46 protein-coding genes and 6 pseudogenes (1 of these 52 running past the window's edge) are annotated in these 57,671 nt (G+C 70.7%); 37 read left to right on the top strand and 15 right to left on the bottom strand.

Annotated elements, in window-relative coordinates:
* Positions 1-212, top strand: the end of a protein-coding gene (locus ADK41_RS26900) for an ion transporter (RefSeq protein ID WP_030834882.1). Its footprint begins 742 nt before the window's first position; 212 of the gene's 954 nt are visible here — the last part of the coding sequence; its start codon lies off the left edge, out of view; it ends in the stop codon at positions 210-212.
* An 849-nt stretch (positions 213-1,061) separates the two neighbouring features.
* On the opposite strand, the gene ADK41_RS26895 is transcribed toward ADK41_RS26900, so the two are convergent.
* Complete coding sequence (locus tag ADK41_RS26895) at positions 1,062-1,643, bottom strand: TMEM165/GDT1 family protein (protein ID WP_030834879.1); 582 nt, start codon at positions 1,641-1,643, stop codon at positions 1,062-1,064.
* 493 nt (positions 1,644-2,136) lie between these two features.
* Here ADK41_RS26895 and ADK41_RS26890 point away from each other — a divergent pair, with 493 nt between their 5' ends.
* Together ADK41_RS26890 and ADK41_RS26885 are read left to right on the top strand one after the other, a co-directional pair.
* A complete protein-coding gene (locus ADK41_RS26890) occupies positions 2,137-2,472 on the top strand; it encodes an ArsR/SmtB family transcription factor (RefSeq protein ID WP_030834876.1) in 336 nt (111 codons plus the stop codon).
* Between the two features lie 495 nt (positions 2,473-2,967).
* On the top strand, positions 2,968-3,303 hold the full coding sequence (locus ADK41_RS26885) for a YnfA family protein (protein WP_030834873.1): 336 nt from the start codon (positions 2,968-2,970) through the stop codon (positions 3,301-3,303).
* A gap of 917 nt (positions 3,304-4,220) precedes the next feature.
* Here the strand turns inward: ADK41_RS26885 and ADK41_RS26880 are convergent.
* The 4 genes from ADK41_RS26880 to ADK41_RS26865 form a co-directional block, all read right to left on the bottom strand.
* The gene (locus ADK41_RS26880) at positions 4,221-5,744 is read right to left on the bottom strand and encodes a glycoside hydrolase family 43 protein (protein WP_030834870.1); all 1,524 of its coding nucleotides are present in this window, start codon (positions 5,742-5,744) and stop codon (positions 4,221-4,223) included.
* An 81-nt stretch (positions 5,745-5,825) separates the two neighbouring features.
* Positions 5,826-6,107, bottom strand: coding sequence for a hypothetical protein (locus tag ADK41_RS26875; RefSeq protein WP_234319073.1), 282 nt, complete (start codon positions 6,105-6,107; stop codon positions 5,826-5,828).
* A gap of 296 nt (positions 6,108-6,403) precedes the next feature.
* Positions 6,404-7,690 carry a cellulose binding domain-containing protein gene (locus ADK41_RS26870; protein WP_030834864.1) on the bottom strand — a complete coding sequence of 429 codons (1,287 nt, stop codon included), beginning with the start codon at positions 7,688-7,690 and terminating at the stop codon, positions 6,404-6,406.
* A 28-nt stretch (positions 7,691-7,718) separates the two neighbouring features.
* Positions 7,719-9,365, bottom strand: coding sequence for a glycoside hydrolase family 27 protein (locus ADK41_RS26865; protein ID WP_030834861.1), 1,647 nt, complete (start codon positions 9,363-9,365; stop codon positions 7,719-7,721).
* A 306-nt stretch (positions 9,366-9,671) separates the two neighbouring features.
* Between ADK41_RS26865 and ADK41_RS26860 the strand changes: the two genes are divergently transcribed.
* Positions 9,672-11,276, top strand: coding sequence for a glycoside hydrolase family 43 protein (locus tag ADK41_RS26860; RefSeq protein ID WP_199821928.1), 1,605 nt, complete (start codon positions 9,672-9,674; stop codon positions 11,274-11,276).
* Between the two features lie 53 nt (positions 11,277-11,329).
* Positions 11,330-12,400, top strand: coding sequence for a glycoside hydrolase family 6 protein (locus tag ADK41_RS26855; RefSeq protein WP_234319071.1), 1,071 nt, complete (start codon positions 11,330-11,332; stop codon positions 12,398-12,400).
* A 13-nt stretch (positions 12,401-12,413) separates the two neighbouring features.
* Here ADK41_RS26855 and ADK41_RS39860 read toward each other — a convergent pair.
* A pseudogene (locus tag ADK41_RS39860) lies at positions 12,414-13,035 on the bottom strand (IS5/IS1182 family transposase).
* 284 nt (positions 13,036-13,319) lie between these two features.
* Between ADK41_RS39860 and ADK41_RS26850 the strand changes: the two are divergent.
* Both ADK41_RS26850 and ADK41_RS26845 read left to right on the top strand, forming a co-directional pair.
* Positions 13,320-13,631, top strand: a complete 312-nt coding sequence (locus ADK41_RS26850) for an STAS domain-containing protein (protein WP_051843542.1) — start codon at positions 13,320-13,322, stop codon at positions 13,629-13,631.
* Positions 13,632-14,351: 720 nt separating this feature from the next.
* Positions 14,352-15,782: an APC family permease gene (locus ADK41_RS26845; RefSeq protein ID WP_030834851.1), complete on the top strand. Its 1,431-nt coding sequence runs from the start codon at positions 14,352-14,354 to the stop codon at positions 15,780-15,782.
* A gap of 66 nt (positions 15,783-15,848) precedes the next feature.
* Here the strand turns inward: ADK41_RS26845 and ADK41_RS26840 are convergent, their stop codons facing one another.
* Positions 15,849-16,589, bottom strand: coding sequence for an AraC family transcriptional regulator (locus tag ADK41_RS26840; RefSeq protein WP_030834849.1), 741 nt, complete (start codon positions 16,587-16,589; stop codon positions 15,849-15,851).
* Positions 16,590-16,643: 54 nt separating this feature from the next.
* Here ADK41_RS26840 and ADK41_RS26835 point away from each other — a divergent pair, with 54 nt between their 5' ends.
* The 17 genes from ADK41_RS26835 (at position 16,644) to ADK41_RS26750 (ending at position 36,879) form a co-directional block, all read left to right on the top strand.
* The gene (locus tag ADK41_RS26835; RefSeq protein ID WP_051843540.1) at positions 16,644-17,852 is read left to right on the top strand and encodes an MFS transporter; all 1,209 of its coding nucleotides are present in this window, start codon (positions 16,644-16,646) and stop codon (positions 17,850-17,852) included.
* Between the two features lie 785 nt (positions 17,853-18,637).
* The gene (locus tag ADK41_RS26825; protein WP_158717718.1) at positions 18,638-19,390 is read left to right on the top strand and encodes an AfsR/SARP family transcriptional regulator; all 753 of its coding nucleotides are present in this window, start codon (positions 18,638-18,640) and stop codon (positions 19,388-19,390) included.
* Positions 19,391-19,966: 576 nt separating this feature from the next.
* On the top strand, positions 19,967-20,938 hold the full coding sequence (gene sbnA / locus ADK41_RS26820) for a 2,3-diaminopropionate biosynthesis protein SbnA (RefSeq protein WP_030834834.1): 972 nt from the start codon (positions 19,967-19,969) through the stop codon (positions 20,936-20,938).
* Complete coding sequence (gene sbnB / locus ADK41_RS26815; protein WP_030834831.1) at positions 20,935-21,996, top strand: 2,3-diaminopropionate biosynthesis protein SbnB; 1,062 nt, start codon at positions 20,935-20,937, stop codon at positions 21,994-21,996. The genes sbnA and sbnB overlap by 4 nt, the downstream gene beginning before the upstream one ends.
* Positions 21,993-23,666, top strand: coding sequence for an amino acid adenylation domain-containing protein (locus ADK41_RS26810; RefSeq protein ID WP_051843536.1), 1,674 nt, complete (start codon positions 21,993-21,995; stop codon positions 23,664-23,666). The genes sbnB and ADK41_RS26810 overlap by 4 nt, the downstream gene beginning before the upstream one ends.
* Positions 23,663-24,877: an acyl-CoA dehydrogenase family protein gene (locus tag ADK41_RS26805; protein WP_078662163.1), complete on the top strand. Its 1,215-nt coding sequence runs from the start codon at positions 23,663-23,665 to the stop codon at positions 24,875-24,877. The genes ADK41_RS26810 and ADK41_RS26805 overlap by 4 nt, the downstream gene beginning before the upstream one ends.
* A 296-nt stretch (positions 24,878-25,173) precedes the next feature.
* Positions 25,174-25,746: a hypothetical protein gene (locus ADK41_RS26800; RefSeq protein ID WP_030834822.1), complete on the top strand. Its 573-nt coding sequence runs from the start codon at positions 25,174-25,176 to the stop codon at positions 25,744-25,746.
* On the top strand, positions 25,746-25,985 hold the full coding sequence (locus tag ADK41_RS26795) for an acyl carrier protein (protein ID WP_030834819.1): 240 nt from the start codon (positions 25,746-25,748) through the stop codon (positions 25,983-25,985). The genes ADK41_RS26800 and ADK41_RS26795 overlap by 1 nt, the downstream gene beginning before the upstream one ends.
* A gap of 38 nt (positions 25,986-26,023) precedes the next feature.
* On the top strand, positions 26,024-26,755 hold the full coding sequence (locus tag ADK41_RS26790) for a thioesterase II family protein (protein ID WP_030834816.1): 732 nt from the start codon (positions 26,024-26,026) through the stop codon (positions 26,753-26,755).
* Between the two features lie 11 nt (positions 26,756-26,766).
* Positions 26,767-27,627: a PAS domain-containing protein gene (locus ADK41_RS26785; RefSeq protein WP_030834813.1), complete on the top strand. Its 861-nt coding sequence runs from the start codon at positions 26,767-26,769 to the stop codon at positions 27,625-27,627.
* 81 nt (positions 27,628-27,708) lie between these two features.
* Positions 27,709-28,242: an NADPH-dependent FMN reductase gene (gene ssuE / locus ADK41_RS26780; protein ID WP_030834809.1), complete on the top strand. Its 534-nt coding sequence runs from the start codon at positions 27,709-27,711 to the stop codon at positions 28,240-28,242.
* Between the two features lie 117 nt (positions 28,243-28,359).
* A complete protein-coding gene (locus ADK41_RS26775; protein ID WP_030834806.1) occupies positions 28,360-29,736 on the top strand; it encodes an MFS transporter in 1,377 nt (458 codons plus the stop codon).
* Positions 29,729-31,807, top strand: a complete 2,079-nt coding sequence (locus ADK41_RS26770) for a molybdopterin oxidoreductase family protein (RefSeq protein WP_030834804.1) — start codon at positions 29,729-29,731, stop codon at positions 31,805-31,807. Before ADK41_RS26775 ends, ADK41_RS26770 begins: the two co-directional genes overlap by 8 nt.
* A gap of 4 nt (positions 31,808-31,811) precedes the next feature.
* Entirely contained in the window at positions 31,812-33,221 is a 1,410-nt protein-coding gene (locus ADK41_RS26765; protein WP_030834801.1) for an FAD-dependent oxidoreductase, read from the top strand.
* Positions 33,218-34,429: an NAD(P)/FAD-dependent oxidoreductase gene (locus ADK41_RS26760; RefSeq protein WP_037805192.1), complete on the top strand. Its 1,212-nt coding sequence runs from the start codon at positions 33,218-33,220 to the stop codon at positions 34,427-34,429. Before ADK41_RS26765 ends, ADK41_RS26760 begins: the two co-directional genes overlap by 4 nt.
* A 21-nt stretch (positions 34,430-34,450) precedes the next feature.
* On the top strand, positions 34,451-35,137 hold the full coding sequence (locus tag ADK41_RS26755; RefSeq protein ID WP_030834795.1) for a M24 family metallopeptidase: 687 nt from the start codon (positions 34,451-34,453) through the stop codon (positions 35,135-35,137).
* A 512-nt stretch (positions 35,138-35,649) separates the two neighbouring features.
* Positions 35,650-36,879, top strand: a complete 1,230-nt coding sequence (locus ADK41_RS26750; RefSeq protein ID WP_158717717.1) for a pyridoxal phosphate-dependent decarboxylase family protein — start codon at positions 35,650-35,652, stop codon at positions 36,877-36,879.
* Here the strand turns inward: ADK41_RS26750 and ADK41_RS39855 are convergent.
* A complete protein-coding gene (locus tag ADK41_RS39855) occupies positions 36,776-37,225 on the bottom strand; it encodes a helix-turn-helix domain-containing protein (protein WP_234319075.1) in 450 nt (149 codons plus the stop codon). The two genes, ADK41_RS26750 and ADK41_RS39855, sit on opposite strands and share 104 nt — an antisense overlap.
* Before the next feature lie 180 nt (positions 37,226-37,405).
* Positions 37,406-38,194 (bottom strand): HAD family hydrolase, encoded by a 789-nt coding sequence (locus tag ADK41_RS26740; protein ID WP_030834788.1) that lies wholly within the window; start codon positions 38,192-38,194, stop codon positions 37,406-37,408.
* Between the two features lie 528 nt (positions 38,195-38,722).
* On the opposite strand from ADK41_RS26740, the gene ADK41_RS26735 reads away from it, so the two are divergent.
* Positions 38,723-39,448: a ScbR family autoregulator-binding transcription factor gene (locus ADK41_RS26735; protein ID WP_030834783.1), complete on the top strand. Its 726-nt coding sequence runs from the start codon at positions 38,723-38,725 to the stop codon at positions 39,446-39,448.
* Positions 39,449-39,635: 187 nt separating this feature from the next.
* Here the strand turns inward: ADK41_RS26735 and ADK41_RS26730 are convergent, their stop codons facing one another.
* The 4 genes and pseudogenes from ADK41_RS26730 to ADK41_RS44110 form a co-directional block, all read right to left on the bottom strand.
* Entirely contained in the window at positions 39,636-40,286 is a 651-nt protein-coding gene (locus ADK41_RS26730; RefSeq protein WP_030834780.1) for a M15 family metallopeptidase, read from the bottom strand.
* Positions 40,283-41,326, bottom strand: a complete 1,044-nt coding sequence (locus ADK41_RS26725) for a GNAT family N-acetyltransferase (RefSeq protein WP_030834777.1) — start codon at positions 41,324-41,326, stop codon at positions 40,283-40,285. The genes ADK41_RS26730 and ADK41_RS26725 overlap by 4 nt, the downstream gene beginning before the upstream one ends.
* Positions 41,323-41,502 (bottom strand): hypothetical protein, encoded by a 180-nt coding sequence (locus ADK41_RS41165; RefSeq protein WP_030834775.1) that lies wholly within the window; start codon positions 41,500-41,502, stop codon positions 41,323-41,325. The genes ADK41_RS26725 and ADK41_RS41165 overlap by 4 nt, the downstream gene beginning before the upstream one ends.
* Before the next feature lie 107 nt (positions 41,503-41,609).
* A pseudogene (locus ADK41_RS44110) lies at positions 41,610-42,219 on the bottom strand (ABC transporter); the annotation flags it as partial.
* Between the two features lie 664 nt (positions 42,220-42,883).
* Between ADK41_RS44110 and ADK41_RS26715 the strand changes: the two are divergent.
* From ADK41_RS26715 to ADK41_RS43485, 3 genes and pseudogenes are all read left to right on the top strand, one after another.
* Positions 42,884-43,414, top strand: coding sequence for an IS630 family transposase (locus tag ADK41_RS26715; RefSeq protein ID WP_051843532.1), 531 nt, complete (start codon positions 42,884-42,886; stop codon positions 43,412-43,414).
* A gap of 730 nt (positions 43,415-44,144) precedes the next feature.
* Positions 44,145-44,815 (top strand): annotated as a pseudogene (locus ADK41_RS26710) (ArsR/SmtB family transcription factor).
* A pseudogene (locus ADK41_RS43485) lies at positions 44,812-45,114 on the top strand (MFS transporter); the annotation flags it as partial. The pseudogenes ADK41_RS26710 and ADK41_RS43485, both read left to right, overlap by 4 nt.
* Before the next feature lie 72 nt (positions 45,115-45,186).
* Here the strand turns inward: ADK41_RS43485 and ADK41_RS26705 are convergent.
* On the bottom strand, positions 45,187-47,592 hold the full coding sequence (locus tag ADK41_RS26705) for a helix-turn-helix domain-containing protein (protein WP_030834766.1): 2,406 nt from the start codon (positions 47,590-47,592) through the stop codon (positions 45,187-45,189).
* 160 nt (positions 47,593-47,752) lie between these two features.
* Here ADK41_RS26705 and ADK41_RS26700 point away from each other — a divergent pair, with 160 nt between their 5' ends.
* The 5 genes and pseudogenes from ADK41_RS26700 to ADK41_RS26685 all read left to right on the top strand — a co-directional run bounded on the left by ADK41_RS26700 (position 47,753) and on the right by ADK41_RS26685 (position 52,304).
* Positions 47,753-48,844 (top strand): alpha/beta hydrolase, encoded by a 1,092-nt coding sequence (locus tag ADK41_RS26700; protein ID WP_030834763.1) that lies wholly within the window; start codon positions 47,753-47,755, stop codon positions 48,842-48,844.
* 34 nt (positions 48,845-48,878) lie between these two features.
* The gene (locus tag ADK41_RS26695; protein WP_030834760.1) at positions 48,879-50,036 is read left to right on the top strand and encodes a serine hydrolase domain-containing protein; all 1,158 of its coding nucleotides are present in this window, start codon (positions 48,879-48,881) and stop codon (positions 50,034-50,036) included.
* Positions 50,037-50,327: 291 nt separating this feature from the next.
* Positions 50,328-50,552, top strand: a complete 225-nt coding sequence (locus ADK41_RS26690) for a hypothetical protein (RefSeq protein WP_030834757.1) — start codon at positions 50,328-50,330, stop codon at positions 50,550-50,552.
* Between the two features lie 33 nt (positions 50,553-50,585).
* A pseudogene (locus ADK41_RS43480) lies at positions 50,586-50,840 on the top strand (pyridine nucleotide-disulfide oxidoreductase); the annotation flags it as partial.
* Between the two features lie 480 nt (positions 50,841-51,320).
* On the top strand, positions 51,321-52,304 hold the full coding sequence (locus ADK41_RS26685) for a phosphotransferase family protein (RefSeq protein WP_030834753.1): 984 nt from the start codon (positions 51,321-51,323) through the stop codon (positions 52,302-52,304).
* A 100-nt stretch (positions 52,305-52,404) separates the two neighbouring features.
* Here the strand turns inward: ADK41_RS26685 and ADK41_RS26680 are convergent, their stop codons facing one another.
* Positions 52,405-53,433 carry a LacI family DNA-binding transcriptional regulator gene (locus tag ADK41_RS26680; RefSeq protein ID WP_030834750.1) on the bottom strand — a complete coding sequence of 343 codons (1,029 nt, stop codon included), beginning with the start codon at positions 53,431-53,433 and terminating at the stop codon, positions 52,405-52,407.
* Positions 53,434-53,916: 483 nt separating this feature from the next.
* Between ADK41_RS26680 and ADK41_RS26675 the strand changes: the two genes are divergently transcribed.
* From ADK41_RS26675 to ADK41_RS26660, 4 genes and pseudogenes are all read left to right on the top strand, one after another.
* Positions 53,917-55,227 (top strand): extracellular solute-binding protein, encoded by a 1,311-nt coding sequence (locus tag ADK41_RS26675; protein ID WP_030834745.1) that lies wholly within the window; start codon positions 53,917-53,919, stop codon positions 55,225-55,227.
* Positions 55,224-56,126, top strand: coding sequence for a carbohydrate ABC transporter permease (locus tag ADK41_RS26670; RefSeq protein ID WP_030834741.1), 903 nt, complete (start codon positions 55,224-55,226; stop codon positions 56,124-56,126). The genes ADK41_RS26675 and ADK41_RS26670 overlap by 4 nt, the downstream gene beginning before the upstream one ends.
* Before the next feature lies 1 nt (position 56,127).
* Positions 56,128-57,024, top strand: coding sequence for a carbohydrate ABC transporter permease (locus ADK41_RS26665; RefSeq protein ID WP_030834738.1), 897 nt, complete (start codon positions 56,128-56,130; stop codon positions 57,022-57,024).
* Positions 57,025-57,223: 199 nt separating this feature from the next.
* Positions 57,224-57,671, top strand: a pseudogene (locus ADK41_RS26660) (glycoside hydrolase family 3 N-terminal domain-containing protein); the annotation flags it as partial.

Raw genomic sequence — 57,671 nt, 5'->3', positions numbered from 1 at the left:
ACCTGGGCGAGGAGGAAGAGGCGCCGACAGCACGCCACCCGGCTCCGCACCGGGCGGACCAACAGCGACTGCGCCGGCGCATCGAGGCGGCCCGCAGGGCCCTGGACGACCTGGAACGCGAGCTTGCCGTCCGGGCCGGGCCGCCCGGGGACGAAGAAGGGGGCGGGGGACGGACGGCGCGGAGCGCGGAGCCTCGGTCCCGCTGTCCTTGACCACGGCGTCCAGGACTTCCCGGCCGTCGTCCTCGGCTCCGACGAGCGGGTGTTCGTGAAGGGTTCGGTCGCCGAGGGGCCGGCCAGGTCTCCACCGGGGGTGGACTCCTCGTGCGACGAGGGCCGGGCACTGCTCGCGGGACCGAGCGCCGTCCAACCGGTGGCGGCGGAGCCCGGCACGCGCCGGGCCAGGAGCGGCTGCCGAACTCGTGCACGGTAAACGGTGAGGCGTCGAGCTCGTGATCGCCGCTCATCGGTCGTGCGGCGGGGAACGCGTCTCGTGTCGGCTGGTGTGCGTCGACCGCCTTCCGGCCACCCTCGTGCACCTTTGACGCGGACCGCCCAGGACGGGCTGGTCCGCTGGTTCAGCGTGGACCGGTCCACCACCACCCGCGCCGTCGGCGAGGTGCGACCGCTGCCCGCCGAGCGCGGCCGCACCGTCGGCCCCGGCGTGCGACTGCGGACCCCGGCCGAGGTCGTCGACCGTCCCGGTGCCGGCGGGAAGACCGGGATCGTCGACGGCACCGGGACCCGGGTCCGGCGGCCGGGCGCCGGACGTGAGGACCGGGACGGGTTCGTCTCCTGCACGAGCGAGCGGAACGCGGTCAGGACCACGGTCGTCACGGATGGCGACGGCCGGGTGCTGTTCCGCGGCCCGACCGGGCCCGGCAGCTGCGCGGACATCACCCACGCTCCGCCGGCTGGGGCCGGCCGGACTCCTGGCCGACGGCCCCGCGGTGGGGATCCCCGCCGCCGCGGGCCATCGGGGCCTGGCCTCGGCACGGCGGATGGGAACACAAAACCGTGCCGAAGCCTTCGACGCCCCACCGCCGACCGTGCCCGGGCTCGTCAGCCGGTGAAGGCTTCGATGAGGGTCCACAGGGCCAGTGCGGCCATGCACAGGCCGCCGAACCGCTGGACGGTCTTCAGCGGGACGCGCTTGGCGATGAAGCGGCCCGCGAGCAGGGCGAGGGCGGAGACGGACATGAGTGCGGCGGCGGAGCCGATGGCGGTGGGCAGCCAGCCGTTGGTGGCGGCGAGGTTGGCGGTGGTGATCTGGGTGAGGTCGCCCCACTCGCTGATGAAGACGGCCATGAAGGCAGTGGTGTAGACGGGCCAGAAGCCGGTGAGGGCCTTCGCTCCGTCTTCGTCGTCCTCGTCGTCGCCGCTGCGCAGGAGGACGACGGCGCCGAAGGCGAACAGGGCGGCGGAGACGAGCTTGACCGCCATGTCGGGGAGCAGGCTGAGAAGGCTGCCGGCGCCCACGGCGATGGCGACGTGGACGATGAACGCGGTGGAGGTGCCGAACCACACGTACAGGGGGCGCATGCGGGTGCCCATGGCCAGTGAGGCGAACATCGTCTTGTCGGGGAGCTCGGCAAGGAAGATCAGCCCGAAGGCAGTGAGGATCGCCAGGGGGTCGAAAGTCATCCTGGTGCTTTCTGCTGGGCCGGGCCACCGGTTCGCGCAGCAGTGGTGCGGGCGGCGAGAACCGGTTCGGCCCGGCACGACGGATCTGCCCGCACGGATGTGCGGACACGGTGGTCATGCATGGCCGAAGGTCTCGTCCGCCACGGCGATGATGCCGGGGCCCGATGGCCGGGACGGACAAGCCGTCCAGTATGTCGACCAGCGGTATTGCGGGACTACTCCCCTTCGCAGTCCCAAACCCTACACGCTCGGACCCGTCCCGGAGCACCCCGCTGCACTCCGTGACCTCGGGCGGCCGTCCCGGTCCCGGTGGGCAGCCCTCGGCACAGGCCTTCCCGGGACGGCAGGCCGCAGGAGTCCGGCAGGCCGGCTGAAGCGGCCCGCGCACAGGAGCGCCCGAAGTGCGCGGCTACTCCGTGTCAACGGCGTGAGCCGTACCGCCGGCCAAAAACACAGGTTCTCCTGAATCCAGGATTTCCTGTGCGGTCGGGGCGTGCCGACTGCCGCTTCCGGCATCGAGGCGCCGGCCCGGTTCGGCCGCGCGCTCGCCGCCCCGATCCGCTGCCGCGTTCTGCTCGTCCTGCGCGAGGCCCCCGCCTGCCCGGCCGACCTCGCCGACCGTCTCGGGATCTCCCGTACGCGGCTGCCGAACCGTCCGGCGTGCCTGCGGGACTGGGGCCTGGTCGTCACCGTGCCCGACGGCCGCCGCACCCGCTACGCGCTCGCCGACGCACGCCTCGGCCGCGCCCTGGACGACCTGCGCACCGCCGTGGTGGCCGTCGGGACCGACCGCACCCGCGTGGACGCCGGCACGAAGGGCTGCTGCTGACGGCCGCCGGGGTGTCGCTCCCCTCAGGTCGTCCCCGGCCCGCCGCGAAGCGCTCGCCGGCCGCGTACGCCTGCTGGTCGCCGCCCGAGGCGGGTTGCGACGACCTGACCGTCTGCGCCGGAAGCCCCTGTCGCCCCGTCCCGTTCACCGGTCTCGCCGAGGAGAACCGCCGTGCCGGTCCCTGCTGCTGACCCCCGTTCCCACCGCGCTCCGAAGGCGCTCGAGGGCCTGGCCGCCCCGGCCTGCGTGGCGTGCTGCGCGCCGCCCGTCCTGATCACGGCGGGCGCCGTCGGGGCCGGCGCCGGGGCGGTGGCGGGCCGGCTGCCGCCGTCGCGGTCGTCCCGGCCGTGCTCGCCGGCGGGACCCGGTGGTCGGGCCGGCGCCGTCGCTCCTGCTCTTGCGCACCGAAGACCGCGGGTGCGGGCGGATACGGCTGCCGGACGTCCGGGGATCCGCTGAAGATCAGCGGCACGCCCGTCGGTAGGGTCAGCCGGTATGACCGTCGCTCGTTCCCTTGCCCTGTTCGTCGCCGCCGCCCTGTTCGAGATCGGCGGGGCCTGGCTGGTGTGGCAGGGCATCCGTGAGCACAGAGGCTGGATCTGGATCGGCGCCGGCGTGATCGCCCTCGGGCTCTACGGTGTCGTCGCCACCTTCCAGAGTGACGACGACTTCGGGCGGATCCTGGCCGCGTACGGCGGCGTCTTCGTGGCCGGGTCGATCGCCTGGGGGATGGTCGCCGACGGCTACCGCCCCGACCGCTTCGATGTCATCGGTGCGCTGATCTGCCTCGCCGGCATGGCCGTGATCATGTACGCGCCCCGCAACCACTGATCGCCCTCACCCCCCTCCGCCGTCCCAGTGGTCGGGCACCACAGGTGCCACAGGCAGCCGGAGCCGGGACCACAGGGGTGCGCTCCGCCGGCTGCCGGCGCAGGAACCGGCTCCTCGAACCACGACCCTCGGCCGACCGGAGGGGGGAGAGCGGAGGCATCCGACAGCGGCCCTGCCAGGGATCCCCCTCGTTCCTCGATGCAGCCCTGTACGGCCTTGAGGACTTCCTCGTCGCCCAGCACCCGTCTCCCCGGCGTTCTTCGCGGGCGGCCGACGCGCGGCCCTCGGTTGACGTGCTTCCAGCAGGCGGACAGGGCAGTACCCGACTACCGCCCACAGCACCGGCCCTTCACGGAGGCCCACCAGGAAGAGCTCCACGTTCCCAGCCGGCGCCCATCGGATCGCCGGCGGACCTCATGGGGAAGGCCCCCGAAAAGGCCCGCCGGCGGACATCGCACAGACGCGCTGCGGGATCCGTCACGACCTCCAAAAACGCCGGCCCCATGCCGGGGCCGTGCATGGAGTGCGGCGCCACCCGCCCCGCGTCGACGAGACGGCTGCTCAGGACCCGTCCCCCTTGGGCTCGCCCGCCCGGCCGCGGAGCCGACGTGGGCGCGGGTGCGTTCAGCATGGGCCACGGCGGCGCCCACGTCATACCGGACCGCTTCCGCCAAGGACTCCGATGCCGTCCGGTCCGCATCGTCCTCACGACCCGGCAGGCCTCGCACCTCGGCCAGGCGTCGGGTGGGGTCTGGACCGGTCGCGGGAACCGCTCGGGTCGGCGTGTCACCGCGAGGGGGAGATCGTCGACCGGATCGATGCGATCGACATCCCGGTCCTCCTGATCGGCGGGTGGTTCGACGTCTTCCTCGGGTCGGCCCTGGAGATCCACCGGCGCCCGCCCGCACACCCGAGCGTCACACGGACGGCGCCGGGGCGTACTCGAACCAGTCGAAGGCGACCGCGCCCTCGATGGCGTACATGCCGATCACACGGCCGGTGAAGCCGCAGGCGACCTCGGTGGACAGGTAGCGCCCGTCCAGTTCGGCGAGCGGCCGGGCGTCCGGAGCGTCGGGGTCGTCGAGCCAGAAGGAGATGGTGTCGGGGCCCGTGGTGCCGCCGTCGGTGAGTTCGGGCGACGCGGGCACGAGGCCTGACGTCCGGATCGTGACGGTGAGGGGCAGTGGCCCGGCCGGGACCGGCCGACGGGCCACGGTCTGGCGCAGCGGCCCGATCCGGGCGACGACGCCGACCTCCCCGTCCCCGGCCTCCAGTTCGTAGTGGTGGGCCTCGTCCAGGCGTACGCAGAGACCACCGCGTCCCGTACCCGGGTCGATCATGGTGGTGACGCGGCAGTCGTGGTGCTGCTGGCGGCGGCCGACGAAGGTGTACCCGGGGCGGTCGAGGGTGGGGCCGGTGGCGCTGAGAACCAGCCGGCCGGGGCGCTCGGCGAGCGACCAGGACCCCTCCGTGCGGACGAACGGCGAAATCCAGTGCGGCGCGAGAGCGGCCCCGTCGAAGTCGTCGCGGGCGGGCGGTGCCGGAACGGGATGCCAGGCGCCGCCCGGGGCCGCGTGGTTCTCGGGAACGGGCGCGACGACGGGCCAGCCGTCCTCGTCCCACTCCACGGGGGTCAGGAACGTCTCGCGGCCGAGCACGTGCACGTCGGGCGTGAAGCCGCGGGGGCGGACGCCGAGCAGCATCATCCACCAACTGCCGTCGGGAGCCTGCACCAGGTCGGCGTGGCCGGTGTTCTGGATGGGGCGGGCGGTACCGCTGTGGGACAGCAGGGGGTTGGCGGGTGCGCCCTCCCAGGGACCGCGCGGCGAGCGGCTGCGGGCTATGGACACACTGTGGCCGCGTTCCGTGCCGCCTTCCGCGATCAGCAGGTACCACCAGTCGCCGATGCGGTAGAGGTGCGGCGCCTCGGGGTACTTGAGGCCGCTGCCCGACCAGGTGGCGAAAGGCCCCTCCAGCACCTCGCCCCCGACCGGGTCGATCCTGGCCGTGTTGATGCCCCCTTCGGGGCCGGAGAAGGCGCACCAGCAGGTGCCGTCCTCCTCCCACGCCAGGTCGGGGTCGATCCCGTTCAGGTCGATCCACACCGGGTCGCTCCACGGCCCCTCGGGCCGTTCGGCCGAGACGACGAAGTTGCCGCCACCGTCGACATGGGTGCTGACGACCCAGTAGCGGCCGTCGTGGTGGCGGATCGTGGGGGCGTAGAGGCCTCCGGACGCCTTGGCGCCGGGGAGGGGCAGCGGCAGTTGCCCGGGCCGGTCGAGCACGTTGCCGATCTGCTCCCAGTGCACGAGGTCCTTGCTGTGGAAGAGCGGCAGCCCGGGGAAGTACTCGAAGCTGGAGCACACCAGGTAGTAGTCGTCGCCGACCCGGCACACGCTCGGATCAGGGTGGAACCCGCTGATCACAGGGTTGTCGTACATGTGCACGAAAACGTCTTCCCTTCGAGCCGCCGGGCGCCGTGGAGCGAGTCTAGGCGTACCGCCCGGGGACGTGGGCCGGATTCAGGACGGGCCAGAGCCGTCGCCGGCATCGGCCGCCACATCCTGCGCCATGCCGAGGAAGCGCCGGATCGCATCGACCGGCATGTCGAGCCCTTCGGACGCCGCCTGCTCGTCGCCGAACACCTGCACGGCCTCGGCGACAGCCACAGCCAGTTCGACCTCTGCCTTGCGGGCCTTCGCCTCGGCCTTGTCCACGGTGTCGACCACCGCCAACTGGCGGCGCTGCTTCTCCTGAAGCCTCTGCTTACGGGAAAGGTTCTTGTCGGAACTCTGCACAGACATGACCAAGATCATAATCGGTTCGTGTGCGCACCCGACGCCCCTCGTCCCCGCGGGCCCGCTCCAGCGTCCCGCACTCCTCATGGAAGCGCTCGTCGACCGCGTCCGCGCGACCTCCTCCGACCTGAGCGTGACCGGTCTCGACGCCGTACCGGCCGTGGCCGGAACGGACCCGCCCCCGGCCTCGGCCCGAACTCGCCCCGGCCGAGGCCGGGGCGAGTTCGGGCCGAGGATCAAAACGACCCTCACCACCCGGGATCCAGCTCCTGCGCACAGGGCGTGGGACTTCGAAGGAGTGGTCAGGGCGCCGTGCAGGCAGTGCCGTTGAGGGTGTAGGAGCCGGGTGGCGCCGTGTTGCCGGTGTGGACGGCCTGGAAGCCGATGTCGACGGAGGCGCCGGGGGCGATGGTGGTGTTGTGGGCGACGTTCCTGGCGGTCACCCGGCCGGAGACGGGGGAGTAGTCCGCGTTCCAGCCGGAGGTGATGGTCTGGCCGTTCGGCAGGGTGAACCCGAGGGACCAGCCGTCGACCGCCGTCGTGCCGGTGTTGGTGACGGTGATGTTCGCAGTGAGCCCGGTGTTCCAGGCGCTGACGGTGCCCGTGACCCGGCAGGTGGCGGTCTCCGGCGGCGGCTCGGTGGCCTGGAACTGGGTGAAGAACCTCCACACCTCACCCGGCAGCCAGGTCCTGGTGCCGTTGTCACCTGGGGATCCGTCCTGCGGGGCGGCGATGTGGCCTTCGTCGAACGCGGCCCAGGCGACCGGGTGGCCGGCCGAGCAGCCCGAGTAGGTGGTGACCCGGTGCGTCAGGCTGCCCGGTGCCGGCTCGGGCGGGTTCTGGGAGGTGCAGCCGTTGTTCCTGACGAACCGGTCGCGCATCGCCCGTCCGCCGGAGATGCCGAGGACGCTGTCCCTGAGGCCGTGCACTCCGAGGTAGGCGATGGGCTGGGTGCCGCCGCTGCATCCGCTGAGCTGCCCGCCGCTCTGGACGGCGACGGCGCGGAAGACCGTCGCACGGGAACACGCCAGGGAGTACGACATGGCGGCGCCGTAGCTGAATCCCAGGGCGAAGCGCTGTGTCGTGTCGACGCACAGGTCCGCCTCGATCCGCCTGATCATGTCGTCGACGAACGCGATGTCCTCCCCGCCGGTGTTGGCCCAGCCGTTGTTGAGGCCTTGCGGTGCGACGAAGACGGTGCTGTCGCCCGCCAGTCGCTGGAGCCCGTAGTACGCCCAGGTGCCCGTTTCCACGGTGCGGCCCGTGGCGACGTCGCTCGAGGTGCCGCCCAGCCAGTGGAATCCGAACACCAGCCGGTGGGCGCGGCTGCGGTCGTAGCCGTCGGGGATTCTCAGGATGAAGGTGCGGTTCTTGCCGCCGCTGACGATGGTGTGGGTCCCGCTCGTGAGGGTGGGGGCCTTGCCGCAGCCGGGACTGGGGGCGGCGGTGTCGGCGGATGCGGCAGCCGTGCGGGGGGCGGAGAGCGGAGGGTTCTCGCCCCTGCTGTGGCCCAGTGCCGTGCCCGCCGTGCTCAGGACCAACAGCGCCGCGACCACGGCAGGCCATAAGAGGCTTCTCGTCCTCGACATGAAACTCCTGTTCCTGGAAGGTGGTTGCTCACGCGCGGGACCACTTCTGGCCGGCCTGGCCGTTGCAGGTCCACAGGACCAGCGGGGTCCCGTTGCCGGTCGCGGCGCCGTTGGCGTCGAGGCACAGTCCGGCGTGGACGTTGCGGATCGACCCGTCGGCGCCGACGGTCCACTTCTGGTTGCTCTGGCCGTTGCAGGGCCAGGTGATGACACGGGTGCCGTTGGCGGTGCCCTGCTCGTAGGCGTCCAGGCACTTGTCGCCGAAGACGCGGATCTCGCCACCGGCCCATGTGGTCCACAGCTGGTTGGCGGCCGTGTGACAGTCCCAGATCAGCACCGTCGCACCCGCGGCGGTGGAGGCGTCGTCCACGTCCGCGCAGCGGCCGGACGCGTTGCCCCGCAGACGGGACGTGGTGGCGGGCAGAGGGCTGCCGCCGGTCACCCGGAACACGGCGACGCCGTGTGCGGGGACGCTCGCCGAGATCTGCCCGGACGTGCTCGACGTGCCGCCGCTCCACAGGTCGGTGAGGGTGAACGACCCGCCGGAAAGACCGGCTTGGGCGGCCGTCGTGGTCACCGTAGCGGTGCCGGCCCCCCGGTTGAACAGGCCCACCGCGACCGAACCGTCCGCCAGCGGTTTGGCGAACACCTCGGTGGCGCCGTCGTCGCGGACCCTGCGCCCGCCCGCGCCCAGCGGGTCCTGGTTGACCGCCAGCAGACGTGGGCTGCGCAGGATCGCGCTCACGTCGGCGGACATGGTGCGGATGTCGTTGCCGGCCATGAGCGGGGCGCCCAGCAGCGCCCACAGGGCGAAGTGGGAGCGGGACTCGGTCAGCGACAGACCGGGGCGGCCGACGACCAGCATGTCGGGGTCGTTCCAGTGTCCTGGCCCCGACTGCGCGGCCAGCGGAGCGGTGACGTCGAGGACGTTGCCGACGCCCATGGGATAGCTGTTGGTGTTGCCGTTCTGCCAGATGTCGAGCAGGTCCTCGGTGGTCCGCCACAGGTCGGCGACCTCGCCCCAGTTGTACGCGGCGCCGGTGGGGGCGTGCAGGCTGTTGGGGTTGATGCTGTAGACGATCGGCCGCCCGGTGGCGCGCAGGGCGTCGCGCATGAGCGTGAACCGCGCCACCTGCTCGTCACGGGTCCCGCTCGGGGAGCACCAGTCGTACTTGAGGTAGTCGACGCCCCACGAGGCGAAGGTCGCGGCGTCCTGGGCTTCGTGGCCCCTGCTGCCCGTGGCTCCCGGGTAACTCCCCACGGCCTGCGCGCAGGTGCGCTCGCCGGGCGCCTGGTAGATGCCGAACTTCAGTCCCTTGCCGTGGATGTAGTCCCCGAGCGCCTTCATCCCACTGGGGAACTTGGCCGGATCGGCCCGGAGGTCGCCCCGGGCGTCGCGCTGCGGATCGAACCAGCAGTCGTCGACCACGACGTACCGGTAGCCGGCGTCCCGCATGCCCGAGGACACCATCGCGTCGGCGGCCTGGCGGACCTGGGCCTCGGTGATCCCGCACCCGAAGCTGTTCCAGCTGTTCCACCCCAGCGGTGGGGTGGACGCCGGACTGCCCGGTGCGGCCGACGCGGTGGACTCGGCTGTGGCCGTCACGGACATGGCCGCCGTCAGTGCGACGGCCGTGAGGAGGCGGCGCAGTCGTCCGCCTGATCGTCTGGACACCAAGGGCTCCTTCGGAGGGGATTCGAAATTTCGAGCCTCGTTCGGAAATTCGTGGTGTCAGGGATGTTAGGGGGGAGTCCGGTCGTGTCAACAGTCCGCGGTGCGGCAACTTCAGTCACCTGCAAAGGATCGACGGTCCGCCGTTCGAATGTTTCGACCGATCTCCGAATAGTGCGAGAAGTATTGACGGCGTCCGTCGGCCCCCTATCATCCAGACTGCTCGACCTTTCGATCCGCGTTCGAAATACCAAACGGAGCAAGCCGTCCCCAGGGGGCGAGGCGCGAGGAGGGCACCCCGCAGTGGAAATGTCATGGACTCATCAATCGATTTCCCGTCGCCGTGCGCTGGCCGCCGGCACCGGCCTGGCCGCCGGCGCCCTGCTTCCCCACGGTCGTGCCCTCGCGGCCGCCGAGGCGTACACGAACCCGGTGATCTGGCAGGACTTCGCGGACATCGACGTCATCCGCGTCGGCGACACCTACTACGCCTCGGCCTCGACGATGCACTACTCGCCGGGCGCCCCCGTCCTGCGGTCGTACGACCTGGTGAACTGGGAGATCGCCGGCCACTCGGTGCCCGTGCTCGACTTCGGCGCCAAGTACGACCTGAACGGCGCCCGAGGTTATGTCAGAGGCATCTGGGCGTCGTCACTGGCCTACCGGCCGAGCAACAGGACCTTCTACTGGCTCGGCCAGATCGATTTCGCCCGGACGTACATCTACACCGCCACCGCGGTGGAGGGGCCCTGGAACAGGCTGACGACGATCAGCACCCCCTACTACGACGCCGGACTGCTCGTCGACAGCGACGACACCCTGTACGTGGCGTACGGGAACACCACCATCAGCGTGGCCCAGCTCTCCCCCGACGGCCGCAGCCAGGTCCGTACGCAGGAGGTCTTCAGGACTCCTTCGAGTGTGGGCACCCTCGAAGGCGCCCGCTTCTACAAGATCAACGGGCAGTACTACATCTTCCTGACCCGCCCCGCGAACGGCCAGTACATCCTGAAGTCGTCCGGTGGCCCCTTCGGTCCGTACACGATGCGGCAGGTCCTGCTCGACCTGCGTGGACCGATCCCCGGCGGCGGCGTCCCCCACCAGGGCGGACTGGTGCGGACACAGAGCGGCGCCTGGTACTACCTCGCCTTCGTCGACGCGTATCCCGGCGGCCGCATGCCCGCCCTGGCGCCGGTCACCTGGACCGCGGACGGCTGGCCCGTCGTGCAGCTCGTGAACGGCGCGTGGGGCGCGTCGTACCCCCGCCCGGCCGTACCCGCCCCGCCCCGCCAGGTCACCCCGATGACCGGCGTCGACACCTTCGACGGCACGACCCTCAAGCCGAGATGGGAGTGGAACCACAACCCGGACCCCACCAAGTGGTCGGTCGGCGACGGCCTGACCCTGCGGACCGCGACCGTCACCCAGGACCTCTACTGGGCCCGCAACACCCTCACGCACCGCATCCAGGGCCCCACCTCCACCGCCACGGTCCAGCTCGACCACTCCGCCATGCGGGACGGCGACCGGACCGGACTCGCGCTGCTGCGGGACTCCTCGGCCTGGATCGGCGTCAAACGCGACGGCGGCGTGACACGGGTGGTGATGGTCACCGGGCTGACCATGGACACCAGCTGGAACACCACCCACACCGGCTACGAGGTCGCGAGCGCTCCCCTCTCCGGCGGCCGCGTCTGGCTGCGCGCCAACGCGGACATCCGCCCCGGCGCGCCACGCCCCGGCACCTTCTCCTACAGCACCGACGGCACCACCTTCACCCGCCTCGGACCCGCCTTCTCCATGGGCAACGACTGGCGGTTCTTCATGGGCTACCGATTCGCCCTGTTCAACCACGCCACACAGGCGCTCGGCGGCGCGGTCCGCGTCACACGGTTCGAGCTGTCCACGCCCTGAACCGGTCCGGCGAACGGCGCCACCCCGTCACCCCCACCCCTACGAGGAGCCTCATGAACCCGCTGAAACGGCTCGGCATGCGCCGGGCCTCCGTCGTGGGCCTGCTGGCCGCGACCGTCCTGGTCACCCCGGGAACCGCGACCGGCTCACCCGCCGTCGCCGCCCAGGCCTCCACCCCGGGCGCCCAAGCCGCCCAGTCCGGACGGTACTCCGGGGCCGCCGCACCTTCCGCACACGCGGCCGACCCCACCACCATGACGAGTGGGTTCTACGTGGACCCCGACTCCAGCGCGAAGAGGTGGGCGGCCGCCAACCCCGGGGACGGCCGGGCCGCCGCCATCAACGCCTCGATCGCCAACACGCCGATGGCCCGCTGGTTCGGCTCCTGGAGCGGCACCATCGGCACCGCCACCGGGGCCTACGTGGGAGCGGCGGACCACGCGGACAAACTGCCCCTCCTCGTCGCCTACAACATCTACAACCGCGACTACTGCGGCGGGCACTCCGCGGGCGGAGCCGCTTCGCCGTCCGCCTACGCGAACTGGATCGCCCAGTTCGCCGGCGGTATCGGCACCCGCCCGGCCGTCGTCGTCCTCGAACCGGACTCCCTCGGCGACTACGGCTGCATGACACAGGGCCAGATCGACGAACGCGAGGCCATGCTCACCAACGCCCTCGCTCAGTTCGGCCGCCAGGCTCCCAACACCTGGGTCTACATGGACGCCGGCAACCCGGGCTGGGCCAGTCCCGCGACCATGGCCCGGCGCCTCCACGAAGCCGGCCTCCGCCAGGCGCACGGCTTCTCCCTCAACGTCTCCAACTACTTCACCACCGCCGAGAACACCGCCTTCGGCAACGCCGTCAACAGCGAGCTCGCTGCCCGCTACGGCTACACCAAGCCGTTCGTCGTGGACACCAGCCGCAACGGCAACGGCTCCAACGGCCAGTGGTGCAACCCCGCGGGCCGTCGCACGGGCACACCCACCCGGACGGGCGGAGGCGCCGAGATGCTGCTGTGGATCAAGACCCCGGGGGAGTCCGACGGCAACTGCGGAGTCGGAGCCGGCTCCACGGCCGGACAGTTCCTCCCGGAGGTCGCCTACAAGATGATCTACGGCTACTGAGCCGTTCTCGGCCTCATGCCGATGCGTGGTGAAGGGTGAGGACCGCCTTCACGATGTCGGTGATGCGGTGGGTGCCCGCAGCGGGGCCTCCGCGGCGGGCGCCGGCCGTGCGGGGCGGCCGTGGCCCAGCACGCGGGCCCCGCCTCCGTGAGGGCACGGACGATCCCGTGTGCGCGGGGCGCGGTCAGGTCGTGGGTGGCGCCTGGCAGCGCGGGGGAGGCTCCTGGCCGCCGCCCGAACGGGTCCGTGGGGCCGGGACCGTTCATCCCGTGCCGCTCGTGCTTTTCGGAGCAGTGCGAAGTGTCCGCGGCGACCTCCCCCAGCCTTCGGCCGGGGGCGTCTCCCGGCCGAAGGCTGCGGGAGTGCCGCCCAGGATCACGAAGGCCTTCGTCCGTGCCGTCGCCGTCGCCTCGGCCCGGCTCGGTGCGAGAGCCGCGAGCACTTCAACGGCCTCGCGCACGCAGCGACGGACGGTTGCGACGCCGATGCCGAACCCGGCGGCAGACCGCACGTAGGTGCCGCCGCACCGCAGGTGGGCCAGGGCGGCCCGGCCGCCGCCACCGGGTGCCGGCCTCCCGCCGCCGGACGACGAGTCACCCGGTCGGGTACCGCAGGGTGCGGCTGGACAGATCCATGGACGACGGGTGGACGGACCGGGACACGACCTCCCCGGTGAGCGGGACCGGGACCGGGCTCGTCCTTCGACCTCTACCCGAAAACGCGCCGGCACCCCGGCTACCGCCCTACATGCCGTACCCCTGGCGTGCGTCACTGCACGCCCCCGGCGCATCCGACCGTACCGGCGGGGCGGAATCACCCGCACCCCGTCGCCGAGGGGGCGCGCCCGGATCGACTATGAGGAGACCGTGCCCCCACCGACCGGGCCGACCGGCCGGACCGTCTCTTCACCGAGCACCGCGTGATCGACGGGATCCGCCTCGTGACTTTGCACGGCGTGATCGATGACGACGCCCAGGACATGCTCTGCGAGGCCCTGCTGGACGAGGAAGGGACTGCGTCGACGCGGATCGTCGCTGATCTCAGCGGGGTGACCTTCATGGACTCCACCGGCGTCAACGTCTTCGTCGCGGCGCATCCGCGGACAACGGAGGCAGCAGGGCGGGTACGCGTCGCCGGCGCCCAGCGGCCTGTCCGGCGCGTGCCGCAGGTGACCGGCGCCGGCGCCTTCATCGCCTGCCGTCCCGGCACCGGGCAGGCCCTGACCGCCTGACACTCCCGTTGCGGTTCGCCCTCCCCGCCGGTCGGAGGCGTCTTCTCGAGGCTCTTCGGCTGCCGTGGTGTCAGATGCCGGAGGTTCGTCACCCCCACTGTGGCGGTCCGCTGTGATGGTCATACAGGATCCGCGGTCCGACGTCTGATCGCGCGGCGCCGTGCGGGGAGACCCCGCGATCCTCGCGCAAGCGCTCCGGTCCTCGGAGCGGCCGCACCACGGGGGTCCGGTCCGACCGTGATCCGGGGCACGAGTCGATCGGCGACGGGAAGCGTGGCCGATGCCCCGTCATGGTCGCCGGAGGCACACGAGCGCCTGAGCGCCCGGCCGCCCGTATCGCCGTGAACCGACCGTCGGCGACTGACGTCCCGACGGGCTCCCGGGTTTCCTGAGGCGCCCCGGAGAGCCGACATCCGGGGAAAGGCGGCTCCGCCCCACCGGACCGCAGTAGGGTGATCTCCCTCACATCGCGCCGCGGCGGTCGATGACGCGGTGGCTCGAGACCGGACACCTGGAACGGAAATCGGCCGCACGGGAATCTCGGCTACCGTACTCCCGCCGACCACGAGGCCTCCTCGACGGTCCGACCACCACACCGATGGTCTCCGCCGAAGCGGAGCGAGCTCGGGTCGACACCGCCTGCATCGGGGTAGGCCAGTTGAGCGAAAACGCCCGTGAGCGACACGGTCCCCCGACCGCCACCACGACAAGGAGTGCTCCATGTCCCGAACGGACTTACCGGGTTCGTCCGCACCGAGTGCCGAGGGCCAGCCGGAACTGAAGCGGGTGATGGGCCCGGGCCTGCTGTTGCTGTTCATCGTCGGCGACGTCCTCGGGACCGGGATCTACGCGTTGACCGGACAGGTCGCGGGGGAGGTCGGAGGCGCGGCATGGCTGCCGTTCGTCATCGCGTTCGCCGTCGCGCTGGTCACCGCCTGCTCCTACCTGGAGCTGGTGACCAAGTACCCGCAGGCCGCCGGCGCCGCCCTGTACGTGCACAAGGCGTTCGGCAAGCACTTCCTGACCTTCCTGGTGTGCTTCACCGTGATGTGCTCCGGTATCACCTCGGCGTCAGCGGCCTCGCGGGCCTTCGCGGCGAACCTGGTGACGGGCTTCGGAATCGACGCGGGGAACACCCTCGTCCTGCTGATCGCCCTCGGCTTCATGTGCCTGGTGCTGCTGGTCAACCTCCTCGGTGTCACGGAGAGCCTCAAGGTCAACGTGCTGCTGACCGTGGTGGAGCTTTCCGGTCTGCTCCTCGTCGTCCTGATCAGCGGCTACTTCATCGCGGGCGGAAACGCGGACTTCTCCCGTGCCGTCGCCTTCGAAACCGCCTCGGACAAGGGCGTGTTCCTGGCGGTGAGCACCGCGACGTCGCTGGCTTTCTTCGCGATGGTCGGCTTCGAGGACTCGGTCAACATGGCGGAAGAGACGAGGGACCCGGCGCGCGTCTTTCCGCGCGTGATGTTCACCGGTCTGGGTGTCACCGGGCTGATCTACGTCCTGGTGTCCGTCTGCGCCGTGGCTGTGGTCCCCGTGGGTCGGCTCGCCTCCAGCGAGACTCCGTTGGCCACCGTGGTGCAGACGGCCGCACCCGACTTCCCCATCTCCGACTTGTTGCCGTTCATCTCCATGTTCGCGGTGGCCAACTCCGCACTGATCAACATGCTGATGGCCAGCCGCCTGCTGTACGGCATGAGCAAGCAGGGGGTGCTGCCGCCCTCCCTGTCCAAGGTGCACGCCGTACGGCGTACTCCACAGGTGGCGATCCTGTTCACCACCGCCATCGCTTTCGGCCTCATCACCTTCGTCTCGCTCCAACCCGACAGCCCGGTCGTGGCCCTGCTGGGCGGAACGACGTCGCTGCTCCTCCTCACGGTGTTCGCGGGCGTCAACCTCTCGGTCCTCGTGCTGCGCCGGGACAGGGTCGACACGCCGCACTTCAGAGCGGGCCGGCTGCTGCCCGTGGCGGGTGCGCTCACTTGTCTCTACCTGGTCCTGCCCTGGTCCTCCGGACGCCCCGCCGATCAGTACCGCATCGCAGGGGTCCTGCTGCTGATCGGTGTGGCCCTGTGGGCGATCACCTGGCTCATCCGGCGCGGCGCGTCCGTCTCCGACCTCGACCGGCCGGACGAGACCGCACATCACTGAGTGCCCCTGCCTCCACCGGGCGGTTCACGGACCCCGCGCCGCAGCCCGCCGGCCGAGCCGGCCCGGTCATCGGGAGTGCGTCCCCGGCGTATGACCGAACGCACGGCGGAACACATCGATGAAGGCACTGGTGGACGACCACCCGCACTGGTTCGCGACCTTGGTCACCGGTGTCCGCTCGGCCAGCAGGACCAGTGCGTGGTGGAGTCGCAGCTGGGTGCGCCACTGGGGGAACGTCATGCCGAGGTCCTTGTTGAACAGCCGGGAGAGCGTGCGGTCGCTCGCGCCGACCTCCCGCCCCAGCTCGGCGAGTGTGCGGTTGTCCGACGGGTCGGCCCTCAGGAGGTCGCACACCGTCCCCAGCAGGGGGTTGCTCGGTGTGGGCAGGTGCAAGGGCTGCTGCACCGAGATCCGTAGCCGGTCGAGCAGCACCGCGCGCAGCCGCGTCCGCTCCGGGCTGTCGTCGTCCTCCGTGCGGGTGTAGGCGATGATCAGCTCGCGCAGCAGCGGACTCACGGAAAGCACGGTGGGGGCGTCCAGGCACAGGGGATTTTCCCGTGCGGGCAGCCCCACGAGGTGCAGTTCCAGATCGCCGTGTGCCTGGTGGGCGTGGACGGTGTCGGCGGGAACCCAGATGGCGCGGTTCGCCGGAGCCACCCAGGAACCGGCGCTCGTGGTCACGGACAGGACGCCTCGGCCCGCGTAGACGATCTGGTGGTCGTCGTGTCGGTGCGCGTCGATCTCCGCCCCCGACGCCAGTCGCTGAGTGCGGGTGGGGGCCACGGGCGTGTGGCGGACTTCCGTCATCGTCTGGCAGCTTATCGGAAGCGCGACAGACAGGGCACCGCCCACGATAGCGAGGTGCGAAGAAAACTCTCGATCACGCTCTTGTCCGTCGGGCACGGTTGCGTCGACGTCTACCAAGGCGCCGTCGCCTCCCTCGTGCCCTTCTTCGTCGCCGAGCGCGCGTACAGCTATGCCGCCGCCTCAGGCATCGTGCTCGCCGCCTCGTTGCTGTCCTCGGTGGCCCAGCCGGTCTTCGGCATGCTGACCGACCGCCGGGCGATGCCCTGGCTGCTGCCGGTCAGCACCCTGCTCGCAGGGGTGGGCATCGCGCTGAGCGGGGTGAGCGACTCCTATGCGGTGACGCTGGCGGTCGTCGCGGTGTCCGGGGTCGGTGTGGCCGCGTACCACCCGGAGTCCGCACGGGTGGCCAGGGTCGCCGGCGACGGCAGCCACAGTGCGATGGGATGGTTCTCGCTGGGCGGCAACCTGGGCTTCGCGCTGGCCCCGGTCATGGTCGCCGCCGTGGTCGCCGTCGGCGGACTGGGCCTCACACCGCTGCTCGTGCTGCCGGCCGCGGTCGGCGCCGCGCTGTGCCTGCCCGTGCTGCGCGTGCTGGAGACCCGCCTGTCCGAAGCGGCCGCATCGAGCGTGAGGGCGAAGGACGACAAGGCGTCCTTCGTGCGGCTCTCGCTGGCCGTGGTGTGCCGCTCCATCGCCTTCATCGGCCTGAGCACGTTCGTCTCCCTGTACGCCACCGAGCGCATGAACGGCAGCAAGGCCGCCGGCACGGCCGCACTGTTCCTCCTGTACCTGGGCGGCGCGGTGGGCAGCGTGCTGGGCGGTGCGCTGGCGAACCGCTGGGACCGGGTCCGGGTCTCGCGCTGGTCGTACCTGCTGACGGCCGGATCGATCGCCGGTCTGGTTTTCGTCCCCGGCCCGGCCCTCTACCTGTTCGTCATCCTGACCTCCGCCGGTCTGTACATTCCGTTCTCGCTCCAGGTCACGCTCGGTCAGGACTACCTGCCCTCTCGGGTCGGCACCGCCAGCGGTATCACCCTCGGTCTCACCGTGAGCATCGGCGGTCTGATCAGTCCGGTCATCGGAGCCCTCGCCGACCGGACGTCGCTGCAGACCGCCCTGGCGCCACTCGTCCTGATGCCCCTCCTCGCCTGGCTCCTGTTCCACACCCTGCCCGAACCCGCCGTGCCGTCCTCCGGCGGTGCGGTACCGAAGGGAGAAGAAGCCGATGCCGAACACTCTCCCGTCCAGCCCGGTCTCCGCTGAGGAATCGGAACCTCCTCTCCGATCGGGCACAGGGACCGGTGACACGACGCTCCCGCCGACCGCGGAGAGGTGCCCGCTGCTGGCCTGGGGCTGCACGTCCACCACCAGCACGCCGACCTGGCGCCTGTTGTCCGCCCACTCGACGTCGAACGGCGAGGTCGAGTACTGCAAGTGCAGTTGCAACGCCGTCGTGATGCTGTGCCAGGGTGAGGTGGCCGCGCTCACCGCCCTTCCGGACACAGAGCCCGACTCACGTGACGGCGGGGAGTGAGCGACATGAAGAGCATGGGAATTCTCTGTTGCGGCGTCACCTCCGACCGGACGCACAGGTAAAGAAAAAGCAAATCGCCTCGCTCGGGCATCCTGTTATGCGAGATATGTGATCTCCGGCCTTTCGGGCGAGTTGACGAGAAACAATCGCAGATGGCTCCGGACAGCGCACGGCAGTGCGGAGCCATCGCTTTCTCATGCCGTCACGAAGGCGCCTCGCACACTTCTTCTGGCCGGTTCGGAACGGATGGGAAAAAAGCCAAGCGGCTTGATCTCCATCTGGTTACGCCGAGGTTTCGGTACGTATGTTGGCGTGGTAGTCCCCATGCATATGCATGAGGACTGGCGAACGCTTGACGACCGGAGGGGTCGGTATGCGCGTCAGCATGTGTGCGGCAGGTCAGATGTACGGTGCCGCGGTCGGGCCCATGGACACCCGGAAGCAGGTCCGGGCCAGAATCGGACTGCTGGGTCCGATGCGCCTTCATGCCGGGGACGCCCAGAAACCGGTAAGTGTGGCACCCAAAATACGGACGGTCCTCGCCATGCTCGCCATGCACCCGGACCAGGTGGTGCCCGTCTCCGCGCTGACCCGCGAGTTGTGGCCCGAGCAGCCGCCCGTGACCGCTCTGCGGACCCTGCAGACGTACGTCCTCAACATCCGCAAGGCGCTCGCCGGCATCACCGGGCTCAAGGCCGAGGACGTCGCGGAACAACTGCTGGTCACCCAGGAGAACGGCTACCGTCTGCACAGCTCCGATCTGCACCTGGACTGGCTGGACTTCATGCGGCTGGCCGACCAGGGGCGCAAGGCCCTCGGCGAGGGTGACGGCCGCACCGGCATCCGGGAACTGGAACAGGCGCTGGGCATGTGGCGCGGCAGTGTCCTCACGGACGTGCCCACCGGGGCTGTCCTGGAGGCGCGCAGGCTCATGCTGGAGGAGTCCCGGCTGGACGCGGTCGAAGTGCTGATCGACGCTCGCATCGAGGCCGGCCTGCACCAGCAGGTGATCGCCGACCTCGCCTCGCTGACGAGCGAGTACCCCTATCACGAGGGACTGCATGCCCAGTACATGCGTGCTTTGGCCCTCAACGGGCGCCGCGCCGCGGCTCTCGAGGTGTTCGTCCGCCTGCGTGCCCGTCTCATAGACGAGATCGGAATTGAACCGGGTTACCCGTTGCAGCAACTGCAGGGCACAATACTGAACTCGCACAAGAGCGCACACATGGCTCTCGCGCTCAGTGCGACCGGAGCCTCTTCGGAATAAGGGGCCATTACCGGTGGTGAGTTCCGCTTTCCCGGAAGCCGGCACCGGTGCGGCTACGCCGGTATCGACCGCCGGGAACGGGTCGCGGTTCGGTGGGGGAGGGGCGAGTACCTCGCTCCGACGAGCGTCCTCACGGTCACGGACGCGATGGAGCGACCGGTCGGGGCCGGGCCGACGGGGTGCGCTTCGGCCATGCCCGTGCCACGTGTCACCTGGCTCTTGAGTGTTTCTTGTCGTAGCTCTCGACACACCGGTGCCAGTGTGATGCCAGAGGCAGGGAACCGTGCCCGACCGCCCCGCATCCTCACGGCCGCGGCGAGCGCGTGCCCCGTCTCTGCCGACCGAGCCCCGCCTGTTCGAAGGGATGCCTATGGCTGCCTGGAGAGTACGTCCCACCGGCTCGGCGCCGGAACTCCCGGCCCGGCCGACACCCGTGGCTCCGGACCTCGCGCCCACGACTCGGAGACGATCACCGAGGGAGCGCTGCCGGCGCCCTGCGCCGTCCGCCCGGTCGGTTCCCACCCTCGGCGCGGCCCGTCACCGGACCGTGTCGGTGAACGGAAGTGAAGACCATTCATGACCGTCATCTCTGCAGCGCACGAACTCCTCGACGGCGATGTGTACATCGACCTGCGGGCCAGTCTCGGGCTTCCGCTGCATCTCAAGTGCGAGGGGTTCAACTTCGCGGGTTCCATCAAGATCCAGCCCGCCGTCCGGATGGTCGAGGCGGCCCAGCGCGACGGGCTGATCGGGCCGGACTCGGTCCTGATCGAGTCCTCCTCCGGGAACCTCGGTGTGGCGCTCGCCGTGATCGCGGCCGCCAAGGGGATGAAGTTCGTCTGCGTCACCGACCCGCACTGCAACCCGGTCACCACGGCGCTGATTCGGGCTTTCGGGGCCGAGGTCGTCGTCGTGGACGAACCTGACGCGTCCGGCAGCTACCTCGCCGCCCGCAAGGCGTACGTGCGCAGCAGTTGCGCACGCAACCCGCATCACGTCTGGCTCAACCAGTACGAGAACCCGGCCAACTGGATCGCCCACTACGAGAACACCGCGGCCCTCCTCGCCAAGGACTTCCCCGATCTCGACACCCTCTTCGTCGGAACAGGCACCGGGGGAACCCTGATGGGCTGCGCTCGCTACTTCCGCGAGCACCGGCCGGAGATCCGCATCATCGCCGTCGACAGTGTGGGCTCGGTGAGCTTCGCCGGCGCCCCCGGGCCGCGGCACATCCCGGGGCTCGGCGCCAGTGCGCCCATGCCGTTGATCGACCCCGCTCTCGTGGACGAGGTCATCCGCGTCCACGAGGTGGACACCATCCACACCTGCCGCAGGCTCGCCGCCCGTGGACTTCTCCTCGGAGGCTCCTCCGGAACGGTGGTCACTGCCGCCGCGCAGTGGTTCGCACACCACGGGGGCGCCACGCGCACCGCTGTGGCCATAGCGCCCGACCTGGGGGAGCGCTACCTCAACACCATCTACAACGACACCTGGGTCGGCCGTTACTACGGGCAGGACGACCTGAACAAGATCCTGGAGACATCGTGAGCGAGCAGACCGAAGTCCCCCCCTTCTGCGTGGTGCCGGGAAGCACCGTGCACGAGGTGCTCGACGGACGGCAGACGGAGATCACCGACCTCGTCGAGGCCGCCTACCGCCTGCACGGGGAGGGGCACACGATCAACCCTCCGTCGTACTTCCTCAGGTTCCCCGACCGGCCCACGGCCCGCATCATCGCCCTGCCCGCATCGGTCGGCGGCGGCCGGCCGGTCGACGGCATCAAATGGATCTCCAGCTTCCCTTCCAACCTCGACCACGGCATTCCTCGCGCCTCCGCCGTCCTGATCCTCAACGACCCCGCCACCGGCTACCCGTACGCCTGTCTGGAAAGTTCGATCATCAGTGCCGTGCGGACGGCCGCCTCCGCCGCTGTCGCGGCCCGCGCCCTCGGCGAGAACCGTCCTGCGCCCGGGCGCGTCGGCTACCTCGGGACCGGGCTCATCGCGCGGCATGTGCATTCCTACCTGGCCGCACTGGGCCGGGCCCCACGCGAGTACGCCGTCCACGACCTGTCCACCGAGTACGCACACGGGTTCGCCGACCACCTGCGCACCACCGGGGACGGCTCGCCGGTCCATGTACTGGACTCCGCGGAGGAACTGGTCCGCTCCAGCGACGTCGTCGTCTGCGCGACCACCGCATCCACACCGCACCTGCTCGATCCGTCCTGGTTCGCCCACCACCCGCTGGTACTGCACGTGTCGCTGCGCGACCTGGGCACGGACGTCATCCTGGACAGCTTCAACGTGGTGGACGACGTCGAGCACGTCCTCAAGGCGGACACGTCGGTCCACCTCGCCGAGCAGCGCACCGGCGGACGGGACTTCCTGGACGGCACCCTGTACGACGTACTCACCGGGGCGCTGAAGGCGCCGGCCGACCGCACGGTGGTCTTCTCGCCCTTCGGGCTCGGCGTTCTGGATCTGACGGTCGGGGAGCATGTGCACGCCCGCGCCCAGGAGGGCGGCCTGCTGAGGCCGGTCGACGGGTTCTTCCACGACCTCGACCGGCACAGCGCCCCGCGTTCGAAAGGGGGCCGGCGATGACCTCCCTCCCCCCGCACACGCCCCCGGCCCCGGTGCGGGCCGAACTTCCCCTGGCGCCCGGCACCGTTGAGCGAGCACGGAAGCACGCCCTGCGCCATACCCGTGCACTCGACACCGGGACCGCGCTGCTGGACCACGTCATCGGTCACGCCGAACGCGGCCCCGACCGTCCGGCCGTCGTCGACGGCGACCGAACCGTGAGCTACCGGGAGTTACTCGACCGCGTCGCGGTGACGCGGGACGCGCTGAGCGTCGCAGGGGTGCGACCCGGCGACGTCGTGGCCACCGTCGGAAGCCGCAGCGTCCACACCCCGGTCGTCTTCCTCGCACTGGAGGCACTGGGCGCCTCGTATCTGCCGATCGACCAGAACTGGCCCGAAGTCCGTGTCCGGGACGTGCTCGGCCGCAGCGGAGCCAGGCTGCTGGTGGACTACAGCGGCGGCACCGCGCATGCCGCGCGGGCGGCCGCCGTGACCGGGAAGACCGACGTCCTGCTCCTGCCCGAGTCGGACACCCGGGCCGCCACACCGCCGAGCCGCAGCGGCGACCGCTCCCACGAAGTCCGGTACACGATCTTCACCTCCGGCACCACCGGCCGGCCCAAGGGAGCCACGGTCGAGCACCAGGGCATGCTCAACCACCTGTGGGCCAAGGCGATCGACCTGGACCTGGGCCCGGACGACGCGGTCGCGTTCACCGCTCCGCTGGTCTTCGACATCTCCGTCTGGCAGATGCTGTGCCCGCTGCTGGTCGGCGGACGCCTGGTCGTGGTGGGCGACGACGCCATGCGCCTGCCCCGCTGGCTCGTCAACGTCCTCGGCACCGCGGCCGTCACCGTCGTGGAACTCGTCCCCACCGTCATCGGCTGGCTCGCCGACCACCTGAGCCGCGTCGGCGAGGAGAGGGCACTGCCCTCACTGCGCTGGCTGCTGTCCACCGGGGAGGAACTGTATCCGGCGGTCGCCGAACGTGCTCTGGGAGTCCTGCCGCATGTGTCCGTAGTCAACGCCTACGGTCCCACGGAGTGTTCGGACGACGTGACCCATCACGTCGTGACGGCCGCCGACCTGACCGGCGACCGGCTGCCCGTCGGCGCCCCCGTCGCCAACACCGTGCTGTACCTCCTGGTCGAGGAGACCGGGAGCGGCCGGTGGCGGGCGGCGGAACCGGGCGAGAGCGGTGAGTTGTTCGTCGGCGGCACAGGCGTGGGCCTGGGCTACCTCAACGATCCCGACACCACGGACCGAGCCTTCTTCCGCGACCCCTTCGACTCCGCCTCCGCCACCGGACGTCTGTACCGGACGGGCGACCTGGCCCGCGTCGACGGCGGTGTCGTGTACTACCTCGGCCGCAGCGACCGCCAGGTGAAGGTGGCCGGTGTCCGGATGGAACTGGGCGAGATCGAGGTGGTGCTGAGCCGGCACCCGGCCGTGGAGCAGTGCGCGGTCGTCGTCTCCGGCGAGGGCGAGCACGGTGAACTGGTCGCCCACTACAGCGTACGCGCCCCGGTCTCCGCGGCAGCACTGCAGGAGGCGCTGAGCGCGCAGCTGCCGGCCGCGATGGTGCCCAGGCGCTGGCGGGAGTGGGACGCACTGCCCCTGACCCACAACGGAAAGATCGACCACCGGTCACTGCACACGTCCGCCGTCCACCGGAATGAGGCATCGTGACGACCACTTCGGCGAAGACCACACCACCGCAGACGTCCGCACCGGCCCAGGAAGGGGCAGCGACGGGTCTCGCCGAGCGCGTCGCCTCCGTGGCCCGGGTGGCCGAGGAGCACCTGAAGGTCACCGACCGCGACGCCGTCTTCCCCGAGCAGGCTCTCGCGCAGATGCGCCGCACCGGGCTGCTCGGGCTGCTCGTACCAGCCGAACACGGAGGCTGCTCGGGCACCCTCACCGACTTCGTGGACGCCAGTATGGCCCTGGGCCGGGTCGACATGTCCGTCGGGATGATCTTCGCGATGCACTGCCAACAGTCCGAGGCGATCGTCCGGTATGCCGCCTCGCCACTGCGTGAGGAACTGCTCGCCCAGCTCTCCGCCGGCGACCTCTACCTGGCCTCGGTGACCACCGAACCGGGCAAGGGCGGTCATCTGTTCCGCTCGTACGCGCCCTTGCGGGAGGGCGACGACACCCTGATGGTCGACCGGGTCGCGCCGATCGTGACGGGCGGCGCCGTGGCGGACGGGTTCCTCATCACCATGCGCAGCCCGCACGCGACCGCCGACCACCACGTCTCCCTCGTCTACGCCCACCGGCGTCAGCTGCGGATCGAGGGCACCGGAGAGTGGTGCCCGATGGGGATGCGCGCCAGCCACAGCCTGCCCCTGACGCTCACCGGATCCATCCCCGCACACCAGGTGATCGGTGAGCACGGTGCCTTCCACCGGATCGCGCAGTCCGTGTTCGGGCCGCTCGCCCACATCGGCTGGTCAGCGGTGTGGCTGGGCACCGCGTCCGGAGCCCTGTCCCGGGTCCTGCGCCTGCTGCGCGACCCGGCCGGCCGCAAACGCTTCGACCTGAGCTCGGAACTCCTGATGACCCGGCTCTCCCGGGTGAGGCAGCGGCTCGACACCGTCCACGCCCTGCTCCGCCGTACCGAGGCCTTGGTGGCGAGCGGCGCCGACCTGTCCGACGCGAGCAGTCAGCTCCTGCTGAACAGCCTGAAGATCACCGCCTCCGAGGAGTGCTACCGGGCCGTCGACGAGTTGGTGGACGCCGTGGGTCTGCGCCACGGCTACCTGCAGGACTCGCCGACCCGGCTGGAGAAGAGCCTGCGGGACCTGCGGTCCGCCGCGCTCAACTACAGCAACGACCGACTGCACCTCGCCGACGGGCAGTTGTGCCTGCTCGATCCGGACGTCCGCTTCGCCTGACCCCGGTGGGCCGCCACCGGCCCACTGCGGCGCACCCGTCACCCCACGGTTCACGCAATTCCGTCACGGAATACCGGCCGGACCGTTTCCGTGCATACGCGCGCTTCTTTATCGACCCCATTTCCGATGATAATGCGGAGAAGGGGGAAAGTGTTGCGGTGTGCGAATTCCGTTGCTAGTGTCGAATCGCGGAAAGTCGGTGCGGCCGGCGCCTCCCGCCGCCGACGACTGTACGGATACTTTTCCGAAGTCCCGCACTGCGACCACTCCAGCGCCTCCGTCACCGAGGGATATTCATGCCTGAGAACGACCGGAAGAACTCGACCGAGAACTTGAACACCGCACTTCGGTACATCGCGGGCCGCAAAGCCGCCGAGGAATCTCTCGGATTCCTCGCCCACATCAGTGCCACCGTGCAGCAGACCCCTCAGCTCAAGGAGGTCGTGCCGGCGGTGGCCAAGGCCTGCGTCCCGTTCTTCGCCTCCGCCGTCTCCCTGGGCGCCCTGGCCACCCACTCCCAGCTCATCGTCCAGTCGCCGACCGGGTACTCCACGGCCCTGGAGGGAGTGCGCGGCCTTCTCTCCGAGAACGACGCCGAGAAGATCGTGATCAGCGCCCACGAAGGCCTGGCGAAGCAGACCGACCCGGGGCATCTGACGCGGTTGCGCCAGTGGCAGGCGGAGTCGGCCGTGGCCCTGCCCATGACCTACCGGGGGGTGCACGGGGGGCATCTGATCGCGCTGCGCGGCGAGGGGCACCGGCGTGGCCCGATCAGTCCCTCGGACCTGGCGCTCATCTCGGAGGTGGCCGACCGGGTCGCGGCGTTCAACGCCTTCGTCACGCATCTGGCCGGCTCGGAGAGCCTGTGATGACGGCCACCTGGCAGGACGTACGCGCTTGGATCCTCCGCCGGAATCCCGAACTCACCGAGGACGACGTGGATCCGGAGACCGACATCTTCGAGTCACGGATCGTGGATTCTCTGCAATTCGTGGAACTCGTCCTGCACATCGAAGAACTGCGCGGCGAGATGATGGAATTCACGTCCGTCGACCTGAGCGCCTTCCGCACTCTCAAGGACATCGAAAAAAACTTCCTCTCCGTATAGGCGAGAACAGTCATACCGTGATGCGAGGAGGTGACCTGGTGCGAGAACGGGCCGTCGTGATACAGGGCAATCTTCAGGGAACGACCGATGCCGTACTTTTCCTTCCGCCCGCGGGAAGTGTCGAGTCGCCCTACCTCTCCCTGGGGGAGTACCTGCCGGACATCCTGCCCGCCCTCCACTGCGAAATGCCCGGACGCGGCCGGCTGGCCGGCCAGGAGGAACCCGGATCCGTGACGGCCGCCGTCGATCGCTGGCTGGACGACATCACCGCACTGCTGCCGCACGGACGGCGACTGCATCTCTTCGGACACAGCCTCGGCGCGCTGTCCGCCTACGAACTGGTCATCCGGCTCGAGGCCCATCCCCGGTACGCCGTCCGCAGCCTGTCCGTCTCCGGCGCCCGGGAGCCCGGCCACACCCCACGCACCGCCGTGGCCGCGGCGTTCGCGGCACTGCGGCGCACCACCGGCCAGGAGGACGACCCGGGCGGTACATGGCTGGCACGGGACGCGCGGATGCGCCGGGAACACCGTGTCACTCACCGACCGGTCCACACCCCGATCGCACTGTTCTGCGGGACGGACGATCCCTTCGCCCGGCCCGCCGACATGGCCCCATGGGCCTCCTTCACCACCCACCCGCTCCTGGGGACGTTCACCTTTCCCGGCGGACACGACTACTACCTCTCCCACCGGGCTGCCGTCGCCACGGTCCTCACCGACCTGGCGGACGGCCGCCGCACCCCCCTACCCGCTTCGCCACCCACATGAAGGAGCCGGACATGACAGTCGAGCACCCCAACGCACCCACCATCGAGCAGCTGATCGACGTGGTCGGCAACAGCTCCGTCGGCATCACGATCACCGACCGCTTCGGCGCCGTCCTGCTGCACAACAAGGCGCAGTCCGTCCTCATGCACGGAGAGGCCGACCACCTCGGCGGCCGGATCCGGGCCGCGGGCGGGGGCGCGCTCCCTGAGCTGCTGGCGGACCTGGAGGGGAACGGCCGCATCGAGAACGTCCGGGTCACCTACCTCAGCGCCGACGGCACGCAGGAGCGCGCCTCCGCGGTGAACGCCGTGGTCGCCGGCGCAGGTGACGACACCAGGATCCACTGGGTCAGCCGGCCGGAACTCGGCGAGCGGCTGCCGATCCCCAGCACCAGCGACCAGGATCCCACCTCCGACGCCGCCGCCTGGATCCGCGCGGTCGACGAACGGAGCAACCCGGTCCTGGCCCCGACCAAGGAACACGAGTCGGTGCTGCGCGAGTTCTACGAGGTCGCGCCGGTGGCCATCCACCTGATCGGCGTCAACGGCCAGGTCATGCACGCCAACCCGGCCGACGTCGCCCTGGTCGAGTACAGCGGGCAGCCGACGGAGTACGTCGGCCAGCACATCCGCAGGATCTACGAAGACCAGGGTCTGCTGGACGACTTCCTCTCCCGCTGGGACGAGGACTCGCCGATCATCAACTTCCGGGCCAACTTCGTCACCCGGGACGGCGCCCCGAAGCCGGTGCTGATCTTCTCCACGGCACAGGCGGCCGGCGGCAGCGTCTCCAACACGCGCTGCTTCGTCTTCAACGACCCCGAGCCGCAGCGCGCCCGTGACACCGTCAGCGCTTTCGGCTGGCCGTCCTGAACCAGCGGCGGGAGGAGGCCCCGTACGGGGCCTCCTCCCGGACCGCAGACGACGTCAACCCGCCTCTCCATGGGAGTGACCATGTCCCACGTGCTGGTGATCTCGGGGAGCCCTTCCCCGACCTCCCGGACCGAACTCGTCGGTGACTACGTAGCACGGCGGCTGGCCGAGGACGAATGGCACGCCGGGCATCTGAAAGTCCGCGACCTCCCGGCGGAACCGCTGCTCAGGGCGGACACCACGGACCCGCGGATCGTCGCGGCCCTGGAGCAGGTCGCCCTGGCCGACGGCATCGTGCTGGCCACGCCGACCTACAAGGCGAGCTTCTCCGGGCTGCTGAAGACGTTCCTCGACCTGCTGCCCCAGCACGGCTTCACGCACAAGGTCGTCCTTCCGCTGGCCACCGGCGGCAGCACCGCGCACGTGCTGGTACTGGACTACGCCCTGCGCCCGGTGGCCCACTCGCTCGGCGCCCGGCACGTCGTACAGAGCTTCTTCCTGCTCGACACGCACCTGACCCGGCTCGACGGAGGCCTGGACATCCGGCCCGAGAGCGCCGGCCTGCTGGACGGCGTCATCGAGCAGTTCCGCAAGGCCCTGGTCTCGCGCGTCTGACCACACCGCCCAGCCGCACCCGAACCACCGTCACCGCGCTCGGACACCGTCGTCCCGCCTCCACCGCAGCCCCATGTCCGCGCCGGACCCACAGGCGCGGTCCGGAGTATCCACACCATGGTTGAGAAAAACTCACAGCGCACATGGCTCACCGGCTGGGACCCCGAGGACGAGGACGCCTGGCGCCGGGGCGGCCGTCGCGTGGCCCACCGCAATCTCACCCTGTCCGTCCTCAGCGAGCACATCGGCTTCTCGGTGTGGACCCTGTGGTCCGTCCTCGTGCTCTTCATGACCCCCGAAACCGGGCTGGTGTTCGCGCCCGGCGAGAAGTTCCTGCTGGTGGCCACTCCCACGATCGCCGGAGCCCTGCTGAGGCTGCCCTACAGCTACGCGGTCACCCGTTTCGGCGGGCGTGACTGGACCGTGTTCGCCACGCTGATCCTGCTCGTCCCCGCCGGGCTCGCCCTGTACTTCGTGCGACAGCCCGGCACGCCGCTGTGGGTGTTCCTGCTCATCGGCGCCCTCGGCGGGGTGGGCGGCGGCACCTTCGCCTCGTCCATGACGAACATCACCGCCTTCTTCCCGCAACGGCACCAGGGCTGGGCCCTGGGACTCAACGCCGGAGGCGGCAATCTCGGGGTCGCGGCGGTACAACTGATCGGCCTCGCGGTGATCCACACCACCGGGTACGGCCATCCGGAGTACGTCGCGGCCGTCTACCTGCCGCTCATCGTCGTCGTCGCAGTCCTGGCAGCACGGTTGATGGACAATGTGGACGCCGTCCGCACGGCTCCCAAGGTTCAGCGCGAGGCCGCCCGGTGCTCGGACACCTGGTGGATCTCCCTGCTCTACATCGGCACCTTCGGTTCGTTCATCGGGTTCGGCTTCGCCTTCGGACTGGTGCTTCAGTACGAGTTCGGCACCTCACCCGTGCAGGCGATGGGGTACACCTTCCTCGGCCCGCTCCTCGGTTCCCTCTCCCGGCCGCTGGGCGGCCGGCTGGCCGACCGGCTGGGCGGGGCGCGCGTGACCCTCTGGAACTTCCTCGGCATGGCCACCGGAACCACGCTGCTCGTGGTCGCCTCCCTCACCGGTTCCTTCGGTCTGTTCGTCGGCGGATTCACCGCGCTCTTCGTCCTCGGCGGTCTGGGCAACGGCTCCACCTACAAGATGATTCCCGGCGCCTTCGCCCGACGCGCGGAGGTCGCCGTGACCGGTGGTGCCGACGCCGCTCAGGCCTTCGCACGGGCCCGCCGGCTGTCCGGCGCGGCCATCGCCGTCGCGGGCGCCGTGGGAGCCCTGGGCGGCGCGGCCATCAACGTCGCCTTCACCGTCTCCTACGCGGACGGTTCCGGCTCCGGAACACCCGCCTTCCTGTCCTTCCTCGCCTACTACGGCGTGTGCGTCCTGATCATCCGGTTCGTCTACCTCCGCCGGGAGGTCCCCCGGGCCTCGACCGCACCGGACGGGATACGGGAGGCCAGCCGTGCCTGACGCCCTCGCCGTGACGCGCACGCACTGCCCGTACTGCGCTCTGCAGTGCGGCACCCGGATCACCGGCCGTGGTGGCGCGGCCGTGACGGTCGAGCCCGCCGACTTCCCGGTCAACCGCGGTCGGCTCTGTCAGAAGGGCTGGACCGCGCACGAGGTCCTCACCGCCCCCGATCGACTGACGACTCCTCTCGTGCGGAGTCGTGACGGCAGGCTCCTGACCTCTTCGTGGGACAGCGCTCTGGACACCGTCGCCGATGGCCTGGACCGTGTCCGGGCCCGGTACGGCCCGGACGCGTCGGCCGTCTTCGGCGGGGGCGGCCTGACCAACGAGAAGGCCTACATGCTCGGCAAGTTCGCCAGGCTGGCCCTGGGGACGAGCAACATCGACTACAACGGCCGCTTCTGCATGTCGTCCGCCGCTGCGGCCGGCAACGACGCCTTCGGCGTGGACCGGGGCCTGCCCTTCCCCGTCACCGACCTCGCGCGGGCTCGGACCGTGCTGCTGGCCGGGGCCAACGTCGCCGAGACCATGCCCCCTCTGATGCAGCACCTCGACAGGGCCCGGCTGATCGTCGTGGACCCGCGCCACAGCGCCACCGCCCGCCGTGCCGCGCTGCATCTGCAGCCCGCGCCCGGCACCGACCTGGCCCTCGCGCTGGGACTGCTGCACCTGGCCATCACCGACGGGCTGGTCGACAAGACGTACGTCGACCAGCGCACCCGCGGGTTCGAGACGATCGCGACCCGCGCCGCCGCGTGGTGGCCCGAGCGTACCGAGGAGGTCACCGGCGTCTCCGCGCACGCCCAGCGCACGGCGGTCCGTCTGCTCGCCGAAAGCCGTGACAGCTACATCCTGACCGGCCGCGGCGTCGAGCAGCACCGGCAGGGCACGGCGACTGCGGCAGCGTTCATCAACCTCGCGCTGGCCCTCGGTCTGCCGGGTACACCGGGCGGCGGCTACGGCTGTCTCACCGGCCAGGGCAACGGGCAGGGCGGACGCGAGCACGGACAGAAGACCGACCAGCTGCCCGGCTACCGTTCGCTGACCGACCCCGCGGACCGCGCCCACGTCGCCGGTGTCTGGGGGGTGCCACCTGACCGACTGCCCGGCCCCGGACTGCGGGCGTACGAACTGCTCGACGCGCTCGGCGAGGAGCACGGGCCCCACGCGCTGCTCGTCCTGGGCTCCAACCCGATGGTCTCCGCCCCGCACGCGGCGCGGATCGCGGCGCGTCTCGCCTCGCTCGACCTGCTGGTGGTGGCCGACTTCGTCCCCTCGGAGACGGCGCAGGCAGCCGATGTCGTCCTGCCGGTCACCCAGTGGGCGGAGGAGGAGGGCACCCTGACCAATCTGGAGGGCAGGGTACTGCGCCGACGTGCCCTGCTCAGCCCTCCGCGGTCGGCCCGCAGCGACCTGGAGATCCTGCACGGCATCGCCGTACGGCTCGGTGAGCCGGCCGAGCGCTATCCGACGGAGCCCCGCGAGGTCTTCGAGGAACTGCGCGCCGCTTCCAGGGGCGGACGTGCGGACTACTCAGGCATCACCTACGACCGGCTGGACGCGGGTGAGGCCCTGTACTGGCCGTGCCCGGACACCGACACCCCTCACCCGGGCACCCCCCGCCTGTTCCTCGACGGATTCGCCCACCCCGACGGACGCGCGCGCTTCGCCGACGTCGAGCACGACGGACCCGCCGAGGCGACCGACGCGGAGTACCCCGTGCACGCCACCACCGGCCGGATCCTCTCCCACTACCAGTCAGGCGCGCAGACCCGCCGTGTGACCGAACTCGCCGCAGTCGCCTCCGAAGCGTTCGTGGAGGTCCACCCGGACACGGCGGCCCGTCACGGCCTGGCCGAGGGAGCCCTGGCACGGGTGACCTCGGCCCGGGGCGGCATGACCGCCCGCGTCCGGCTCGACCCCACGCTGCGACCGGACACCGTGTTCGTCCCCTTCCACTTCGGCGGGGACGGCCGGGCCAACCTCTTCACCAACCCCGCTCTGGACCCCCGTAGCGGCATGCCCGAATTCAAGGTCAGCGCCGTCCGGCTCGACCCTCTCCTGGAGTGACGCCGTGAGCCACATCCTCGTCATCGGCCATGGTCCGGCCACCCATCGACTGCTGCGCGGGCTGCGGCGCCACGGGCACGACGGAACCGTGACCGTGCTGTCCGCGGAGCACCACCCCGTCCAGCACCGTCCGTTACTGACCACCGTGCTGCAGGGCCGGCTCGAGGCCGGCATGCTCCGCCCGGAACCCGAGCACGGCGCCCGTGTGCTGACCGGAGCCGTCGCGACCGCCGTCGACACCGCCCGCCGCGTGGTGCACGCCCGGCAAGGCGACACCGTCACCGCGCACCCCTACGACGTCCTCGTGCTCGCCTGCGGCGCCCGCCCGGTGATCCCCCCGCTCCCCGGGGCGAGCGACCGGACAGGGCGGCTCGCGCCGGGCGTCACCACACTGCGCGAGGTCACCGACTGCGACCGCATACAGGGCACAGCCGTGACGGTCCTCGGAGGCGGACCACTCGGCGTGGAGACGGCGAGCGCGCTGGCCCTGCGGGGCACCGCGACCACTCTGGTCTGCTCCGGCCCCCACCCGCTGCACGAACGCCTCGGCGGCACCGGCGCGGCACTGCTGACCGCACGGCTGCAGGAGGCCGGGGTCGAGGTCCTCGGCGGGCGCAGGGCCGTACGCCGCGAGCCGGGCCGCCTGCTGCTCGACGACGGCACCGAGACGGCGGCCGACAGCCTGGTGCTGTGCACCGGCGTGGAACCCGAGGTCCGGCTCGCCCGCGCGGCCGGCATCAGGGTGCACCACGGGATCGTCGTGGACGACGCGCTGCGCACCAGTGACAGCCGCGTCCACGCCATCGGGGACTGTGCCGAGCACGCGGGGCGCACTGTGGCGGGCCATGAGTCCGCGCTCGCGCAAGCCGACACCCTGGCCGCGGTGCTGACGGGCCGTGAGGCGGCGCACCGGCCCACTCCCGCCGTTCTGCGCCTGCGCACTCATGCCGTGGACGTCGCGTGCGTCGGGCCGCTCGCCGCCTTCCGGCGGAGCGGCATCCGGACCGTCGGCCTGCTCGACCCGGCGGGCCGGCGCCACGCGCGGCTGGCGCTGGACGGCGACCGGATCGCCGCCGCCGTGCTGCTCGGCCTGCCGGAGGCGATCGCCGCTGTCAGCCATCTGCACCGGCGCGGCCTGCCCGTCCCCTCCGACCGGCTGAGCCTCCTTCTCGGTATCCGGTCGCACCTCCCTCCGGCCGAGGACGACGGCCGGGCGGACTCCCTCGTGTGTCTGTGCAACCAGGTCTCCCGGCGACAGCTCGCCGACGCCTGGGAACTCGGCGCTCGGACCGTTCCCGCTCTGGTTCGGGTCACCCGTGCCACCACAGGCTGCGGCGGTTGCACCGAGCGGGTGGAAAGGCTCTGCGCGGGCTGGGCGGACGCCGTCGGACGGGAACTGGAGCCGACACCATGACAGCCACCCTGGTCGTGATCGGGCACGGGATGGTCGGTCATCGGCTCGTGGACACACTCCGCGAGCTGGACCGGGATCGCCGGTGGCGGGTGGTCGTGCTGGGCGAGGAACGGGAGCCGGCCTACGACCGTGTGCGGCTGTCCGCCTACCTCGGAGGCCGCAGTCGGGCGGAGCTCAGCCTCGTCGCGCACGAGTTCCTGGCGGATCCACGGATCGAAGTGCGCTCCGCGACGACGGCTGTTCATGTCGATCGGCGGGCACGCACGGTGCGGACGGCCGACGGCGACGTGCTCCCGTACGACGCATTGGTGCTGGCCACCGGTTCGCGTCCGTTCGTCCCGCCCGTGCCGGGCCGGGAACACGGCAACTGCTTCGTCCAGCGGACGCTGGAGGACACCGATGCGTTGCGTGCCGCGGTCCGGCCGGGACGGCCCGCGGTCGTCGTCGGCGGCGGTCTGCTGGGGCTGGAGGCGGCGCAGGGACTGCAGTTGCTGGGAATGCGGCCCCATCTCGTGGAGGCGGCACCCCATCTGATGCCGGCCCAGCTCGACACGGAGGCCGCACACGTCCTGCGGCACGGGGCCGATCGCCTGGGCCTGCGCCTGCACTGCGGTACCACGGTCACGGCAGTGAACGCCGGGGCGCACGGCGCGGTACGGTCCGTCACCCTCGGCGACGGCACCGTCCTCGACGCCGACCTGGTCGTCTTCGCAGCCGGGGTGCGCCCCCGGGACGACCTGCCGGTCACCCCGGCCCTGCGGCTCGGTGACCGCGGCGGGTACCTCACGGACGCACTCTGCCGGACCTCGGACGACCGCGTCTGGGCCGTCGGGGAGTGCGCGGCCGTACGGGGACGCTGTCATGGCCTGGTCGCGCCGGGATACCGGATGGCGCGGAGCGTCGCCCGTCAGCTGACAGGCCGTCCCGACGAGCCGCTCGGCGCCATGGACACTTCCACCGAACTGAAACTGCTCGGCGTCCATGTGGCGACGTTCGGGAGTACGTCGGGCGAGGACGGCGCCGTTGAGATGACCTTTCGGGAAAGCGTCTCCCGCTATGCCAAAGTCTTCCTGTGCCGGGACACGGGAGTCCTGCTCGGTGGCATCCTCGCGGGGGAGACGGGCTCCCGGGCCGACCTGGCGGCCCGGGTCGGCCGGCCGCCGGCCGCCGACCTGGAGCGCGTGCTGTTCCCCGATCCGTCGTTCTAGCCGAAACCTGTGAGGACACCCATGCTCGACGAGTCCGTCCGTACGACACGCCTGCTGGAAGCCCGGGCACAGGCCGTCGAACTGTTCACCGAGGTGAGCGCCCGAGGACTGATCGCGCCCGGCAAGCGGGAGCGCACCGTCAGCGACGAGGTCCGGGACCTGGCGCACGACCTGTTCGGCACCACCCGGTACTGGCACAAGCGGATCGTGCGGTGCGGGGCGAACACCCTCAGGCCGTACGAGGACAATCCGCCCGACCGGGTGATCGGCGCCGACGACATCGCCTTCGTGGACTTCGGGCCGATCTTCGAACAGTGGGAAGCCGACTTCGGGCGCACGTACGTACTCGGCGACGACGCCGCCCGGCTGCGGCTCCGCGATGCCCTCCCCGGTCTGTTCGCCGAGGGCAGGCGCTTCTTCGACAGCCATCCGGAGCTGACGGCGGCGCGTCTGTACGCGGAGATCGATCGGCTGGCCCGGGATTCCGGGTGGGAGCTGGGCGGCTGGCACGCCGGGCACCTGGTGGGGGAATTCCCGCACGAGCGTCTCAAGGACGCGCTCGTCCACTCGTACATCACGCCCGGCAACGACCTGCCGCTGCGCCGACGGGACAGCTCGGGCCGGGTCTGCCACTGGATCCTGGAGATCCACCTGATCGATCGACGCGGCGGCTTCGGCGGGTTCTACGAGGATCTCCTGGACTTGTGAAGGGGCGGCGGGCGCCGCTCACGCGGAGGAGGACCCCGGCCCCCGCACCCGTCGCGCGCTACCGGACCGCATCGACGGGAGGTCTTCGCCGACCGGTGCGTCGACGGCATCGAGCGCCTCTTCCCGGCACACTGCCCCCGCGCCCGCGGGGATGCTCCCGACGGCGCGCGGAGCGTCGTTCACGACGACCGCGGGCACCCGCGCAGCGCCCCATGCGGGCTCGGAGCACACTCGGCGAGGAGTCCGGCCGTCTCGTTCACGTATCGGCCGGCGGTGGGGACGCCGAGCCCCTGCCGCGACCCGGGCCGGCGTCTCGTGCTCGCGCAGGCGCACCCGCGCGAGCTCGGCTCGCACCTTCGGGCGTGGCACGATACGGGACCGACAGGGCTGCTGTGCCGAGACGTCGGCGAGTGAGGACACCGGCCGCGGCGGCCAGGAGCCCCGCCGCGTCACGGACCCCGACCGCCGGCCGCCCTCACCCGCGAACCACAGGACGAAAGCGTTCAGTGACCATGAATTTCGACAGTGATTTCCTTCCGGACGAATCGGGACTGATCCGCGCGGTGCACACACTGCTGCGCGAGCTGCGGAATCCGGGAGTACCGCACGTCGCCCCGGATACGACAGCCGCGCTGCCGGATGAACTGCCCCAGGACGGCATCGGCGGAGACGCCGCGCTCGACGCGCTGTCGTCCATGGCGTTCGAGAAGGCCAGCCGCCTCGACCATCCGGGCTTCTTCGCCCACATGGACCCTCCCACGCCGTGGCACGCCTGGGCGGCCGCGATGTGGGCAGCGGCGACCAACCAGAATCTCCTGCACCCGGACACCGCTCCCGCGGCGCGTGCGCTGGAGGAGCGGGTGATGCGGTGGATGGCCTCCGCATACGGCATGGACGGGGGCCACTTCGTACCGGGCTCCACCATCGCCAACCTCACCGCGCTGTGGGCGGCCAGGGAACTGACGGGTGCGACGCAGGTGATCGCCTCCTCGGCTGCGCATCTGAGTGTCGCCAAGGCCGCCCGTGTCCTGGGCATGGACTGTCTCCAGGTGCCCGTCGACGATCGGCAGAGGCTGCGCGAGGACTTGCTCCCCGACGACCTGTCGCGCAGCGTGCTGGTGCTGACCGCCGGGACGGTCGCCACCGGCGCAGTGGACGCGCTGACCGCCGGCCGGGGCGCGGCCTGGCGTCACGTGGACGCCGCATGGGCCGGGGCACTGCGTTTCTCCTCGCGTGCCGAGGTGCTGGAAGGGATGGACCTGGCCGACTCGGTCGGCATCTCACTGCACAAGTGGTTCTTCCAGCCCAAGGGCAGCGCCATGGTGCTCTTCGCCAGAGCCGCCGAGGCACATCGAGTGATCAGTTTCGGCGGGGGGTACCTGGCTGCGCCGAACGTCGGACTGCTGGGTTCCAGAGGAGCCTCGGTTCTTCCCCTCGCTGTCACGCTGCTCGCCTGGGGCGCCCGTGGAATCACCGAGCGCATCGACGCCTGTCTGGCCACCGCGGACTCCCTCGCGGCTCTGGTCGCCGCCGAACCCCGTCTCACCCTGTGGCGGCCTCCGCGCACCGGAGTCGTAAACTGGCGGCCGGCTGACCGCGACACCGAAGCAGTGCACGGCCGGTTGGATGCTGCCTGGGTCAGCACGGCGGACATCGACGGACAGCGCTGGCTGCGGTCGGTAGCCGCCAATCCGCACGCAGACCCCCGCACAGTGGTGCGGCAGGTGCTGGACGCCTTGTAGCGGCGGTCTCCCGGTCGATGGCCGGGCGCCGCCGGACGACGGGTCCGTGGACAGCGCAGACGTCTGCGTCCGGTGCGGGGCCAGGGCGAACGCCCGCCGGATCCGCGAGATCGCGGACCGGGACGTGCCCGTGGTCGCCGGCGGGCCTGGCCGACCAGTGGGTGGCGTTCTTCGGTTTCTCCTCCAGCGTCTTGACGACGACCCGCTCGACGTCCGCATCGGTGATCTTCCGTGGGGCACCGGGCGGCGGCTCGTCACACAGGCCGTCCATGCCGCGTTCCAGGAAGCGCCGCCGCCGGGTGCGGACCGTGTCAGCGGAGGCGCCCAGCCGCCGTGACACCTCCATGATCGAGTGCCCCTCGGCGCACTCCAGCACGATCCGCGACCACAAGGCCGGCGCCTGGATCGTCGAGCGACGACGCACCCGGCCCTCCGGCACGGCCCTACGGGCACCGGTCACCGACGACGGCGGAATCCCCGGACCCGGACGACTCGCACCGAACCGACGACGCGTCTCCGACTCGGTTCACGGGAACGGTTCGTCGCGTTCGTCGTCCTGTCCGGCGTCCGATGGCGAGGTGCGCCGCCAGCCCCGCACCCACTCCAGCACCTCCCGGCGATCCAGAGCCATGACCCAGGCATCGGCATGCCCGGTGTTCCCGCCGTCCGGCAGCGGGCCCACGCCGAGCACCCGCAGGCCGGCACGCCACGCCGACTCGATCCCCGTGAGGGAGTCCTCGACCGCCAGCGCGGCTTCCGGGAGGACTCCGCACAGACCTGCCGCCGTGGTGTACACGTCGGGCCACGGCTTGGGCCTCACCGCCTTCGAGCGCTCGCCGCCCTTCACCGGCTTCGGTGCGGCGGGCTCCCCCGGCGGCACCGTGGGCACGACGACGTGGCGGAAGTGGCGGCGCAGTCCGGCGCGGCCGAGACTCTCCTCCACCACCTCGAGCGGGCAGTTGCTGGCCACGGCCAGCGGCAGCCGCCCGGAGAGGAGACGTACGATCTCGCAGGCGCCCGGCATCGTCAGCGGGTCCTCCGCCACAAGGGACAGGAAGTGTCCGAGCAGCGCCGCGGTCAGGCCCGCGGCCAGTTCGGGCTTGTTCGTCTCCTCGGCCATCAGGCGGCCGCAGTCGACGTAGTGCACGCCCTTGGCGCGTTCGGCGAAGCCCGGCGGGGGCAGCAGACCGAACTCACGGAAGGCGCGGTTACGCGCATCCTGCCAATGACGTTCTGTGTCCATCAGCGTGCCGTCGCAGTCGAAGACGATGGCCTCGGGCGACCAGTTCGACAGGGCTTGGAGCGTCGGCGTCACGGTGGCCTCCTGGGGGAGAGGGCGGGGCGGTCACGCGAGTCGTGGGACCGCGGGGTGAGGTGGTGCGGTCCTCGATGACGGGCCGCGGGAAAGCCGGCGTTCCGCCGACGGTTCGGCCGGCAGGACGGCTCGTATTTCAGGGCATCAGCCGCAAAGAGAAAACATTGTGACGACTACGATATTTAGGCCCGGAAAAGCGATGCAATCACCACTTCGAGTACTCGACCGCCAGGCGATCAAGGTGTAGGCGGTCACCGCGGCCAACCGTCCTGAGATTTCTGACGAGATGTCATTAATGCTCTGTCGGAAGCGAGTTGCGGCATATGTGCACGGCGGGGAATCACACGTCGCCATGCGTCGAGGGATTCGGCCGGCGAACCAGGAGCGGCACCTGGGAAGCCAATTTCCACTCGTGGGTGTTCAGATTCGAAAGAAATGCGCAATCATCGCGCGAGGCTGACGGTTCATTGCTCCAGGCGTACGCGGGCGCACTACATTCTGGGTCGTTCACTACGGAGCCGAACTGAGGTGCACGAGATCTTGCAGGAACGGGCCAGAGCAACCCGCAGATCACTCCTGGAGGCAGCCGCCTGCCTCTTCGCCCAGCAGGGTTACGCGGGCACGAGCGTCAACGACATAAGCGCCCGGTCCGGCCGAACCAGCGGATCCGTCTACTTCCACTACGCCAGCAAGGAAGGCATCGCCTTGGCTGTCGTCCAGGACGGCTTCGCGGCCTGGCCGAGCCTCGTCACGCGGTACGGCGACCAGAGCGTGCCGCCGCTGGAGCGCCTCGTCGCACTGAGCCACGAGATCGCCCGCGCCCTTGCCGAAGACCCCCTGACGCGCGCGGGTGCCCGTTTGTGGGCTGAGCGCCACACCATCAACGTGGATCTTCCCGACCCCTTCGTTCTCTGGACGACCGCAGCCACACGTCTGCTCGCCCAGGCCCGGGCCAGGGGCCAGCTGGCCGCTGATGTCCACCCGGCCGCCGCCGCCCGCACCCTGGTCCGGGCCTTCTTCGGATTCTGCACGCTCACGGAGGCGCTGGAGGGCCCTCATGCCCTTACCGGCCGCCTCCCCGACTGGTGGCAGTTGATCTTGCCCTCGCTTCAACGGGATCCGCGATCCTGTCGGATCCCGGCGCGGCCGACAGCCGTCACGCGCCCCTCCGGCGGCAATGCGCCCGCGTCCGAACCGCGCCTGTCGGCGCGCACGGCCAGAGACAGGCTGACCGCCCGGTCCGCAGAACATTGACCCGAACCGTACGGTGGCCGGCGCCGCCGGTGCGGCCGGTGACCGGGGCCCGACGAAGTGCTGGGCCGCCCGGCGGTGACCGCGTGGGCGGTGGGGCTCACGAGTTGGCCTGATCGGCGTTCTACGGCGTCCGCTCCTTCGTGCACCCCGTGTCCGGTCCGGGCGACACAAGCCGGGTGGTGTGCTGTCACGGCGGTTCGACAGGGCCGTAGCAGGCGGCAGGCTGCCGGGTCTGCAGCGCCCAGTACCGGTCGCCGAAGCTCCAGTGCCACCACTCGGTCGGGTAGTTGACCAGTCCGGCCGCCGACAGCACGGCCTTGAGGGTGGCCCGGTTCGTCCGCGCCCGGGTGCTGAGCCCGGGGGCGTCGGTGTAGCAGGCGCCGTTCGATTCCTCGGGGTCGGCGTTGACGCGCGTGCCCATGTCCAGCTCACGGCCCGCGTGGTCGATGAGCGTCACATCGACGGCCGCGCCGGCGGAGTGCGGCGCGATCTCCGGGGGAGACACGAAGCGGCCGGCCGCCTCGCGGAGCTCGGCGGCCTGCCAGTCCGGATGGGCCCGGGCGAGCCGGCCGGAGTACTCCTCGAAGTACCGTCTCTGCAAGGCAAGCGGCCGGTAGCCCTCGATGAACAGCAGCCGCACGCCGGTGGGCAGCAGCGACCGCGCGTGCAGCAGCCGCGTGAGGACCCCTTGCCGGACGTGTGCGTAGGCCCCGGCCTCGTCGTGTCTGCGGTCGTCGGCCCTCACACCATGCACGCGGACGTCGACGAGGTTTTCGCCGCACTCCTGAAGGGCGATCGCGGCCACCCTGCGGTCGGACATCAGCACGATGCCGCTCATTCGTTCCCCCAGTCCCAGGCGCCGAAGTAGGCGGCCTCGCCGGTACGGCGGGCCTCTGCCACCGCGCTCAGGCGCGCGAAGTCGCGGGGCGGCATCAGCGCCTTCCACCTGGCCAGGGACAGGACGCGGACCTCGTCGTGCTCCTGCGGGTTCAGGGTGATACCGCGGATCTGCGCAGGAGTGAGCCGGCCGCCGTCGAAGACCAGCCCGATCGTGCTGTAGGGCCACTGGGCGCCGGGCAGCCCGTACACGGCCGCCAGGAGCCGGGACGGTCCGGACAGGGGCAGGCCGGTTTCTTCCCGGCACTCGCGCACGGCCGTTTCCCAGGGCCGTTCCCCCGCGTCCATCGTTCCGCCCACCAGCTGCCAGGGATGAGCGGGGGAGTAGACGGAGTGCAGCTGGAGCGGACGGTCGTCCTCGTCGGTGAAGTACGAGCACGCGAAACAAGTGGCCTTCGGCACCGTCTCGGCATACTGCTCGGGCGGCATCCAGGTGGGACTGCTCGCCGGTGTGCTCGCAGCGGCGGGTGCTTCCGGACGCGTCATCCGCATCAGGGCCGGACTGCCCGTGAAGCCCAGCTCACGGTAGAGCGGGGCTGCCTCCGCGCCGGCGTGCAGCTCGAACAGCGTCACCTGCTCCACGTCGGCGAGGTGGTCGAGCAGCGCCGAGACCACGGCCCGGGCGTAGCCGCGACGCCGGAGAACCGGATGCGTGGCGACCATGTGCACGCGGGCGGCCAGACCCCGCGGGCAGGCCGGTGCAGGGAGGACGGGATGGATCAGACCGAGGGCGCAGGCAGCCATCGAGCCGTCCGGCGCGTCGATGACGAAGGCCCGTGCGTCTCCCGCCGGAGCCAGCCGCGGTGCCAGCTCGTCCGTGCACCGCCGGATCCATTCCTCGCTCAAGGGCGTGGACAGGACGTACGCGGAGCGCATCCGGATGATGCCCTCGGCGTCAACGGGCGTTGCCGCGCGGACCGGCGGCCGCGCGGCGGTGTCCTGCGGTTCGGCTGTGGCGGCGGGTGCGGTGTCGGGGCTCACGGGGCTTCTCCTGTCGATGAATGCGGACTGTTGTGTTCAGCGCGCAGCCGGGCGAGAGCCCGCCGATCGCGCTCGACCGGTTCGGGATCACCGTGGGCGGTGCCGTAGGCGGTCCCGTTCACCGCGCCGAGGGCCATGTCGAACCGGCCGGGGCGGTCGCCCCAGGCGTCGGGCATGTGGCTCGAACCCCTTACGAAGGGTTCGGTCCGACTGCTTTCCGGGCCGGTCACCGCCACGTAATCGCCGGCCTCGTGCGGGCCGCCCGCACCGTCGGCGAGGCCGGCGTCGCGGTCGCCGCGAGCACGTCCTGCGCCTCTTCCACCAGGTCGGGGGTGACCTGGGCGCCGCGATCCGCAATGTCGTGGGCGTCGTTGCATCCGGGCCTGTCGTCGGCGGCCGGTTCCGCCCCGAGCGCGGCCTCCACCATCGTCAGCTCCGCCCTCCGGGCGAGAACCGGGCGCAGACGCCCGGCCGGCCAGACCACGGTGATGCCCGGCAGCGCGCGCAGAACGGTGGCCGCGGCGATGACGACCAGTCGCGGAGCGGCATCCCGCAGTCGATCGGTGAGGGGCGCCCGAGGAGATCGGTGTGGTGAGCGTTCCCGTGACGGCGAGAAGGCCAAGAGCCGTGAGCACGCCCGTCCCGACCTGGCACACCAGCAGCCCGATGGCCGCGCCGCGGCCCACCCGCCAGGCCGTCCGAACCGAACGCAGCACGAGCACGGGCAGGCGCCGCGCCATCGTGCAGGTGGTCAGCGGCGATCCGGCCCGGATCCGTGACGCGTCGCGGTAGAGGAACTCCTCCTTTCGAACACCGGCCTTCTCCGGTTCATCGTCCTGCGAGGTGCCGTTCGGTGGTCGAGGCGGCTGCTTTTGTGTGATGGCCGAGGTCATCGTTCCCCCCCCTGAAACGGTCGCTGAGGCGGAGTCGTGAGAACCAACGACCCGGCAGCGATTTCGAACACATGCCATTCGGCCGTGCTGAGGAGCCCGTGATCGCATGCGCGAGGGAGCGCTGCGGCCCCAGGACCCCTGGTCCGGCTCGGGGTGGGCCGGTCTCGAAATGGCCGAAACGCCGACATCACCCTGTGCGGAGTCCGACCGAGACGGATCGGGGCCCGGTTTTCACACGTGCGGATTCCTTCTGGGGCCGGCGCGGTGTGCTGACGTCGCGCCAGGCCACTCGCGCGGGCGGCCACCCTGCCGTGCGCGGGGTCGGTCCGCAGCAGCCCACCAGCCCGGTCTCGGCGTGAGGGACCGCGTCCGTCGGAGCCCGGCGGTGGTGCGCGGGCACGCCGTCGGCTTCCAGTCCTCCGAGTCGGGAATCCTGTTCAGACGTACAGGGTCGCCTGGTGGCACGTACTGGGCGGCCGAAGGCCGAGTTGATCCTGCCGGATGCGGAACGGGACGCGTTCGAGGGGTGGTCGCGGTGCCGTTCCACGCCGCATGCGGTGGGCCGGTGGCGGAAGCGGTCCGTCGAGCATCGGATCGCCGGACGGGGGAGACGTGCCACGCCCGGGCGGCCCCTCGAACGCTCACCGACGAGCAGGTCGCCGCAGTGGTCACCGAGCCGCCGGAGCCGACGCCGAAGAACGCCACGCACTGGTCGACGCGGGCCATGGCCGAGGAAAGGGGACGGCCGCGGTCGACCGTGTCGCGGATCTGGCGCGCCTTCGGCCGGCAACCGCACCGCACCGAGACGTTCAAGCCGTCGACGGATCCGTACTTCGGCGACAAGGCGCACGACGTGGTCGGTCTGTATCCGGATCCGCCCGAGCGGGCGCCGGTGTTCCGCGTGGACGAGAAGAGCCGGATCCAGTCCCTGGGCCGTTCCCGCCCGGTGTCGCCGAGGGTGCCGGGGAGCTCGCAGCGGATCACTCACGACTGTGCGCGGGCGGGTATCGCCACGCTGTTCGCCGCCCTGGAGGCGGCCACCGGAAAGGTGATCGGCTCACTGCACCGCCGTTACCGGGCCGAGGAGTTCGGGAAGTTCCCGACCGAACTCGACCAGGAGGCGCCGGTGGGTCCGGATGTCCGTAAACGCAGCCCACCGCGCGGCCCTGCGGACCGTCCGCGGTGTCGGCCCTAAGACAGTGGACCACCTCGGCAGCCTCGTCGGCCGCTCCTGGATCGCCGTCGACGTCCGTCCACGCCCCTTCGCGGCCGACACGGGCCTTCGCGCCCTGAACCACCAGCGACGCGCTCCCCACCAGCGCCTCTTTCCGGGCTCCTTGACGAGAAGATCATCCCCGCCGGTCGAGCAATGTGACCATGCCCCGGAGAGCGCCGCGCCCTGAGACACCCGCCCTGTGCGGCCCCGGGCCACGGTCGTCGCCGTTCCACCGGGGGGCGCGAAGTCAGGAGACGGACTCGATGAGGAACACCTGAGTTCCTCGCGTCGGCGTTCCTGCCGGACTTCTTGTCGGCGAAGATCCGGATGCATCCGGTTTCGGTGAGCGCGTGGATCCGCTGATCGAGCAGCCGTCCCTCGGGGGACGCGCGTGCGTGTCCCCCGAGGCCGCCGCTTCGTACGGCTGGCGCGGGGGAGAGGGGATCGGGGGTGTCGTCGTTCTGGAGTGGCCGCCCTCCTCAGGTCCTACGGAAAAGGATGCTCCCCGAGTTCTTGAGCACGTCGACTTCCCGGCACCGTTTCGTGGGCATGACCCGGCGCCGATCCGGTCGTGAGCCCTCACTCGCCGATCTTGTCCATCGAACGGTCGATGTTATGAGCAGCGGCCCCTCGCGGGCGAGCTGAACCGCAAAGAGTTCTTCGCGGAGATCTCTTTGCGAAGAACTCTTCGTGGACTGTCGTGTGGGGCATGGCTGATGCAGGGGAGAGGCCGGGCGGCCCGAACGGTGAAGCGGACTCGGTTGTCCTGGACGCCAAAGCAAAGGGCTGCGTGCCCTGGCGCATCCGGTGCGCGTGCAGTTGGTCGGGCTGCTGCGGAAGTACGGCCCGTCGACGGCCACCCGCCTCGCGGAGCGGCTGGGTGTGAATTCCGGTACGGCCAGCTACCACCTCCGGCAGCTCGGCGCGGCGGGTTTCGTCGAGGAGGACACCGAGCGCGGCAACGCGCGTGAGCGCTGGTGGCGTTCGGTGCACCGGACGACCTGGTTCAACGATCCGGAGCTGGCTGAGCGGGAGCCCGAGGCCGCGCTGGCCTACCTGCAGTCCGTCGCCGCCCTCTACACCCTTCGCACGCAGCAGACCTTGAACGGGCTTCAGACGATGGCCCCCGCATGGCGGAACACCTTCGACATGAGTGACTGGGCCCTGCGGCTCACGCCCGAGGAAGCCGCCGCCCCGCACCGGGAGTTGACGGACGTCGTCGCGCGCTACCGGCGAGACGCGCCGGAGACGGCGGCGAGTGCCCCCGAGGGCGCCGAACGGGTCGCCGTGATCACGCAGATCCTGCCCGAACTGGACGCGTCCGCCGCGCCGTCGCTCCCTTCCGGCCCTTGGGAGGAGGAAGGGAGCCCGACCTCGTGAACGGCGACGCCTCGGAGGCCGGCGGCATACCCGGCAAGAGGTCCTTACGGCCGCTGGGCGGGGTGCTGGCGGCCATGGCGGTGTCACTGACCGGCACGCGGATCTCCGTTGTGGCACTGTCCTGGTTCGTCCTCGTCACCACCGGGAGCGCCACCCGGACCGGACTGGTCGCTTTCTGCGAGATGACTCCCTACGTGGTGGTCAAGGCGTTCACCGGGCCGCTGATGGACCGGACCGGCCCGCGGGCCGTCTCCTGGACCACCGATCTGGCCAGCGCGACCGCCGCCGCCGCGGGGCCGGCGGCGTCCGTCGCAACTCGGGGCCCGGAAGATCGAGGGTGGGCGTCCGGCTCGCCGGCCGGCGGCCGGGGCTCACTTCACCTCCCGGGCGAAACCGGCGCCGTCCGGTGCGCGGTCGGTGTGCCGGTGACGGTAGGACTGGGCGAGGTGCCGTTGCAGCCGGATGTGGCGGAACTGATAGACGGCGCCGGCTTGGCGCAGCACACCCCGATGGTAGGCGTCCTCCAGGAAGGCGACCGTGTCCCAGGGCAGTCTGCGCGTCATCGGCAGCCAGACCCGGGACAGTGTCAGCCACTGCCCCCACGCGGTGAACGCGAGCACGTAGGACGTCGCCCCGCCCAGCCCCCCGGCCGCCCCGAGGAGAACAGCTTCCTGCAGCGGCCAGAGCAGTGTTCCCAGCAGTCCCCGGAACAGGTGGACCACGGCGTACCCGCACAGGACGACTCCGAGACCGAGTGCCGGAACGAGCACGAGGAGCTGTCGGCCCGCCGTCGTACGGTTGACGGACAGCAGTCGGATCGGCGTGGCCGCGGCGGTGATGTCCATGGGTGCTTCGAACGCCGCCAGGAGCCCGAAGACCAGCCCGGCCGTCAGGCCGATGATCAGCCCATAGAGCAGCGTGTTGATGAGCACGATCTTCATCAGTTCCGTGTGCGACAGGGCGAGCTCGCTGTCCAGCACACTCACCAGGGCGACCGCCCAGGAGTACCCGATTCCCAGCACCGAACCCCCCAGCAGCATGAACTTGAAACGGGTGAAGAACGCGCGTACGGGTCTTTGCCCGGCCCGACGGTCCGCGGCGGACAGTCTGAGCCGCACCCGGGACGGAACGGCGGCGGTTCGGCCGAACACGTCCAGCGCGAAGTACGTGACGCCGAAGGCGGCGCCGGAGAAAACCCCGACCAGCAGCCCGTACAACAAGGCCGGTCCGAGCCCGGCCGGCTCGACGTGCCCGGAGGCGATGGCGAGCAGCTGCACGAGCCAGGTGGCCATGGTCATGCACAGCGCGGAGACCAGCACGGTGTGCAGGACGCGTGTGGAGAGCCGCAGGTTCTGACCGAGCCGCCACCAGGCGAGGTCCTGTTGCTCGTGCGCGCCCCGGATCAGACCGTGCGCCAGATAACCGAGCCAGCGCTGGGCCTGGTCCGGGTCCCGGTTCCGTTGCCCGCGGCCGGCGTCGACCCGCTCGGGAGCGCGGTGCCGGTAGACCGTGGGTACGAAGCCTGCCAGCAGGTGTTCTTCGAGGTGGCTCGCGGTGGGGAAGCGTGCGGTGTCGAGCAGCTCCGCCGGGTCCTTCCCGGGCGCCTCGCTGTACATCGTCCGCGCCAGAACGACCATCAAAGGGGTGCGCAGTACCTCGGCGAGCCGGGTGCTCGCCGGCGCGTCACGGACCCGCAGCCGTTCCAGGACGGCATCCCACACGCCCACGCCACCGCCCTCGCCGCCGAGCCGGTCGGTCCGGGGGAGATAGGAGGCGAGGTCCTCGACGGTGAGGTCGGTGAGTTCGATGCCGGCGGCCCACACCAACGGTGCGTGCACCGCGCGGACCGCACGAGCGTACTCGTCCCGGCGGCTGGTCAGGACCAGTGGAAGGGAGGTCGCGTTGAGCGTTTCGAGCGCCGCCGCGCGCAGGGCTTCCGCGATCTCGTCGAACCCGTCCAGGACCGGCAGTATCAGGTCGGCGTCGACCAGTGCGGCGGCCAGCGTCGAGCCGCTGGGGACCTGGCGGGCCAGGTGCGGATGATCCCGTAGGAGCCGGTCGACCAGGAGGTCGCGCAACGTGGTGGTGGTCGGGTCCCACGGCCCGATGCTGAAGATCACCGGCACCCGGGCCGGAGCGGCGGGGGCCGCGAGGAGGTCGAGGGCGAACTTGATGGCCAGCACCGACTTTCCGGAGCCTGCCCGGCCGAGTACCACCAGTCTCCTGGAGGCGATGCTCCGGTAGGTCTCGACCACGCTCCGCAGGTCGCCGTTCAGATTCAAACCCCGGGGTGTGGCTCCCGGTTGCAGGCGCTGGATGTTCTCCGGGCGGTCCATCAACTCGGCCGGAACCGGCTGCCATCGCACGGGGAGCGGAAAAGGATCGTGGACGCGGCGGTGCCCCTCCTCGCGCTGCCAGCGGCGCCGGACCTCACGGGCCAGTGAGGCAGCGGCGTCGGCGAGCCCGCCGACCGGTGGACCGGCCGGTGTGATCGGTGCCGGCCGTGGTGATTCGGCCGGTGCCGGTTCCGGCGGCTCGACGGCCACTCCTTGCTGCGCCGCGCCCAGGGTGTCCGTGAGCTGCCGCCGTTCCTCCTTCCCGACTTCGAGGGCGTCCGCCAGCAGGTGCAGTGTGCTCAGCCGGTGGTCGGTGGACCTGCCCGTCTCCAGCCTGCGAATGGTGCGCACACTCACCGTGGACCGCTCCGCCAACTGCTCCTGCGTGAGGCGAGCGCGCTTACGCAACTGGCGTAGAAGCACACCTAATTCGTCCGTCAATCCGGGCTCCCACCTCGCACGGTATCAAAGGCCAGCTGGAGCGTAGCGTGACGACCGGTCACGCATGGCCGGTCTCCTGGCCTGTTCCCCGAGCTGCGCGAACGCCACCGTTGTCGAGCCGGCGGCCTCGCCGGTCCCACCACACAGAGGAGACGCCAGGTTGAGATCTCTGACGCCTCGCCGCCTTCGCGCCATCGGCGTACTGCTCGCGGCCCTGGTACCGACCGCTCTCATCGGCCCCGTCGCCCGGGCGGACACACCGGCCGTCCCCGACTTCACCGACGGCTTCGGCCTGACGGAGGTCGCCGATGCGACCGAGGTGCACTCCAGCACCGACTTCACGATCACCGTGACCACACCGCAGGTGTCCGGCCCGCACAAGATCCGCGTCTTCCTGCCCCGTGGGTATGCCGCCGACCCGGGCAAGCGGTGGCCCGTCACGTACTTCTTGCACGGAGGCGGCGGCAGCGTGAACGACGCGGTGGGCGCCCCCGCCCTGCGCTCCGACGGGATGATCACCGTCGTCCCGGACGGCGGCCTCAGGGGCTGGTACACCGACTGGCTGATGCAGCACACCGCGGTGGGAGCGGCCAGGTGGGAGACCTTCCACCTGGAACAGGTCATCCCCTACATCGACGCCAACCTGCGCACCGTTCCCGACCGAGCGCACCGGGCGGTCGTCGGCCTGTCCATGGGCGGCTCCGGCGCGCTGCACTACGCCCAGGCCCGACCCGACCTGTTCGGCCACACCGCTTCGCTGTCCGGCGGGATCGACTTCGCCATGGCAGAGGTTCGCGCGGCGGTCCTGGCCACAGAGCTCAACCTCACGGGCGCCTGGTGCGCGGTGAGCAGTTCCTCCAGTCCGTCCGGCACCGGCGAGTGCACCGGCTACGGCCCGTACGTCGACAGCGACGCGGTCTTCGGCTCGCCCTACCCCTTTTTGGGTGCCGACCGCCTCTGGAACGCCTACGATCCCGCCGCTCCGGCCAACCTGTCCAAGCTCCACGACACCGAGGTCACGCTCTACACCGGGGACCGGGGCCTGATCGACACCCACACCGCGACTGCCGCCACCACCGTCAAGGCCCGTCTGGACCGGCTCGGCATCCCCAGCCGGCTCGTCGACTACGGCAACGGGGCATCGCTCTCACCCGGTTGCGACGGCGGCCACCACTACGGCTGCTGGGCCCCCGCGTTCGCGGACTACGTCCCGCGCCTGGAAACCGCCTTCGAGGCAGCGGGAACGAACTGACGTCGCAATGACCCTTCTCCAAGGAGTGGACACCATGATGTTCAAACGGAACAGGACGAAACTCTCCCTCGTGGTCGGCGCCGTGTGCGCGGCAATGCTGACGCCGGCGGCCCCGACGGCGCATGCCCGAACGGCCGAGGACGACCACACCGCCACACTCGCAGCGCTCAAGGCGTTCCAGGCGAACGCGGGCCCGGGCGCCGCGATCCACGCCGGGGCCGCCGGCGAATCCTGGACGCTGTCGGCCGGTACGGGCACCTTCAACAGCGACCGGCCCATCCAGCCGGACGAGCACTTCCGCATCGGCAGCCAGACCAAGACCTTCACCGCGGCGGTGGTGTTGCAACTGGTCGACGAGGGCAAGGTCTCGCTGGACGCAGCCATCGCGGACCACCTGCCCGGCGTGGTCACCGGCAACGGCTACGACGGCACCCGCATCACCGTGCGCCAGCTGCTCCAGCACACCAGCGGCCTCGCGGCGTACAACCCCTATCCGATCACCGAGACGCCGACATCCAACCCGGATGGCACGTACGACCTGGCCGAGTCGGTGCGCAAGGGGCTGAGCTATGCACCGGTCTCCGCACCCGGGACCGGTTTCACGTACTCCAACACCAACTACCTGGTCCTCGGCATGCTTGTGGAGAAAGTGACGGGACAGCCGGTACACGAGGCCGTCACCAGGCGCGTCATCGAACCGCTGGGCCTGAGCCGGACCGTCTTCCCCGCCCCCGGCGACCGCGCGCTGCCCGCCCCGGCCGTCAACGGCTATCACGGCGCACGCGCCGGGATCTTCTACTTCTGGAGGCCCGCCCTCACCTACGACCCGTCCCTCTACAGCAGCGCGGCGGCAATGATCTCGACGCTGGAGGATCTCACCACCTTCTACCGGGCGCTGCTCGCGGGCAGGGTCGTCTCGGCCGCGGGCCTGGCCGAGATGCAGAAGGTGCGGGAAGCCGGACCCGGTGTCAGCTTCGGCCTCGGCATCGGCAGGAAGGAGCTGTCCTGCGGCATCGTGGCCTGGGGCCACAGCGGCGGGGTGCCCGGCTACATGTCGCAGACCATGGTCGCCGAGAACGGCCGGCACGCATCCGTCATGACCAACGCCCTGTTCCTGCTCAACCCACCGGACGACCAACTGCACGAACTCCTGGACACGGCTCTGTGCGAGGACGCGGCGCAGCGCCCCTGACTCCACGTCCGCCCCGCGCAGAACGGCACGGGGCGGGGAACGGCCCGGCCGGGCCGCTCCCCGCCCCGGCTCTCGCCCCTCAACCCCCGGCTCCCGGTGTCAACCGGCCAGGCCCTGCCCCGCTTTTTTGATGACCGGGCACCGCGCGGACGGCGCCCTACCAAGGCCGCTCCCGGGCCGGTCGTTGATGACGGCCCCTCACCGGCCGGCCCTCCGGCCCCTTCTCCGTGCCACGCCGAGGCGGGCGTGGTACCACCCCTCCACCCCTACCTGCGGCATCAAGGAGCCGACATGGCATACCGCTACCGGTGCGGTGAATGTGGTTTCTCCACACGGTGGACCACCGAGTCCGAGGCCGAGGATCTCTCGGTCGCCCACTATGCCGACCGCCATCCCCGACTCGTCCCGGGCGGCAGCGTCGAGATCAACCGGAAGAATCCCGAAGCCGTCAGCTGCCTCCCGATGATCGGGATCACACTCCTGCTGCTCCTGATCATCGCCTCGTGCCGGCGGTAGGCGACGGACCGCCGGCTCCACGAAACACCCGTGCTCAGTACCACAGAGCCAGGACAGCCGGGCCTCGCCCGTCGTCTCCAGCGCGCTGCCGTACGACCGGTGGCCGCCGCCCGGGACCTGGCCGTCGGCCAGGACGCCCGGTATCCGGGAGCCAGTGACACCCGCCCCAACAGCGTCGAACGTCTCCGCGCACGCTTCGTCGACAAAGCCGTGGAAACCGGCGCACGCGATCCACGCGCCATGGAAGCCCTGCCGGACGTCACGAGCCTGGAGCAGGCCCGGCACCGCCCAACTGTCCGGGCCGAAGTGCTCAGCCACACCGCCGATGGGACACCGGGGCGGCGGACCCGGGTCAGCGGCACCCAGCCGTGTCCATACGTCCGACTCCTCCAGGCCTCGGACCGCGGCCACGCAGAACCACTCGGTTCCCAGCACATCGAACAACGTGGAAGCCAACACGACCCGCGCCTTCCCGGTCGGCATCCGCCTGGCGGCCGCCGACACCACGGCACACACCTGAACTCCCGTCGACGAACGCCGGCATCATCAGAACCCGCATCTCAACCGATCTCGGAATGTGCGGGTGGCGGCCTGCTGCTGTATCAGGCCGGCCGCCACCGGTGTGCCGGCGCGCAGGAGACTCCGCGCGGGCCGTTTGGAGCCTCGCTGACGAACAGGAGGCTTGTCAGCGGCATCCGGTGGAGTAATCGTCAAGAGTCGCACGTGGGGACAGACGCATCCGCCGATGAGGATCGATAGCCTGCCTCCATGGTTGCGGGCGAGGGGGCCGGGCACGTCGGCGCAGATCTTGGGGACCGGGGCTGGGGCGCGACGCGGGCCTGGGTGGAGAAGGAGCTGTCCGAGGCGGAACGCATCGAAGACGTCGCGCGGTTGCGTGGCGGCTGGACGTCGGAGATGCGCCGCCTGGACGTCTGCGGGCCGGACGGTCGACGCTCATTGGTCCTGCGGTCTTTCGTCAAGCCCTTCTACGCGCGGCACGCGGAGAGCCTGCTGGCCCGCGAGGCAGCCGTTCTGCGCCTGCTCGGCGGCACGGATGTGCCCGCGGCCACGCTGGTGGCCGCGGACCCGACAGCTCAGCACTGCGATCACCCCTCTTTGCTGATGACCTTGTTGCCCGGGGCCGTGCGCCTGGGCGATGAGGGAGCCGACCGGCGCGCCGAGCTGCTGGCCCGGCAGTTGCTGCGCATCCACCGGCTGCCGGTGACCGCCGAGGCACGGCCGCGCGCGTATCAGGCGTGGACCTCTCCCGAGCGGGTGCGCCCGCCCGAAACCACCGACCGGCCCGAGCTGTGGCAACGGGCCGTGGACGTGATCCGCCGCGAACCCCCGGCGTACCGGGCCTGCTTCCTGCACCGGGACTTCCATCCCGGCAATGTCCTCTTCGCGGGCGACGGCGACGGTCTGCGGATCAGTGGTGTCGTCGACTGGGTGGAGACCTCCTGGGGGCCGGCCGACCTGGACGTGGCCCACTGCTCGACGGCCCTGGCTCTGCTGCACGGAGTCTCCGCGGGCATGGACTTCGCCGAGCGCTACGTCGCGGCGGGAGGAACGCCGGCCGAAGACCGCGCCGCCCATCTCTACTGGCGTCTGCTGGATGCCTTGGCCTTTGCCCCGGATGCCGAGAAGGTCGCCGTCCCGTGGCGCGAGGTGGGCCGTGCCGATCTGACCCCCACCCGGCTGACCAGGCGGTTGGAGGGATACCTCCAGGCCCTCTTCGCGCGCTATGCCTGAAGCCGGTTCGACGGCCTGCGAACAGGGAAGCTCCGCGCGGAGTGGTTCTGGACCGGCAACGGCATGCGGTTGCTGAACCCCCATGGTCCTTCACCTGCGCTCACCTGTGCGTCGAGGTTTCCTCGCGGGGCGGTGCCGTCGAGGCGCGTACCACGAGTTCGGTGGCGAGTTCGATGTGGTGGGACTCGACCTTCTCGCCGTTGGCCAGGCGGAGGGCGGTGCGCAGGGCGGCCGCCCCCATCTCCCGGAGCGGCTGGCGCACGGTGGTCAGGGGCGGTGAGGCCATCTGGGCGAGGCTCGTGTCGTCGAAGCCGACCACGCTCAGGTCTTCGGGAACGCGCAGGCCTCGAGCGCGAGCGGTCTCGACGACGCCGAGGGCGATCTCGTCGTTGCCCGCGAAGACTGCCGTAGGGGGTTCTTCCAGGTTCAGCAGCGCCGTGGCGCCGAGCAAGCCGGTCTCGTACGTGAATTCCCCGGGCCGGACGTAGGCGTCCGGTACCTGCGCTCCTTCGGCCTCCATGGCGGCGCGGTAGCCGTGCATGCGTGCCTGGTTGCAGACGGCCATGGCCGGTCCGCCGAGATAGGCGACGCGGCGGTGGCCCAGGGAGAGCAGGTGCCGGGTCGCTGCCAGACCGCCGGCGAAGTTGGTCGCCCCGACGCTGTTGACCCGACTGTCCGGCAGGTGCAGTGGGTCCAGCACGACCAGCGGCAGCCCGGACCGGGCCAGTTCGTTCAGGTGCGCCGTGGTGTACACGCTGGTGACCGCGATGACGGCGCGGCGCCCGGCCGAGACCAGGTCCCGGGCCCAGTGCGGGGCGCTGGACGCCTTGCTGACCACCACCGAGGCTCCCGATTCGGCGGCCGAGTCGACGATTCCCTCCAGGGTCTCCGCGACGTACGACTTGAGGTCGCCCTTGAACTGCACCTCGATGGTCGGGTTCTCGACGACCTCGGTGTGCCGGAACACGGGCGCGAGGTAATCGTGCTGATGCAGCAGCTCCTGCACACGGATGCGGGTGTGCGGCGCCACGTCACCGCGGCCGTTGACCACTTTGGACACGGTCGCGACGGAGACCCCAGCCGCTTGGGCGATGTCCGCCAAAGTGGTGCGTCTGGCGTTCGGGCGCATCGGTTCCTCTCAGCTGTAGGCCCACCGGCGGGGTTACCCGCCGGTCGGGCCGGCCACGCGGACGGATCCCGTCAACCGTACCGGCGGACGCGGTCCGTCCGCCGTGCTCGCTCCGCACTCCGCGGCGGCGCGCCGGTGTCGCCTCAGCCAGGAAGGCGTCCACCCGCTCCGGCGAGGGCGGCACCCGGACCCGACGGTCCGGCATGACCTGCACCGACAGTGTGCCAGCCTGCAGCCACCGCGTCACCCTCACCCTCGACCGGCCTTTTTCGAAATCGTTTCGGGACCTGCCAGGGTTCTCCAGGGGGCACCGAGACGCTGGTAATGCGAGGGACTCCTTCGTTCTGCAGCATGACTGCACGCGTCTTGACAGCGCATCAGCTCGAAACCTAGCTTGCACGATCAGAGCTAGAAGAAGTGATTTTCGAAAACCTTTCACCATGACTCACGAGAAGCCGACGGCTCTCGAGTGCGGAGAAAATCATGGCGCTCTCTCGACGTACCCTCCTCGGCCTGGCGGCCTCCGTGCCGGTCACCGCGGCGCTGACGGCCTGCGGTGGTTCGTCAGGACCCGGCAGGAGTGGTGGTGCCACGTACTGGTACCTGAACGGACAACCGCAGGAAGGCGTCAGGGCCGGCGCCGTGGACGCGTTCAACAAGGCCCACCCCGACGAGCGGATCGACGACACGACCTTCCAGAACGACGCGTACAAGACGAAGATCAAGACCGCCATCGGCGCCGGGCAGGCGCCCACCGTCATCTGGGGCTGGGGCGGCGGGACGCTGCGCGCCTACGCGGAAGCGGGCCAGGTCGAGGACCTCACCTCGTGGTTCGACGAGCACTCCGACCTCAAGAGAGGGCTGTTCCCGTCCTCGTTCGGCGCGGCGACCGTCGACGGCAAGATCTACGCGATGCCGTGCGAGACCGTGCAGCCGATCATCCTCTATTACAACAGGAAGGTCTTCGACCAGGCCCGTGTGGAACCACCGGAGTCCTGGGACGACATCATGGCGCTGGTGCCCAAGTTCAACGCGAAGGGCATAGCGCCGTTCGCCCTCGGCGGCCAGTCCCGGTGGACGAACATGATGTGGCTGGAGTTCCTGTTCGACCGCATCGGTGGTCCCGAGGTCTTCCAGGCCGCCATCGAAGGCGAGAAGAACGCATGGTCCCACCCGGACGCCATCACGGCACTGACCAAACTGCAGGACTTGGTCAAGGCCGACGGGTTCGTCAAGGGCTTCTCCTCGATCACCGCGGACTCCCACGCCGATCAGGCGCTGCTGTACACCGGCAGGGCCGCCATGATGCTGCACGGCGCCTGGTCGTACGGCATCCAGCAGGCCGACGGAGGAGACCTCGTCTCCAGCGGCTCACTGGGCTACATGACCTTCCCGCCCGTCGAGGGCGGCAAGGGCGATCAGAGCGACACCGTCGGCAATCCCGCCCAGTACCTGTCCATCTCCTCGAAGGCCGGTGCCGAGGAGAAGAAGGTCGCGAAGGACTTCTTCGCCACGGGCGTCCTCCAGGAGGAGGAGGTGAGGAAGTGGATCGGCAACGGGTCGGTTCCGATCAGGCTGGGCACGGAGAAACTGCTGGCCGCCTCCGAGAACGCCGACTTCCTCCAGTTCACGTACGACATCGCCAGCAAGGCCAAGGTGTTCGTCCAGTCCTGGGACCAGGCACTCAGTCCGACGGCCGCCGAGACCCTGCTGGACAACATCGTCAAGCTGTTCCAACTGTCGATCCCACCACAGCAGTTCGCCCGCAACCTCAACGCGGTCACCGGCGCATGAGCTCGCTCATCGGCCTGCCGCGGCGTCGCGAACCGCGCAGCATCCTGCCGTGGCTGGCGGCGCCGGCGCTGTTGGTCTTCGTCGGTTTCGCCGTGGTTCCGCTCGTCGGTGTCTTCGCGCTGAGTTTCACCACCTGGGACGGGATCGGCGCCATCCGCCCCTCGGGACTGACCAGCTGGCGTGCGGTGCTCACCGATCCCGGGCTGCCGCACGCCCTCTGGGTGACGTTTCTGGTGATGGCCGTGTCCTGGGTCGTGCAGACGCCGCTGAGCATCCTGCTCGGCACGTTCCTGGCGGGCCGCCAGCGCTACCGCGCGGTGCTGGGCGTGGTGTACTTCGTCCCGCTGATGCTCAGCTCCGCGGCGATCGCGATCGCCTACGAGGCCCTGCTGGACCCCAACTTCGGACTCGGCGCCGGGCTGGGGATCCAGACGCTCAGCCAGGACTGGCTGGGGCGGCCCGGGCTCGCGTTCGGGGTCGTCGTCTTCGTCGTCTCCTGGCAGTTCATCCCGTTCCACTCCCTGATCTACCAGGGCGGCGTCCAGCAGATCCCGAAGTCCCTCTACGAGGCGGCGCAGTTGGACGGAGCCGGACGGATCCGGCAGTTCTTCGGCATCACGCTGCCCCAGCTGAAACACACCGTCATCACCTCGTCCACGCTGATGGTCGTCGGGTCGCTGACCTTCTTCGACCTCATCTTCGTCCTGACCGAGGGCGGCCCCGGCGACGCCACCCGGGTCCTCGCACTGGACATGTACAAGCGGGGGTTCCAGGCCGGCCTGATGGGGCCTGCCAGCGCCATCGCGGTCATCCTGGTCCTCGTGGGTCTCGCCCTCGCCCTGCTGCTGCGCCGCCTCGGAGGCCGGGACGCCGGCGCGAGCCAACTCGAGGGGGCCTGACGTGACCACCACGCCGACCAGGACGCGACGACCGCAGAAGGCCACCCACCGTGAGGGGCGACGCCACTCCCGCCCGGCGGCCCGCCGGCGCAACTGGGCCGGGGGCCTGGCCGGATGGCTCTGGCTCGCCGTCGTGGCCGTGCCCCTGTACTGGACCCTCATCACCAGCCTCAAGGACCGCAGCCGCTACTACGCGAGCAACCCGCTGGTGCCGTCGAGCGACCCGACACTGGAGAACTACCGGCTGGTCATCGAGTCCGACTTCCTGCGCTACTTCGCGAACAGCGTCGTGGTGACCGTCGGCGCCGTGCTGCCGGCGGTCGTGTTCTCCTTCATGGCCGCCTACGCGATCGTCCGCGGCTGGCGCATGCGGGCCCTCCGTGCCATGAACGGGCTGTTCCTCATGGGCCTGGCCATCCCGCTGCAGGCGACGGTGATCCCGGTCTACCTGATCATCATCAAACTGCACCTGTACGACAGTCTGCCGGCGCTGATCCTCCCGTCGATCGCCTTCGCCATCCCGCTCTCCGTGCTGGTGCTCGCCAACTTCATCCGTGACGTGCCCAAGGAGCTGTTCGACTCGATGCGGGTCGACGGCGCCACCGAATGGACGACGCTGTGGCGGCTGGCGGCACCGCTCACCCGGCCGGCCGTTCTCACCGTGACCGTCTTCAACGCCCTGACCATCTGGAACGGTTTCCTGCTGCCGCTGGTCCTCACCCAGAGCCCGGACCGACGGACCCTGCCGCTCGCCCTGTGGACCTTCCAGGGCCAGTACGGGGTCAATGTCCCCGCCGTGCTCGCCGCCGTCGTCCTCACCACACTGCCCGTCCTGGCGCTGTACGCCTTCGGCCGCCGCCAGCTGCTGAGCGGTCTGACCGCGGGGTTCAGCCGTTGACCGACGCAGACGCCGTGACCGGCGGCCGGCCCGTGACCCCGGACGCTCCCATGAGCTGCGGGACCGGCCCCCGGAAGGCCGCGAAGCGGATCCGGGCCGATGCCGGAGGCCGGACGCGGTCCGTCCCGCCCCGAGTCCTACTCGTCCACCGGTTCGCCCGTCCCGCCCTGGTCCAGGGTCCGACGGGCGTGGGAGGAAAGTGAACGCCGACGTGGCTGCAGAGAACACCTCCGCAAGCTCCCTCTGGAACGACCCCACCGTCTCCGCCACCGTGAGAGTCGACGCGCTCATCGGCGCGATGACCCTCGAGGAGAAGATCGCGCAGCTGTACGGCGTGTGGGTCGGCGCGTCCGTCAACGGCGGCGAAGTCGCCCCGCACCAGCACGACATGGAGGAGGCCGTCGACCTCGACGCGCTCCTGCCCGCCGGACTGGGCCAGCTGACCCGCCCCTTCGGCACCATCCCGGTCGACCCCGCCCTGGGCGCGCTCTCCCTGGCCCGCACCCAGAGCCGGATCGCCGCCACGAACCGCTTCGGCATCCCCGCTCTCGCGCACGAGGAGTGTCTGGCCGGTTTCGCCGCCTGGGGCGCCACCGCCTATCCCGTCCCGCTGTCCTGGGGCGCCACCTTCGACCCCGACGTGGTGC

Origin of the sequence: Streptomyces caelestis (genome assembly GCF_001279005.1) — a bacterium.
Lineage (GTDB): Bacteria > Actinomycetota > Actinomycetes > Streptomycetales > Streptomycetaceae > Streptomyces > Streptomyces heliomycini.
This window is presented reverse-complemented; position numbering and strand designations above follow the sequence as displayed.

What these genes read in the sequence shown, in the direction of transcription:
- ADK41_RS26895 (WP_030834879.1), bottom strand. Translation starts at nt 1,643, where the DNA reads ATGACTTTCGACCCCCTGGCGATCCTCACTGCCTTCGGGCTGATCTTC.
- ADK41_RS26885 (WP_030834873.1), top strand. Translation starts at nt 2,968, where the DNA reads ATGACCGTCGCTCGTTCCCTTGCCCTGTTCGTCGCCGCCGCCCTGTTC.
- ADK41_RS26880 (WP_030834870.1), bottom strand. Translation starts at nt 5,744, where the DNA reads ATGTACGACAACCCTGTGATCAGCGGGTTCCACCCTGATCCGAGCGTG.
- ADK41_RS26875 (WP_234319073.1), bottom strand. Translation starts at nt 6,107, where the DNA reads ATGTCTGTGCAGAGTTCCGACAAGAACCTTTCCCGTAAGCAGAGGCTT.
- ADK41_RS26870 (WP_030834864.1), bottom strand. Translation starts at nt 7,690, where the DNA reads ATGTCGAGGACGAGAAGCCTCTTATGGCCTGCCGTGGTCGCGGCGCTG.
- ADK41_RS26860 (WP_199821928.1), top strand. Translation starts at nt 9,672, where the DNA reads ATGTCATGGACTCATCAATCGATTTCCCGTCGCCGTGCGCTGGCCGCC.
- ADK41_RS26855 (WP_234319071.1), top strand. Translation starts at nt 11,330, where the DNA reads ATGAACCCGCTGAAACGGCTCGGCATGCGCCGGGCCTCCGTCGTGGGC.
- ADK41_RS26845 (WP_030834851.1), top strand. Translation starts at nt 14,352, where the DNA reads ATGTCCCGAACGGACTTACCGGGTTCGTCCGCACCGAGTGCCGAGGGC.
- ADK41_RS26840 (WP_030834849.1), bottom strand. Translation starts at nt 16,589, where the DNA reads ATGACGGAAGTCCGCCACACGCCCGTGGCCCCCACCCGCACTCAGCGA.
- sbnA (WP_030834834.1), top strand. Translation starts at nt 19,967, where the DNA reads ATGACCGTCATCTCTGCAGCGCACGAACTCCTCGACGGCGATGTGTAC.
- ADK41_RS26810 (WP_051843536.1), top strand. Translation starts at nt 21,993, where the DNA reads ATGACCTCCCTCCCCCCGCACACGCCCCCGGCCCCGGTGCGGGCCGAA.
- ADK41_RS26800 (WP_030834822.1), top strand. Translation starts at nt 25,174, where the DNA reads ATGCCTGAGAACGACCGGAAGAACTCGACCGAGAACTTGAACACCGCA.
- ADK41_RS26795 (WP_030834819.1), top strand. Translation starts at nt 25,746, where the DNA reads ATGACGGCCACCTGGCAGGACGTACGCGCTTGGATCCTCCGCCGGAAT.
- ADK41_RS26785 (WP_030834813.1), top strand. Translation starts at nt 26,767, where the DNA reads ATGACAGTCGAGCACCCCAACGCACCCACCATCGAGCAGCTGATCGAC.
- ssuE (WP_030834809.1), top strand. Translation starts at nt 27,709, where the DNA reads ATGTCCCACGTGCTGGTGATCTCGGGGAGCCCTTCCCCGACCTCCCGG.
- ADK41_RS26775 (WP_030834806.1), top strand. Translation starts at nt 28,360, where the DNA reads ATGGTTGAGAAAAACTCACAGCGCACATGGCTCACCGGCTGGGACCCC.
- ADK41_RS26760 (WP_037805192.1), top strand. Translation starts at nt 33,218, where the DNA reads ATGACAGCCACCCTGGTCGTGATCGGGCACGGGATGGTCGGTCATCGG.
- ADK41_RS26755 (WP_030834795.1), top strand. Translation starts at nt 34,451, where the DNA reads ATGCTCGACGAGTCCGTCCGTACGACACGCCTGCTGGAAGCCCGGGCA.
- ADK41_RS26750 (WP_158717717.1), top strand. Translation starts at nt 35,650, where the DNA reads ATGAATTTCGACAGTGATTTCCTTCCGGACGAATCGGGACTGATCCGC.
- ADK41_RS39855 (WP_234319075.1), bottom strand. Translation starts at nt 37,225, where the DNA reads ATGGAGGTGTCACGGCGGCTGGGCGCCTCCGCTGACACGGTCCGCACC.
- ADK41_RS26730 (WP_030834780.1), bottom strand. Translation starts at nt 40,286, where the DNA reads ATGAGCGGCATCGTGCTGATGTCCGACCGCAGGGTGGCCGCGATCGCC.
- ADK41_RS41165 (WP_030834775.1), bottom strand. Translation starts at nt 41,502, where the DNA reads ATGCCCGACGCCTGGGGCGACCGCCCCGGCCGGTTCGACATGGCCCTC.
- ADK41_RS26695 (WP_030834760.1), top strand. Translation starts at nt 48,879, where the DNA reads ATGATGTTCAAACGGAACAGGACGAAACTCTCCCTCGTGGTCGGCGCC.
- ADK41_RS26690 (WP_030834757.1), top strand. Translation starts at nt 50,328, where the DNA reads ATGGCATACCGCTACCGGTGCGGTGAATGTGGTTTCTCCACACGGTGG.
- ADK41_RS26685 (WP_030834753.1), top strand. Translation starts at nt 51,321, where the DNA reads ATGGTTGCGGGCGAGGGGGCCGGGCACGTCGGCGCAGATCTTGGGGAC.
- ADK41_RS26680 (WP_030834750.1), bottom strand. Translation starts at nt 53,433, where the DNA reads ATGCGCCCGAACGCCAGACGCACCACTTTGGCGGACATCGCCCAAGCG.
- ADK41_RS26675 (WP_030834745.1), top strand. Translation starts at nt 53,917, where the DNA reads ATGGCGCTCTCTCGACGTACCCTCCTCGGCCTGGCGGCCTCCGTGCCG.
- ADK41_RS26670 (WP_030834741.1), top strand. Translation starts at nt 55,224, where the DNA reads ATGAGCTCGCTCATCGGCCTGCCGCGGCGTCGCGAACCGCGCAGCATC.